General features: G+C 56.9%; 42 protein-coding genes, 3 pseudogenes and 1 riboswitch. Of the genes and pseudogenes, 26 read left to right on the top strand and 19 right to left on the bottom strand.

All coding sequences use genetic code 11. From position 1 onward, the window contains the following. Positions 1-349: 349 nt before the first annotated feature. The 4 genes from GTF44_RS18860 to thiM are packed head-to-tail and all read right to left on the bottom strand — an operon-like array spanning position 350 to position 3,340. Complete coding sequence (locus GTF44_RS18860) at positions 350-1,114, bottom strand: 3-oxoacyl-ACP reductase (protein WP_171563328.1); 765 nt, start codon at positions 1,112-1,114, stop codon at positions 350-352. Continuing rightward, complete coding sequence (thiD, locus tag GTF44_RS18865; RefSeq protein WP_171563330.1) at positions 1,111-1,920, bottom strand: bifunctional hydroxymethylpyrimidine kinase/phosphomethylpyrimidine kinase; 810 nt, start codon at positions 1,918-1,920, stop codon at positions 1,111-1,113. Before thiD ends, GTF44_RS18860 begins: the two co-directional genes overlap by 4 nt. Then, complete coding sequence (gene thiE / locus GTF44_RS18870) at positions 1,917-2,567, bottom strand: thiamine phosphate synthase (RefSeq protein WP_171563332.1); 651 nt, start codon at positions 2,565-2,567, stop codon at positions 1,917-1,919. Before thiE ends, thiD begins: the two co-directional genes overlap by 4 nt. Beyond that, complete coding sequence (thiM, locus tag GTF44_RS18875) at positions 2,558-3,340, bottom strand: hydroxyethylthiazole kinase (RefSeq protein WP_171563334.1); 783 nt, start codon at positions 3,338-3,340, stop codon at positions 2,558-2,560. The genes thiE and thiM overlap by 10 nt, the downstream gene beginning before the upstream one ends. Before the next feature lie 44 nt (positions 3,341-3,384). Next, positions 3,385-3,473, bottom strand: a riboswitch (TPP riboswitch). Positions 3,474-3,687: 214 nt separating this feature from the next. Here thiM and GTF44_RS22585 point away from each other — a divergent pair. Then, entirely contained in the window at positions 3,688-4,110 is a 423-nt protein-coding gene (locus GTF44_RS22585) for a GNAT family N-acetyltransferase (protein ID WP_171566216.1), read from the top strand. Here the strand turns inward: GTF44_RS22585 and GTF44_RS22590 are convergent. The 3 genes and pseudogenes from GTF44_RS22590 to GTF44_RS22595 all read right to left on the bottom strand — a co-directional run. Continuing rightward, a pseudogene (locus GTF44_RS22590) lies at positions 4,040-4,252 on the bottom strand (site-specific integrase); the annotation flags it as partial. The gene GTF44_RS22585 and the pseudogene GTF44_RS22590 overlap by 71 nt on opposite strands. A gap of 127 nt (positions 4,253-4,379) precedes the next feature. After that, positions 4,380-5,159: a M15 family metallopeptidase gene (locus GTF44_RS18885; RefSeq protein WP_171563338.1), complete on the bottom strand. Its 780-nt coding sequence runs from the start codon at positions 5,157-5,159 to the stop codon at positions 4,380-4,382. Positions 5,160-5,772: 613 nt separating this feature from the next. Then, the gene (locus GTF44_RS22595; RefSeq protein ID WP_367383444.1) at positions 5,773-6,039 is read right to left on the bottom strand and encodes an alpha/beta fold hydrolase; all 267 of its coding nucleotides are present in this window, start codon (positions 6,037-6,039) and stop codon (positions 5,773-5,775) included. 242 nt (positions 6,040-6,281) lie between these two features. Between GTF44_RS22595 and GTF44_RS18895 the strand changes: the two genes are divergently transcribed. After that, positions 6,282-7,472: a Fic family protein gene (locus GTF44_RS18895; RefSeq protein WP_171563342.1), complete on the top strand. Its 1,191-nt coding sequence runs from the start codon at positions 6,282-6,284 to the stop codon at positions 7,470-7,472. Positions 7,473-7,647: 175 nt separating this feature from the next. After that, complete coding sequence (locus GTF44_RS18900; protein ID WP_171563344.1) at positions 7,648-7,836, top strand: autotransporter; 189 nt, start codon at positions 7,648-7,650, stop codon at positions 7,834-7,836. Positions 7,837-8,371: 535 nt separating this feature from the next. Here the strand turns inward: GTF44_RS18900 and GTF44_RS18905 are convergent. Next, positions 8,372-8,599, bottom strand: coding sequence for a hypothetical protein (locus tag GTF44_RS18905; protein ID WP_171563346.1), 228 nt, complete (start codon positions 8,597-8,599; stop codon positions 8,372-8,374). 391 nt (positions 8,600-8,990) lie between these two features. On the opposite strand from GTF44_RS18905, the gene GTF44_RS18910 reads away from it, so the two are divergent. The 3 genes from GTF44_RS18910 (at position 8,991) to GTF44_RS18920 (ending at position 13,385) form a co-directional block, all read left to right on the top strand. Beyond that, a protein-coding gene (locus tag GTF44_RS18910) for an IS5 family transposase (RefSeq protein ID WP_171563349.1) occupies positions 8,991-9,748 on the top strand; the annotation gives its coding sequence in 2 pieces (ribosomal slippage) (positions 8,991-9,312 and positions 9,312-9,748; 759 coding nt in all). A 102-nt stretch (positions 9,749-9,850) separates the two neighbouring features. Beyond that, positions 9,851-10,879: an IS110 family transposase gene (locus GTF44_RS18915; RefSeq protein ID WP_171567903.1), complete on the top strand. Its 1,029-nt coding sequence runs from the start codon at positions 9,851-9,853 to the stop codon at positions 10,877-10,879. A gap of 2,011 nt (positions 10,880-12,890) precedes the next feature. Beyond that, positions 12,891-13,385 carry a hypothetical protein gene (locus tag GTF44_RS18920; protein ID WP_171562666.1) on the top strand — a complete coding sequence of 165 codons (495 nt, stop codon included), beginning with the start codon at positions 12,891-12,893 and terminating at the stop codon, positions 13,383-13,385. 328 nt (positions 13,386-13,713) lie between these two features. Here the strand turns inward: GTF44_RS18920 and GTF44_RS18925 are convergent. The 4 genes and pseudogenes from GTF44_RS18925 to GTF44_RS18935 form a co-directional block, all read right to left on the bottom strand. Continuing rightward, a pseudogene (locus tag GTF44_RS18925) lies at positions 13,714-14,344 on the bottom strand (ATP-binding protein). Further along, positions 14,328-14,509: pseudogene (locus GTF44_RS22180) on the bottom strand (IS21 family transposase); the annotation flags it as partial. The pseudogenes GTF44_RS22180 and GTF44_RS18925, both read right to left, overlap by 17 nt. A gap of 253 nt (positions 14,510-14,762) precedes the next feature. Then, entirely contained in the window at positions 14,763-15,047 is a 285-nt protein-coding gene (locus GTF44_RS18930; RefSeq protein ID WP_171562663.1) for a type II toxin-antitoxin system RelE/ParE family toxin, read from the bottom strand. Beyond that, on the bottom strand, positions 15,034-15,285 hold the full coding sequence (locus GTF44_RS18935) for a type II toxin-antitoxin system ParD family antitoxin (protein WP_171562661.1): 252 nt from the start codon (positions 15,283-15,285) through the stop codon (positions 15,034-15,036). The genes GTF44_RS18930 and GTF44_RS18935 overlap by 14 nt, the downstream gene beginning before the upstream one ends. A 1,203-nt stretch (positions 15,286-16,488) precedes the next feature. Here GTF44_RS18935 and GTF44_RS18940 point away from each other — a divergent pair. Both GTF44_RS18940 and GTF44_RS18945 read left to right on the top strand, forming a co-directional pair. After that, entirely contained in the window at positions 16,489-21,708 is a 5,220-nt protein-coding gene (locus GTF44_RS18940; protein ID WP_171562659.1) for a RecQ family ATP-dependent DNA helicase, read from the top strand. An 81-nt stretch (positions 21,709-21,789) separates the two neighbouring features. Next, entirely contained in the window at positions 21,790-22,131 is a 342-nt protein-coding gene (locus GTF44_RS18945; RefSeq protein ID WP_171562657.1) for a hypothetical protein, read from the top strand. A gap of 159 nt (positions 22,132-22,290) precedes the next feature. Here GTF44_RS18945 and GTF44_RS22450 read toward each other — a convergent pair whose 3' ends face one another. Further along, complete coding sequence (locus GTF44_RS22450) at positions 22,291-22,866, bottom strand: LysR family transcriptional regulator (protein ID WP_171562655.1); 576 nt, start codon at positions 22,864-22,866, stop codon at positions 22,291-22,293. Between the two features lie 127 nt (positions 22,867-22,993). Between GTF44_RS22450 and GTF44_RS18955 the strand changes: the two genes are divergently transcribed. Then, entirely contained in the window at positions 22,994-23,416 is a 423-nt protein-coding gene (locus tag GTF44_RS18955; protein ID WP_171562652.1) for a RidA family protein, read from the top strand. 12 nt (positions 23,417-23,428) lie between these two features. Beyond that, positions 23,429-23,878 (top strand): VOC family protein, encoded by a 450-nt coding sequence (locus tag GTF44_RS18960; protein WP_171562650.1) that lies wholly within the window; start codon positions 23,429-23,431, stop codon positions 23,876-23,878. A gap of 55 nt (positions 23,879-23,933) precedes the next feature. On the opposite strand, the gene GTF44_RS22600 is transcribed toward GTF44_RS18960, so the two are convergent. The 3 genes from GTF44_RS22600 to GTF44_RS18975 form a co-directional block, all read right to left on the bottom strand. Then, the gene (locus GTF44_RS22600; protein WP_367383490.1) at positions 23,934-24,674 is read right to left on the bottom strand and encodes a transporter substrate-binding domain-containing protein; all 741 of its coding nucleotides are present in this window, start codon (positions 24,672-24,674) and stop codon (positions 23,934-23,936) included. An 81-nt stretch (positions 24,675-24,755) separates the two neighbouring features. Next, a complete protein-coding gene (locus GTF44_RS18970) occupies positions 24,756-25,229 on the bottom strand; it encodes a short chain dehydrogenase (RefSeq protein WP_253261362.1) in 474 nt (157 codons plus the stop codon). Beyond that, complete coding sequence (locus GTF44_RS18975) at positions 25,226-25,492, bottom strand: MerR family transcriptional regulator (protein WP_171562646.1); 267 nt, start codon at positions 25,490-25,492, stop codon at positions 25,226-25,228. The genes GTF44_RS18970 and GTF44_RS18975 overlap by 4 nt, the downstream gene beginning before the upstream one ends. A gap of 562 nt (positions 25,493-26,054) precedes the next feature. On the opposite strand from GTF44_RS18975, the gene GTF44_RS18980 reads away from it, so the two are divergent. Continuing rightward, a complete protein-coding gene (locus GTF44_RS18980; protein ID WP_171562644.1) occupies positions 26,055-28,037 on the top strand; it encodes a calcineurin-like phosphoesterase C-terminal domain-containing protein in 1,983 nt (660 codons plus the stop codon). 446 nt (positions 28,038-28,483) lie between these two features. On the opposite strand, the gene GTF44_RS18985 is transcribed toward GTF44_RS18980, so the two are convergent. Beyond that, positions 28,484-29,416: a LysR family transcriptional regulator gene (locus GTF44_RS18985; protein ID WP_171562642.1), complete on the bottom strand. Its 933-nt coding sequence runs from the start codon at positions 29,414-29,416 to the stop codon at positions 28,484-28,486. A 207-nt stretch (positions 29,417-29,623) separates the two neighbouring features. Here GTF44_RS18985 and GTF44_RS18990 point away from each other — a divergent pair, with 207 nt between their 5' ends. The 5 genes from GTF44_RS18990 (at position 29,624) to GTF44_RS19010 (ending at position 34,054) form a co-directional block, all read left to right on the top strand. After that, positions 29,624-31,711: an FAD-binding protein gene (locus tag GTF44_RS18990; RefSeq protein ID WP_171562640.1), complete on the top strand. Its 2,088-nt coding sequence runs from the start codon at positions 29,624-29,626 to the stop codon at positions 31,709-31,711. Continuing rightward, the gene (locus GTF44_RS18995) at positions 31,711-32,640 is read left to right on the top strand and encodes a hypothetical protein (RefSeq protein WP_171562639.1); all 930 of its coding nucleotides are present in this window, start codon (positions 31,711-31,713) and stop codon (positions 32,638-32,640) included. The genes GTF44_RS18990 and GTF44_RS18995 overlap by 1 nt, the downstream gene beginning before the upstream one ends. 110 nt (positions 32,641-32,750) lie before the next feature. Next, positions 32,751-33,416 (top strand): c-type cytochrome, encoded by a 666-nt coding sequence (locus tag GTF44_RS19000; protein WP_171562636.1) that lies wholly within the window; start codon positions 32,751-32,753, stop codon positions 33,414-33,416. A gap of 133 nt (positions 33,417-33,549) precedes the next feature. Further along, entirely contained in the window at positions 33,550-33,735 is a 186-nt protein-coding gene (locus GTF44_RS19005; RefSeq protein ID WP_171562634.1) for a hypothetical protein, read from the top strand. Between the two features lie 124 nt (positions 33,736-33,859). Next, positions 33,860-34,054, top strand: coding sequence for a hypothetical protein (locus tag GTF44_RS19010; RefSeq protein WP_171562899.1), 195 nt, complete (start codon positions 33,860-33,862; stop codon positions 34,052-34,054). 169 nt (positions 34,055-34,223) lie between these two features. On the opposite strand, the gene GTF44_RS19015 is transcribed toward GTF44_RS19010, so the two are convergent. After that, positions 34,224-35,453, bottom strand: coding sequence for a type II toxin-antitoxin system HipA family toxin (locus GTF44_RS19015; RefSeq protein ID WP_253261487.1), 1,230 nt, complete (start codon positions 35,451-35,453; stop codon positions 34,224-34,226). After that, positions 35,443-36,033, bottom strand: a complete 591-nt coding sequence (locus GTF44_RS19020) for a helix-turn-helix transcriptional regulator (protein WP_171562630.1) — start codon at positions 36,031-36,033, stop codon at positions 35,443-35,445. Before GTF44_RS19020 ends, GTF44_RS19015 begins: the two co-directional genes overlap by 11 nt. A gap of 843 nt (positions 36,034-36,876) precedes the next feature. Here GTF44_RS19020 and GTF44_RS19025 point away from each other — a divergent pair. The 10 genes from GTF44_RS19025 to GTF44_RS22605 all read left to right on the top strand — a co-directional run bounded on the left by GTF44_RS19025 (position 36,877) and on the right by GTF44_RS22605 (position 46,988). Continuing rightward, positions 36,877-37,902, top strand: a complete 1,026-nt coding sequence (locus GTF44_RS19025; RefSeq protein ID WP_253261492.1) for a site-specific integrase — start codon at positions 36,877-36,879, stop codon at positions 37,900-37,902. Positions 37,903-37,928: 26 nt separating this feature from the next. Then, positions 37,929-39,038: a tyrosine-type recombinase/integrase gene (locus GTF44_RS19030; RefSeq protein WP_367383491.1), complete on the top strand. Its 1,110-nt coding sequence runs from the start codon at positions 37,929-37,931 to the stop codon at positions 39,036-39,038. A 1,006-nt stretch (positions 39,039-40,044) separates the two neighbouring features. Continuing rightward, complete coding sequence (locus tag GTF44_RS19035) at positions 40,045-41,199, top strand: acyl-CoA dehydrogenase family protein (RefSeq protein WP_171562623.1); 1,155 nt, start codon at positions 40,045-40,047, stop codon at positions 41,197-41,199. A 1-nt stretch (position 41,200) separates the two neighbouring features. Next, positions 41,201-42,361: a hypothetical protein gene (locus GTF44_RS19040; protein WP_171562621.1), complete on the top strand. Its 1,161-nt coding sequence runs from the start codon at positions 41,201-41,203 to the stop codon at positions 42,359-42,361. 34 nt (positions 42,362-42,395) lie between these two features. Next, complete coding sequence (locus tag GTF44_RS19045; protein WP_171562619.1) at positions 42,396-42,650, top strand: phosphopantetheine-binding protein; 255 nt, start codon at positions 42,396-42,398, stop codon at positions 42,648-42,650. Beyond that, positions 42,647-43,498, top strand: a complete 852-nt coding sequence (locus GTF44_RS19050; protein WP_171562617.1) for a methionyl-tRNA formyltransferase — start codon at positions 42,647-42,649, stop codon at positions 43,496-43,498. Before GTF44_RS19045 ends, GTF44_RS19050 begins: the two co-directional genes overlap by 4 nt. A gap of 20 nt (positions 43,499-43,518) precedes the next feature. Then, on the top strand, positions 43,519-44,472 hold the full coding sequence (locus GTF44_RS19055) for a hypothetical protein (RefSeq protein ID WP_171562615.1): 954 nt from the start codon (positions 43,519-43,521) through the stop codon (positions 44,470-44,472). Continuing rightward, positions 44,469-45,695 (top strand): MFS transporter, encoded by a 1,227-nt coding sequence (locus tag GTF44_RS19060; protein WP_171562613.1) that lies wholly within the window; start codon positions 44,469-44,471, stop codon positions 45,693-45,695. Before GTF44_RS19055 ends, GTF44_RS19060 begins: the two co-directional genes overlap by 4 nt. Positions 45,696-45,706: 11 nt before the next feature. Next, positions 45,707-46,318, top strand: a complete 612-nt coding sequence (locus GTF44_RS19065; RefSeq protein ID WP_171562612.1) for an MSMEG_1061 family FMN-dependent PPOX-type flavoprotein — start codon at positions 45,707-45,709, stop codon at positions 46,316-46,318. Next, positions 46,302-46,988 carry a 4'-phosphopantetheinyl transferase superfamily protein gene (locus GTF44_RS22605; protein ID WP_171562610.1) on the top strand — a complete coding sequence of 229 codons (687 nt, stop codon included), beginning with the start codon at positions 46,302-46,304 and terminating at the stop codon, positions 46,986-46,988. The genes GTF44_RS19065 and GTF44_RS22605 overlap by 17 nt, the downstream gene beginning before the upstream one ends. The last annotated feature ends 207 nt before the right edge of the window (positions 46,989-47,195 follow it).

The following is a 47,195-nucleotide window of genomic DNA, read 5'->3' on the forward strand; positions in this document are numbered from 1 at the left end:
AATACGAGCGAAAAACTCTAACTACAAACGGCGGGAAAATCGGGTTTCAGAGCAGTCACGTATCCAACACATCAGACCGCTTCAAACTGAGCCTCGGCTAAGTCTGCGTTGATGTGCGAACCGAGAAGAAAGCGATAATTTACGGGCGCTACAGAATTCGTCACTTTAGGGCTCGGAACGGAGATCCGTGGCGGCGCTACATCTCTGCTCCTTGAGACGAGAAGCGTCGTCACATCCCGACCCAGAGTTGCCGTTCACCTGGACACGAGCGCCGCAGTTCAGCTTCCCGAAAGCGGACTTTGGGCGTCGATGCAGCAATCGCCGCGGTTCAATGACCGCTTCTATTGGTTCAGCCGAACACCAAGCCGCCATCGACCACGAGGTTCTGGCCCGTCACGGCGCGCGCCCAAGGGCTTGCGAAGAACAAGACGGCGTCGGCGGCTTCTTCGGGTGTGGTGACGGAGCGGAGCGGTGTGACGCCCGCGATGTAGTCAAAGACCTCAGCTGGGGTTGCGGAGCTAGCATCCGTGGTTCTGAGCAAACCACCCGAGACCATGTTGACCGTGATACCCCTCGGTCCAAGCTCGGCGGCTGCGGTGCGTGTCAGCGCAAGCAAAGCCGCCTTAGCCGAGATGTAGTCGTGATAGGGCACCACCGGGTTTTGGACAAGGTTTGTGCCGATGGTGACGATCCGCCCAAAGCTCGCATCCGCCATCGCGGGCGTGGTGGCTTGGATAACGTTAAGCGCCCCTAACACGGCGGTACTATGTTGCGAGAGCATCTCGGCGGAGGTCAGTTTCTCGATAGTGGCGCGGCCATCGCCGTCAAAGCTGTAATCAGCCAGGGCGTTATGGATGACAGTCGTAATCTGGCCGAGATCTGTTTCGGCTTGCTTCACCATCTGCGCAACTGCTTCTGCGTCTTGCACATCGGCTTGCAAGGCGACGACGTGGTCGCCCAGCCTTTCGGCGAGCTTGTCGGCGGCAGCCTGACTGTTGCGGTAATTGATCACTACTTTCGCGCCTTCGCAGGCAAACGCGCTGGCGATTGCCGCGCCCAATCCTCGGCCAGCGCCAGTGACGAGGACGGTCTGTTCGCTCAGGGCTTTGCTCATGTTTTCTCCTTCCAAAGATCGTAGAAATGGTGGACTGGCCCATGGCCGTGCCCGACAGTCTGCCGGTCCGCCGCCGCAATCGCGCCCGAGACGTATCGCTTGGCTTGAGCCACTGCCGCGCTTGGGGCCAGGCCCTTGGCGATTTGGGCGGCAATAGTGGAAGACAGGGTACAACCGGTGCCATGGGTGTTCTTGGTGAGGGTGCGCGTGCCTTCGAACCAGTGGAGCGCAGCGCCATCCCAAAGAACATCGGGGCTTTCATCACCGGTGAGGTGCCCGCCTTTGACCAGCGCAACCTGGGGGCCCAACGCCGCCAATGCGCAAGCTTGGGCGGCCATCTCGTCTCGGCCGCTTGCTTCAGGCCTTTCCAGCAAACGGGCTGCCTCTGGCAGGTTTGGGGTGAGGATCGTCGCAATGGGTAGAAGGGTTATGCGCAACGCTTCCATCGCGTCTTCCTGCAGCAGCAGCGCACCGCCCTTGGCGACCATCACGGGGTCGAGCACGATGGGAGGGGTAGGATAGGCGGACAAGGCGTCCGCCACTGCGGCAGCAATTTCGGCGGTAGCGATCATCCCGATCTTGACCGCATCGACGCGGACATCTGCAAAAACAGCCTTGATCTGCGCTCTGACAAAATGCGGCGGCAACAGTTCGACGCCGGTCACGCCTTGGGTGTTTTGGGCGGTGAGCGCGGTCACAGCTGCCATCCCATAGACCCCGTTGGCGGCAAAGGCCTTGAGGTCGGCTTGGATGCCCGCTCCACCAGAAGGATCGGAGCCAGCAATAGTCAATACATTCTTGATCATGAGGGGGGCTCCTTCGTTTGCTGTAAAGCGCGGCACAGATCGCGGGCCGCGCCTTCGGGGTCAGGCTGACCGCAAATTGCGGAGACGACAGCGATGCCGTCACATCCCGCACGCAAGGCATCGGCAGCATGTACTTGCTTTAGCCCGCCGATGGCGACAGTGGGGACCTGTGCTAAACGCGCCATATCGGCCAAGCCGGCTAGGCCAATCGTCGGCTTGTGATCCAACTTGGTTGACGTCGGAAAGACCGTCCCGAGGCCAAGATAGTCCACAAGTTGGGGATCTGCTGCCGCGACTTGGTCTGGCGTCTCACAGGATAGACCAATGATCTTATCTCGCCCGATATGCCCCCGCGCGCGGGTAGGCGTCACGTCCTCCTGGCCGATATGGACGCCGTCCACATCGGCTGCGGCCGCCGCCTCAAGATCATCGTTGATGACCAAGGGGACGCCCGTACCGCCTAAGACGCCTTTGAGTGCGCGCGCCGCCTCAATACGGTCGCGCGTCGAGGCATCCTTGTCGCGCAACTGCACAAAGCTCACGCCTCCCCGAACTGCAGCCTCCACGGTCTCGACCAATGCCGGACCAGGGCAGAGGCTAGGGTCGGTCACCAGGTATAACCGAAGGCTGTTGGTGGTTAACGCCATGAGACGCGCGTCTCAGCAAGGTCACCCGGTTGCAGCGCATGCAGCATATCTAGGAAAGCAACCGAGAAGCTGCCGGGTCCGTTGGCTTCTTCACCTGCCCGCTCGCCGGCTTCGGCGAAGTGGAGGAAGGCAGCGATCGTTGCCTCTAGACTGGGGGCCACAGCGGCATAGGCCCCTACCAGCGCAGTGAGTGAACAACCCAACGCTGTAACTTTCGGCATAAGGTCTGAACCACCCGTGATGCTGGCACTCCGCGCACCATCCGTAATGAAATCAACAGCGCCCGAGACTGCTACGACGCAGCCATGGTTGCTTGCCAGGGCCTCGGCCGAGCTATGTGCATCGCTAACGCTATCACCGCTATCGGCGCCCTTACCTGACCCTGCGCCGCCAGCCAGCGCAATGATCTCTGATGCATTCCCCCGCACGACGGTTGGTTTAAGTGCGAGCAAATCCAGCGCGGCATTGGCGCGATAGGCCGTTGTGAAATGAGCAACCGGGTCGAGCACCCAGGGCACGTCGGCTTTGTTCGCGGCGACAGCGGCGGCCTTCATGCTATCTACCCATGGAGCAGAAAGAGTGCCTATGTTGATGGTGAGCGCCCTGGCAATCGGGGCAAAGTCCGCCACCTCTTCGGGCGCGTGGATCATGGCTGGAAAAGCACCAGCCGCCAAGGTCACATTCGCCGCAATGTTCATCGCGACATAGTTGGTGATGCAATGGACGAGCGGTGCCTGATTGCGTAGCGCATCAAAGGCATCATTGGGTGTCATGCAGTCTTTCCTTTTCTCAACAACGGAAAGACGCGACAGACCGAGCGGGTCTATTGGTGCCTCCCTCCGCCGGCATTATCCGGTTCAGGTTCAAAGGGTGCATCTCAGCCTCGCGGCGCCCCTGACAGCTTCATGGATAATCATTTGAGACGTGAGGTCAACCAAAGTTCAGGACGCCGTGGACCGACACCAGTAGCTGACATCCGAACGGCATGCAGTATCTGGCGCTTTGGGGCTCTCTCCGGACATCGGAGGCAGCGTGGCATCCTAAAGATGGGGCGGTTCTGACCACCATCGCTTAGCGAGACGTTGCTGCCATTCATCCGGACACTTGTTAAACTTGTGGCATGCAAGTTCGAACCGGCAGAACCGAAGATGATATCGTCGTGGCGATTCAGATCGATTTAAGTGTGACTGGCACACACGAAAGAGCCTCATACATTGAAGCTGTGGCTGAACGCGGCGGTCTGAGACTTGCCCTTGATCAGGGCCGAATTGTCGGGTTTTGCTGCCTTGATGACCACTACTTCTTTGAAAAAGCGTTCGTCTCTCTTCTCATCGTAGACCAAGGTTCACGTCGGCGCGGTGTTGGACAAGCCCTGCTCGAAGCGACGGCTTCAGAACGGCCTGAAACCTGGACATCGACCAATCGGTCAAACGTTGAGATGCGCGGGCTACTGTCGAGTAGTCAATGTACCTCTCTGTCGTATGAAGAGAGGTGTGCCCTGCGAGGTACTGAACATCCCGCAACGAGCCGCCAACGTCTGTAATCTTCTTGGCGGCATTGGTGATGAACGTTCGCCTGCCGCTGTGAGATGAACAGCCCAACAGGCCAAGGTCACGATACCAGGACGCAAACATGTTGACGATCGCCTGCGGGCTTGTCCTGTCGGCTCGCTCGGTTCGAATGACGTGCTCGGACGGGCCGAATGCGGGACGAGGAGGATGCTGCCGTTGGGATCACCATCTCGAAGGTCTACTTTCGCCACTATTTGGTTACTTGGAGCTTAGGCGAACAATCGTCTGAAGCGTTCTAGCCTCAAGGTGCTGCAGCGTAGCCATACCAAGCTGGAGCGGCCTCGTCCGAATTGAACGCATACATCTGATTGCCGAAGTCATAGTGCCAGAACTCGGCTGGATAGTTCACGAAACCAGCCTGTGTCATTGCATAATAAAGCAGCCGACGATTCAGGAGAGCCGATGTATTCGGCTCAATCTCGCCGCAAATCACGCTGCGCTCCAGATGATCAGTGTGGGCGACCGGTCCTAGATCGTCGAAAGCGGCGCCCAAATCCAAGACCGCACCATCCCCTAGTGATTGAAGCATCACATCCACCGAGCCACCTGTTGAATGCGTTGGCCATGTGGAGGAATCTGCTGGGTCAAAGCGTCTCGGGTCTGAACTATACTGGCTCGTCAGTTCAACGACCTCTGCATTCGCAAGATCCGGGTTTTCGCGTGTGAACTTGGACAATGCCCATGACCAAAGACCCTTTTGGGTCTCTATTGGGCGGTAGGCATCATAGACGACGAGTTCACAACCTTGATCAGCGAGGAGTTCGTTAGCCCGATGCAGCATTGGCACGAGTCCGGAGCGACATAACACCCGCGACATGCTTCCCTCAATTCGGCGCTCGTAGGGCGCATTCGATCCATCCGCTATGTGGTAGTATGGCACTGCGGCGATACCATGCTCAATGACATCGACAAGCCGCTCTTGCCCACGAGGGTCTCCCGTATCAACACGCACGGCGTGATAGCCCCGTGTGTCGCCACGGTCGTCAGTGATTGGAATAAATGGAAGATCGAAAACGTTCATTACTGGAACATACAACCGCACCCACCGGAAAGCACGGAGCAAAGAGGTCAATAGTGCTTTCCGGCATCGATCACTCGGACAAAACTGTAGTACGGAATATGCATTCACGGACCGCGGCGTCACCACAGCCGCCATTCGTGTCGGGCGCAGCATTCGGTAAAAAGGGCTCGAAGCAGACTTGCGGCTGTGTGGCGCGACAAGAACAGCGGATTCGGAAGCATTGAGGTCGGCAAGGCGGACGAAGCGTCTATTCGCTTCTGCTGCACGAATGTCAGTTTTGTGAGGGAAGCAAAATGAGTTCACACCTCCATACGTCTCAGGAAGCCGTCGATCAGCCGAGGCAGGTCTGGGTGTTCTGAGCTCCCAGGGTGATCTGTTTCCGGAAGAATTTCTAAGGAAAAATCTGGGAGAAGACCTTCGAGTCTTTCAATCGTTGCTCTCTCCGGGTCCTCTGAGCCTGCAAGACCAAAAACCGGTACGTTCAAGTGCGTCAGGGCAGCCTCTGGGACATCTATGACCTCTGGCATTCATGCGACGATCGCCTGAAACGCCTCGAAGTCAGGACTTGGAGTGAGCCACGCTTCCCCTTCAGCAATCGCTTGGGGCAGCCAGCCTAGTATGTCCGCGTAGCCCTGCAAAGCGACGTCCAGCTCCGGTCCCGGCCAGCCCGACGAGACAAGGAAAACGGAGCGTATTCGACCGGGAACTCCAAAGCTGCTCTCCAAGCGACTTCTGATCCTTGTGAGAAGCCGACCAGATGAGCAGTGTGATAACCTTCGACATCCAGAATACAGAAGACATCTTCAATCATCCGCATCCCAAAGCCTTCGGGCCTCTTCGGACGACCGCTATCGCCGTGTCCGCGGCGATCCGGGAGGATAACCGTGAAGCGCTCGCTGAGACAGTTGGCGACGCCGTTGGTCAGTCGAGGCCCGGCCTTCTGATCCTTTCGCGCCCGGTCTCCGCGCCGGGCGCTTCCTGGCAACTGGCTAAAGAACCGGCCAATAAACCGGACATAGTACCGGATTATATCGAGCTTTCATTCCGATTAAGTATATGATAACGTTTTTGTAGATGCAGGTTTGGATATAGCCTGAGAACCGGACAAGAAACAGGCCAAGAATGGCACAAGACGAAGGCGAAAGCATAGGGCTCTTTGAGCCGCTGATGGTGAGCGAGGGTTCGCCCCACCGGGGCGGGTTGAACGATCTCGCCCTGGAGCTTGCCGAAAAATCGGCAGCCTTCCGAAGCAGCTTGCCGGAGTCGACTGCGGCGGCACTGGCTGATCTCGTGCGTGCGATGAACTGCTACTACTCAAACTTGATTGAAGGCCACAACACACATCCCATCGACATTGAGCGTGCGCTGGACGACGACTACAGCACCGATCCGAAGAAGCGCGATCTTCAGCTCGAAGCCAAGGCCCACATCACCGTCCAGAAATGGATCGATGAAGATGGCATGGCGGAACTGCCAACGGCTCCCGCCTCGATCATAGAGATGCATCGACGCTTCTGCGAGCTGGTGCCTGAGGACCTTCTATGGGTCGAGTATCCAGGCACAGGCGAGCGGGTCAAAGTCGTGCCCGGAGAGTTGCGGGAACGCTATGTGGAAGTTGGTCGTCATGTTGCTGTTAGTCCCGGCGCTGTGCCGCGATTTATGGATCGGATGCACGAAGCCTATGCGCGCGCTGGCCGTATCGAGGCGATCCTGGCCGCCGCTTGCGCTCATCATCGGCTTCTTTGGGTTCACCCCTTTCTGGATGGCAATGGCCGTGTCGCGCGCCTGATGTCTTATGCCATGCTGCGCAACGCACTCGATACACGGGGGCTTTGGTCCGTCGCGCGCGGCTTAGCGCGGCAGGAGCAGGAGTACAAAGCCCATCTGCAAGCCAGTGACGGGCCAAGGCGTGGTGATCGCGATGGCCGTGGCACTATGAGCGAAGCAGCTTTGGCATCGTTCACAGAGTTCTTCCTTCGTACCAGCATTGATCAGGTCGAATTCATGCGCACGCTAATGCAAGCAAACCGACTGCGGGATCGCATCATGATCTGGGCAGAAGAAGAGATGCGCGCGGGAGTCCTGCCGCCGAAGTCAGATATCGTGCTGAAGGCAATCCTGTTCCAGGGCGTGCTGGAGCGAGGCGAAGTGGATACCATGCTCGGTATGAGTGATCGTGCTGCACGGCGCATCACCTCAGCGCTGCTTAAGGCTGGCGCGGTCACGTCCGATAGTACTCGGGCGCCGCTCTATCTTGCCTTTCCTGCCAAGTATGCGGAGCGCTGGATGCCGGGACTGTTTCCAGCGGCTTAGAGGCGGAATGGCTTCACCAAGAAAACCTTACCTTCGAAACCCGGTTGCGTCTGCAACCGGACTAGGCACGCGCCAATGAGCGGGGGAAACTGTCAAGATCGAAAGCCTCGGTGTGGTGCGGGCGCAGGCGTATAGCGACCAAAGTGATGGTTGTTAGCACCGGAGCGGCAGCGAGGTGCGGGTTGGGTCCGCGTCGCTGACGACGGAGAATGAGGCCTGGGCGCTTGGGGTCGGTGTTGAGGGCCGCTATGCGTGGACTGACCGCGTGGATCTCTTCGGCGAGGCCTCCTATGCCACCGGGCTCGGCAACGCCGGGGATGCCAGCGCCCTCAGCGCAAGCGCAGGTCTCAAAGTGATGTTCTAGAAACCCCGCACCGCCGCCGACATCTGGACGCGTGCCAAGCCAGCCTCCATCGCAGAGACCAGCTTGAAGCACAATCAGCCCGCAGTGCGGGCCTGGCCAATTTATGGATGTTTCGAGACATTCATTTATTTAGGTTAAACCGAAATGATGTATTTATCCAATAAGGTCATTGGTATCGAGCCCGTACTCCTCAATGTCCTGATTGATCCCCATTCGCCCATCAATGATGAATAGCACGAAAACGGTGTCGTCTCGAAGCGTGTAGTAGATGTTGTAACGCTTCTGAAAGATCAGACGTCGGATGCCGCGGGCTCATGGTATAGGTGCCCGAGCAGGGGATTGCTGCTCAAGTGCTCCAGGATTAAATGGTCAATCTCGTACTGAAAAGCCTCAGCGTAGTCCTGCGAGTAGTCCAAGTGGTACAGGTAAATCGGCCACAAACCAACAACTGATCGCTCAAAAGCTGAGATGTGACGGTTAGGGAAGGCGGCGGTCTGCCCTGCCGACCGCCGAGGGCGGCCTCGGAGGAGATCGATCACAGTCGGAACAGGATCGGCCTTCTTGCCAACCCCTTGCGCACGATCCGCATCCGTTTGGGCGTGTGAATTGGCTGGATCAGATTGTTGGTCTCGGTCGTGGCCATCATGTGTGTCAGACCGTCCTTGCCCTTGCCGCGCGGTTCCTCCCGTTCGAAGCGCCAGAGCTCGGTGACCGCGAAGGTGGCCGGGCTCTCGCCCTTGGTCTCGTTGAAGGCCGTCACCAAGGATAAGGCACCGGCGCTCGAAAGTGCTGGACCGCCAGAGGCCGTTCCTGACGAACTTGCCGTCTCTCGGGTTGTTCCATGCGTGCGGTCTGATCGGCTTTCCGATGCTCTTCAAGACGTTCGGGGTCCGGAAGCCCTACCGCATTTCGAGGAACTCGAGATGACCGCTCGACCCGAGGCGAACAACCGGACTTTGGCCAGTAATCACTGTGCAGAGCGGTTTGAGCCTGATGAGAGACACGATCCCAAAGGATGGGAACGAAACGATGAAAAGAATCTGACCTAAATGCCCGATTAGAGAGGCTGCTGTCTGCCAATAGCGACCTAGGGTCAGGACCCATTGATTTCCGTGCAGCGGTCTGATTCACGGTTCGAAAAACGAGCGGTGACCATGCCTGATCTTTTCTGGCTGACGGATGCGCAGATGGCGCGTCTTGAGCCCTTCTTCCCCAAGTCCCACGGCAAGCCACGCGTTGATGATCGACGTGTGCTGAGCGGCATTATCTTCATTAATCGCAACGGGTTGAGATGGCGCGACGCCCCTTCGGCCTATGGCCCACACAAAACACTCTATAACCGTTGGAAACGGTGGAGCGACAAAGGCATCTTCGCCCGGATGATGGTCGGCCTAGCTGCCGAACACGGTGCAGACAAGACTGTGATGATCGACGCCACCTACCTGAAAGCCCACCGTACCGCGACCAGTTTAGGCGTCAAAAAGGGGGGCGTGGACGCCTGATAGGTCGAACAAAAGGCGGCATGAACACCAAGTTGCATGCCATCTGCGACAGTCAGGGTCGTCCGCTCAGCCTCTTCGTCACCGCTGGTCAGGTCAGCGACTACATTGGCGCGCGGGCAATGTTGAGCAGTCTGCCAGATGTCGATTGGCTGCTCGGGGATCGTGGTTACGACGCTGATTGGTTCCGAGAAGCGTTGAAAGATAAAGGGATACGTGCCTGCATCCCTGGCCGGAAGCAGCGGAAGAAACCGGTAAAGTACGACAGGCGGCGCTACAAACGCCGGAACCGGATCGAGATCATGTTCGGCAGGTTGAAGGACTGGCGGCGTGTGGCAACCCGCTACGACCGGTGCCCGAAGGTCTTCCTGTCAGCCATCGCCCTCGCAGCACTCGTCATCTACTGGCTATGAGATGCTGTAACGGGGCCTGCGTCACGCACGACCGTTGCCACTTGTCAGACCAGCACGGCGCTGTCGCCATTCCCGTATTGACCCTAGATGGAGGATGACGGGATGAAGCTATTTATCGGATTGGATGTGTCGTTGGCGAAGACCGCAGTGTGCGTGGTAAGCGAGCATGGCCGGATCGTCAAAGAGGCGGAGACTGAAAGTGACCCGGAAGCTCTGGCGCACTGGTTGGACGAACTTGACGGCAGTATCGCAGCGATTGGCCTTGAGGCTGGGCCACTGTCGCAATGGCTGCACAGAGGGCTGACCGAAGCTGGCCTGGAGGCGGTGCTCATGGAAACACGGCAGGTGAAAGGAGCGCTGAAGGCGATGCCGATCAAGACGGATCGGCGCGATGCAGAAGGGATTGCACGCCTTCTTCATCTCGGCTGGTTCCGCCCGGTCCACTGTAAATCCGTCTCTGCTCAGGAAACCCGGGCGGTTCTCGGCGCTCGAAAGGCTATCCAGCAGAACATGATCGCTCTGGAAATGTCGTTGCGCGGACTGCTGCGGAACTTCGGCCTCAAGGTTGGTGCGATCTCCCGCGGCAGGTTCGAGACACGCATTCGGGAATTGGCAGATGGCAATCCGATGCTGGAAACCGCAACAGCGCCAATGCTACGCGCCAGAGCAACGTTGCGACAAGAACTGGCAGCCCTTGAGAAACAGGTACGCCAGCTCGCCCAGGACGATCCAGTGTGCCATCGTTTGATGACAATGCCGGGGATCGGTGCAGTCGTCGCACTGACCTTCCGCGCAGCTGTCGATGATCCAACCCGCTTTCGATCTTCAAAGCGGGTCGGACCGTGGGTTGGCTTGACGCCTTCACGCAACCAGTCCGGAGAACGGGACCTGTCAGGCGGTATCACCAAAGCTGGTGACGTCAATCTGAGGAGGGCGTTGTGCCAGGCCGCAACCGTCATGATGAACCGCGGCCGATCGACATGGCTGAGAACCTGGGGAGCCCAACTCGCGCAGCGGCGCGGACGCAAAATCGCAATGGTCGCCCTCGCACGCCGTATCGCTGTCATACTTCATCGGATTTGGGTCGATGGCACAACCTTCCAATCAGATGCGGCGCCAAACCCTGCCTAACAGGATGACACCCCACCCGTTGCCTGCCTGACCGCAGGCCTTTGAGGTCCCGCAGGGACGTGGTTCCGATGATGCCGTGGTCAGGACAGTCGCCGACTTCAATCAAGCACGCCTATGAGATGGGCACATCGGAATTACATCGAACCAGCATCATGTTGGCAGCCGCCGCGCTGACCACGAACCGAAGCATGTACCCAAAGGATCTCAGCCGTAGGCCGCGAAAGAAGCCAGGACCGGCACCAAGAATATCAAAGAACCTCTACGGCGGGTCAATTGTTGTGCGCAAAACCGCTTGACTGGGGTGCCTCCGTTACCGAAGTCCTGACCCTAAGGGTTAGAGTAAACGTCCCAGTTGTGTCATATTGGATGCCATTACTATAGTTGCCAGTGTTACATGTGATGGCGCTTCCAACGGTTTGGTTCGGGGATTCGCCCGCGCACCCCCGGACCGCAGTCGCCTGAGCCGCTGCCTGGCCCGCACCACCCGCAAGCAGCGCCGCAGCTGTCGCCACAACCGAGAGCCCTGGCGCAATGCTCGCTACCCGGCCTTTGATCTTGGTCAAGCGGCCACCTCGAACAGAGACGTTAAGCGGGCGAAGGGCGGGCTGGGTATCTGAGGACTGGTTTGTCATTTTTGAAACTCTCCTGTGAGGGACTCGAGCACAATCGAGGCAAGGCACCGCCCTGCCCGTCGAGTGGTCAGTGGGGTGGCAGAAATGCGGGCATAGGTATGGGGATCGGCATCGGCCAGAGGCGGTGTGGCAGCCTCAGCCGAAAGCGAGCCAACGAGTGGGACGGCCGCGGTTCGTCCGCGCCGTCCGTTCTAATCCAGGGGAAAAAGTGTAGGAGGGTTGCAGCTGATCTCTCATCGGTGACCGCCACATCGTGCGTCACGGAAAGCGCGTATGACCGCTCCAGGCCATCCAATCCAGATACAGGGACCGGAGGGTCAGCTAGTCCACAAGCTGTGGCCGACCTTGGGCCGGGTGTCAGACTGTCAGGAGGAGAAGACCGGTGAGTTCTGCTGCCTACGCCACGCGCCCGATGAACCGATGATACGGCCGCTCAACTCAAGCCGCAAGCAAAAGGCTGAGTTAAGTGCAGATATTATTGGCGCTTTTTGCATCGCAAACTCAGGCAGGTGTCCATCTATGGATTGCGTGCGCATTCAGACTGTCCATATCAAAGGCCAATACACGTCAGATGCAAAGGCGACCGTCCAAAACAAAGTCTCTTTTCCATCCCAAGCTCCAACCCTTGTTCATCTAGCCTAATCACCCTCCCCTTTTCTGGTAAAAAGGGGAGGGTCGGGCGCGTAGCGGATCAGTCTTGGGCAACGATCCACATAACTCCCACCGTATGAAGAACCTAGACCCAGCTTTCTGCGAAGAGTAATACTCCCTTTGAATACTTAAATAGATACGAGCTATGACACTCTGCTCTTAGTTAAAAACGGTGGAGCACGGCTCTTTTGGGCAGTCTTCCAATACTCGACAATCTGCCGACTACGCTCCTTCGCGACAGTTCTGGCATTGATCACCAACTCCCGGCTCAATTCCGCGATGTCAGCTTGCGGTCGCCGTATCGCTGCTATGAATAGGATGCAACGAACAATCAAAACACCTGGTTTCAGAGCGCGGCGCTGAAACAGTTGGGCCGCAGCTGTTCGAGCCCGGTCACGGGCCGACATGCCAGGGCGTCATCATAGCGAAGTCCTATTTAAATATAGGAGTCTAGTATTTTCGGTCCGGCACTCTGAGTCTAAGATCGGATAGCACGTGAGTTAACTGGATGCAGTTGCGAGCGTCAAATCTGAACCTTCTACAACGCGAGCAGGCCGCATTCATCTCTATAAGGCCAGACGCCCGATCAGAAATATCTCAACCTGTCGCGACTAGTCCCGGTCGCGACATAGCCGAGCGGAAAATCCACTTAAAACGGATCGAAACAGCTTAGACAAACGAGCCACCTTGTAAGTTAACAAACCCAGGAAATAGGAAAAAACGGACTAATGCATATTTCTAAAACTGATCGGGTCGCCAAGATGATGCTTGTTATTGGTGCTGCTTTGGCTTTGTCTGCCTGTGCGTCCGGCGTCGACATTACTACTGAACCTGTCAATCCCATCTACAATGCGCAGGGAGCGAGACAGACGGCCAACGGAACAGAGACCGTTGAGGTTCGCACCTTTGTTGGCCGCCGACAGGAGATAACGGACGTACCTTGCCAGATCTCAAGCCCGTTCTACGCGGCTAGAGTTACGACCCCGGCGCAAATCATCCTGCCGAGCTTTGCCGAGCAGACGCCAGCGATCACAATGAGCTGTACGCATGAAGGAGAAACTCGCAGCGCCAGTTTTACCCCTGTGAACCGAACGGTCGAAAAAAGGACGCGTGCATGGGGTGGGGGATTGCTGACCTACGCGATGGTGGCTGGCTCTACCAAAGCCGAAAATAGCGTCTTCGGATACAACCAGTTGCGCATCGACTTTGGTCAGGCAGAGTAGGCACTACACCGGTTCATTGAACGCAAACCATGCGCCCCATCACCTATGTCGATCGTCTGTTCGCGGATCCCGCCAGGCCACGCTTTGACTTGGAGCCCCTGTCTCCAAAGACCAAATCGCTTCGCCGGTTCTTTGGAGTGGCGACCTCTCTATCTCAGCATCCACCTGTTCGGGGGAGAGATATGGGCCCGTTGGGTGCACAAGGCCAACGAACAGCGTGTCAATCGGCATCCAATCCTGTCCCCCCTATCGGCGTCCAATATTGACCCCCTTGGCGCTGAGCTGGCCCCGGCGCCGCGTAGTCTTCAATTTACGCAGCGGCTTGGCGTTACGCCCGGTTCTTGAAGCGCCAGCTTTCGTTTCCGGTTTCGACGATTTCACAATGATGCGTGAGGCGGTCGAGGAGCGCAGTGGTTATCTTGGCGTCGCCGAAGGCCAGGTTGGTGGTGACGATGATCGAAGTGCGCTCGTAGAGCTTGCTGATCAGGTAGAACAGGAGATAACCCAACTCGTCGAGGGTCAGGAGGTCGAGGCGGGAGATTAGGTCTGCGGTGCGGCCCTGCCGCTTGGCGCGAGCTTCGGCGTCGAGCGTGTTCATCAGATCGACGACGTTGAAGAATCGCCCCCGGCGTCCGGCCCGGATACAGGCCAGGGCGATACTGACGGCGAGATTGATCTTACCGGTTCCAGTGCCGCCGATCAGCACGAGATTGCGCTGATGGTTGAGGAAGTCGCCGTTGGCCAGGTCGCGGATCAGGGTCTCGTTGACCTCCGCCGCTTCGAAGTCGAACTCTTCGATTTCCTTGGCGAGCGGCAGCTTGGCGATGGTCATCTGATATTTGACCGATCTGGCCTGCTTCTCCCTGATCTCGGCGGTTCAGCAGATCGCCGATGATCTGTTGGGGTTCATGCTGGCGTTTGATGGCGGTGGTCGGTGTCTTATCATAGGCCGCCCTCATGCCGTAGAGCTTCAGCTGGCCTATTGCTCCACCACGTCCGAGCGTTTCATTCTGTGTTCTCCTTAAGCTGTCATAGCGGTCGCAATTGGCGGCGGGCTCACATGAGAGCCGCAGTGCGTCAGGCGTCGCAATTAATAGGGGCGGCGGCGGTTCTTCGTGTGCCGACTGCGCCGTTTCCACGAACCGCCAAGGTTCCCGAAGCGAGTTGAAACATCGGCCCTAGGCATACCCGCGGCCATCGTCGCTGATATGGATTTGGAGAGGCCTCCAAGGTCATCATATTCCAGCTCAACGCCGGCCTCGGTCGCGTCCGCATCAAGAGCATTCCAAACGAACTCGGATAGCACCTGAATCGGTGACGCTTTCGATTGACGTTCGATGAAGTCGTCTTGGATTTCTACGTTAAATTCTTCGGCGCTTAAAGCTCCCGTGGGTCTTGTCCGCGCAAGATGCGGACCACCTCGACCAAATCAGAATTGATGATGCGATAATAGATCGTATGCGGATGATGCACGCTGCGCCTGTATCCTTCGCGGTAGTCTGATTTCTGAAACTGCATCGGTGCGTCGCTGATCTCGGTCAAATGTACAATCAGACTGTCGAAGTAGTTATCTGCACGAGCAAGCTCGAAGGTCTCGATCCCGTAGCGATAAAGATTTGTAAGGTCTTCGTCCGCTTTCGCGGTCAGCCTATACGCCCCCATCGAGACGCAATTCTTGCTTCACGGCAGCACGAATCTCTTCAGGTGTCCGGTCGCTAACGCCGCTCTTCTCACCTTCCACCAGAGCGGCAATAACTGCCTCTCGGTGGTTGCTCTTGGCTTCCAGAAGTCGCAAGGCGTCACGCATGACTTCACTGGCAGATTTGTACCGCCCGGAGGCCACTTGCCCTGCTACGAACTCTTCAAAATGATCGCCTAGCGCAACGGATGTATTCTTCATTTCGTTGACCCTTCACCCCCATATTACCAAAACTTGGTAGTGTTGACAAGGATCAACGAGTTATGATTTGAGCGCCATGCCCTTTTGGACCGAACAGACAATAGTGAAGGCTTAAGCATATACTCTTAGTCTTGGGGCTCATAGCTGCAGTGAACAGATCTGGGTGGGGCAAGGCGTGACTGAGGCTACTGCTAGCCTAAAGATGCATAAGCCCTTGTATATGAAGTTTAGTGCGGACCTTGGCTGGTCCTCCCACTCATTGAGAAGATTGATTCAGTGGCGCAGGTGGTACGACGTTACGCGGTCAATGCGAACCTTGTTTTCAAATGGCTGAAGGATGCGCGGTTTGCACCAGAAGCTGAGGGAACAGACGAGGAAGCAACACTTCTGCCGATTGAGATCGAGGCAGGTGTTGCCCTCAAAACAGCGCCAATCGACTTGCCAACCCCACGCGGTCGAGTCAAGTAATACGCAAGTTCTGTGCTCCAGCCTGGGTCCAACGAAGCATTGTAAATGCCCTCCCCAGCCAATTGTCCATTCTGTCTTTCTTAGGCGAGCAGCCCAAGGTGCAAACCCGTCACGCCTTTGTCTCCACTTATGCAATGCAGTGCTCCTCCGGCACTCACGGATGCTGGCATCGCAATGCGTGTGTTGCATTACACTCTTATTGCCTAAGAACGCAAAAGGACTGGTACTTCGGAGACTTTGGCGAAGAAAGGAGCAAACGTTCCTTCTCAATGGTTCTTTGCTTGCGTAATATAATCTCAAAAGTCGAACCTGACCTTCACCGCCATGCGAAACGAATGCAAGATGGGCTCACATCAGTGTTTCACCACTCACGTCGCGAAGCTCCGTTTTTCAGGTGGAGTTGACCGTGCAATGAGAAAGATGCCGCGACTTTAACAAGTCTTGGGCCAATGCACTCATGAGCTCAGCGCACAAGTGCGCCACCTGTATTCAGTCGTATTGAAAACTGTTTCATAACATCGCCGCCTCGTGCGATGAACTCCATAAAAGGAATCTTATAACGCTGCGCCGAAGCAGCAAGCCAGTCTTCTATTGTACGATAGCCTTTAGCTATCAGAGCTAAGCTGGGTCAGCGAATAGGGCCCAAGTTTGCGACAGAGCGCCTCCCGTCCGGGTTGCGCATGACCACAAAAAGCTATTTTCTATCAATAGTCTTTGAACAAATGCGCTGTCTTGATGAACGGTCGACATACAGAGTTTCTATCTGGATGCCTGTCTATCGATCTGGAGGTGGATCCCAGGACAGCCAAAGTCTTTGCTTTCGCGGCAGTTCGAAGCGATGACCAACCGGCTTTGAAATCGGGAACCGCCTCGCTTGAGCAAAACCTTGACCGCCTGGAAGACGCCATCGCTGGCATCTCGCATCCGATTGGCCACAATTTCCTGCGCCATGATATGGAACACCTGATCGCTGCCAGACCGCGGCTGGCTCAGATCATGCAGGCACCAATTGATACATTGTGGCTGAACCCGCTGGCCTTCCCACGCAATCCCTACCACCATCTGGTTAAACACTATCAGGACGGGCGGTTGGCTGCAGGGCATATCAACGACCCCGAACTCGATGCCCGGCTTGTCTTTGAAGCGTTGGCCAATCAGCTCGACGCATTTCAAGAGCTTACCAAAAGCGAACCAGGTGCGCTTGCAGCCTATCACTACCTTACAACACGAATGGGACAGTCGAGCGGGTTTGATGCCGTTTTCAAGTACCTGCGGAAAGCCAATTGCCCACCGCAGGATGAGGCCGTCGCTACTATCCGTCGGATGCTGGACGGTCGGGCTTGTGGCAAACGGATCGAACAGACTCTGGGGCGGCTTAGCAATCCTCGAAATGGGTGGCCTATGGCCTATGCGCTATCCTGGATCACCGTAGCGGGCGGGGACTCCGTCATGCCGCCGTGGGTCCGGGCGCAGTTCCGCGAGGCGTCGCTGATTGTCCGGCATCTCAGAGATACATCCTGCAAAGATCCCAACTGCCAGTGGTGTGCGGAACAGAATGACCCAGTCCGCGCGTTGAACAGGTGGTTTGGGTTTGACAGTTTTCGCTCCCAGCCTGTTGACCCGGATGGTCGTCCCTTGCAGGAGCGCATTGTCGATGAAGCTATGTCCGGAACCAGCCTGCTGGGCATCCTGCCGACTGGCACCGGAAAGTCCGTTTGCTATCAGGTACCCGCGCTGTCCCGATTCGATAAGATTGGGGCATTGACCGTAGTCATATCACCGTTGGTCGCCCTGATGGCTGATCAGGTGCAAGGGATGGAACGGGCAGGTATTTCTTGTTCCGTTACCGTCAATGGTCAGATGTCCATGCCAGAACGGCAGGATGCGCTGGACAAGGTCCGCATGGGAGATGCGGGCATTCTGATCATCTCGCCCGAGCAATTGCGCAGTACATCCATCCGCTCGGCTCTTTCACAGCGCGAGATCGGCCTGTGGGCCATTGACGAAGCGCACTGCGTTTCGAAATGGGGTCATGATTTCAGGCCGGATTACAGGTATCTGGGACGGTTCATTAAAGAGTTCTCCGGCGACCAGTCCCCTCCCCCGATCCTCTGCCTCACGGCGACAGCCAAACCGGAAGTGGTTGCGGACATCGTAGAGCATTTCAAGTCTCGTGCTGGGGTCCAGTTGCTCTCCTTTGATGGCGGGGCATCGCGAAAAAACCTGACATTCGATGTCAGGCATACGGCCAAGAACAGCAAACTGACCGATGTCTTGAACGTAATAGAAGAGTTGCTGCCATCAGAGGGTCGATCCGGTGCCGTGGTCTATTGCGCGACGCGCAGGGAGACCGAGCGCGTTGCTGAGTTTCTGAAGTCGCAGGGCATGGACGCAGCACATTTCCACGCCGGACTTGGGTCCGATGACAAACATGACGTTCAAGAACGGTTCCGGGTCGGAGACCTGCGGGTGATCGCCGCCACCAATGCCTTCGGCATGGGAATCGACAAACCCGATATCCGGCTGGTGGTTCATTCCGACATTCCGGGATCGCTGGAAAACTACCTGCAGGAGGCCGGGCGCGCCGGACGCGACCGGGAAGACGCAGATTGTGTGTTGCTTTTCGCCGGGGATGACGTTGAACGCCAGTTCCGGTTGTCGGCCAGCTCTCGCCTTGCTCGGCACGAAATCGGGGCCATCCTGAAAGCGCTGCGTTGGATTGACGAACGCACGCGCAAGACCGGCAAGATTGTCGCCACCGCGGGAGAGATCGTCCGGTCTGAAAACGATCGCGAGTTCGAGCGGGACAGTGCAACAGATGACACACGGGTCAAGACAGCGGTGTCTTGGCTTGAGGAAGCAACGCTTGTCTCACGCGAAGAGAACCGTGTCCGGATTTTCGCGTCCTGCCTGAGGGTCCACACAATAGACGAGGCAAAACAACGGCTCGGGCGCGCGGACATTACTCAAACGCATCGCAAAGCACTATTGGCCATTGTCCAACATCTGATGTCAACGCCTGCAGATGAAGGAGTCTCCACGGACCAACTCTGCGGCGTTAGCGGATTGACACCGGGCGCCTTGCCAAAGGCGATGGCCGATCTTGAAAGCTTTGACATCGCGCGCAACGACGTTGCGATGACTGTGTTCATCCATGTCGGTGTGGCGCAATCCTCTTTTGCGCGCCTCACACAGGCCACAAATCTGGAACGGGATTTGATCGCGTCGATGCGAGAGTTGGCACCGGATGCCGACAAAGAGATCCCAATGCCACTGAACCTGTCTGAAACCTGCCAGCGTCTGCGCGATCAGGACCACGCCGATGCCCGCCCCGATGTTATCGACAAACTGATCCGGGGTATAGCTCGGGATGGCAAGGGGCAGGATGGTGGCACCGGCAATATCCGGCTGCGCAAGATCAGCCGGAATACCTTAAACGTTACGCGGATAAGATCATGGGATGTCATTGCCCAGACAGCTGAACTTAGGTGGCAAGCGGCCGGGATTCTGCTGAAGTATCTAACGGGGCGGCTCGACAAAGGCGCGCGCGGCAAAGACCTGCAGGTTGAATCCACTGTGGGGGAACTATTGGCGCAGATCGCACAGGATGCCATTCTGAAATCCAGCGGTTTGCGCGACATCACCAAGCTTTTGGAACGCTCCCTGCTTTGGATGCATGAGCAAGGCGTGCTGACATTGGGCAAAGGATTGACCGTGTTCCGCCCTGCCATGACAGTCTTTCTGAATCCAAAAGGTGGCCAGTTCACCCAGTCCGATTTCCTGCCTTTGGAGGAGCATTACGCCGAGCAGACGCTCCAGACCCATGTCATGGCAACCTATGCAGAAACAGGTCTGGACAAGATGGCGGATGCTGAGCGTTTGTCAGAGGACTACTTTCTGCTCAACAAAGAGCAGTTCATGAAACGCTGGATGCCGGGCATGGCCCGCGAGGTCAGGCGACAAACCACCAGCAAGTCATGGGCCGCCATTGTCGAAGACCTGGGCAACAAGGTTCAGCAGGACATCGTCATGGATGACCGAGAACAGACCAACGTGCTGGTTCTGGCCGGCCCCGGATCCGGTAAAACCCGCGTTTTGGTGCACCGGATCGCCTATCTGTTGCGGATGAAGCGCGAGAACCCGCGCGATATTTTAGTTTTGGCCTATAACCGCTATGCAGCTGCTGAAATCCGAGTTCGGCTGAGGGCTCTTGTTGGGGACGATGCGGTGGGGGTTACGATCTCGACTTGCCATTCGCTTGCCATGAGACTTGTCGGCGCCAGTTTTTCGGGGGTTCACGCTGCCACAGAAGACTTCGACGACGTCATTATGGAGGCGGTCCGCCAGCTCAGCCCCGAAGGACTGACCAAAGCCGAGACCGAGGCGCAGCGCGATAGCCTGATACAGGGGTTTCGCTGGATTCTGGTAGACGAATATCAAGACATCGGCCCCGAGGAATACGCGCTCATTTCCGCCGTGGCAGGCCGCTCTCTTGAAGATGCCGATCTGAAGCTCAGCCTGTTTGCCGTGGGAGACGACGACCAAAACATCTATGCTTTCAACGGGGCCTCCATCGACTTCATCCGCAGGTTTGAAGAGGACTACAAGGCCAGACCGTCTTTTCTGGTCGAGAATTACCGGTCAACGTCGCACATTATCGAAGCGGCTAATCAAGTCATTTCGAAAGCGCCTAACCGGATGAAGATCGATCACGAGATCAGGATCAATCAGGCGCGGGCGTCCCAACCCAAGGGCGGACGTCTGGAGAAGGTAGATTCCATTGCCCACGGCCGGGTACAACTGCTTGATGTTCTGCCAGGTGACATGCCGCAGGCCGCAGCAACCGTCGATGAGTTGATCCGCCTCTCCCGTCTGGATCCACACTGGAATTGGTCTCGTACAGCGGTGATTTCCAGAAACTGGATAACTCTGGATGCGGTTCGGACCTATGCCGAAGCGCAGGGGCTGCGCGTGGACATGGCCAACGAAGATCTTCCAAGTGTTTGGCGCCTCCGAGAAACCCAGCGCTTGGTGTCGGGATTGCGCAAGAAACAGGGAGAGTTACTGAGCAGTCAGGATGTCTTCATGGTTCTGAATGAACAGGCTCGCAACAGATGGGTGGATTTGCTGGCCGAGGGCGTGACCGAACTGGCCCAGGAGTTGGGCACCAAAACGATGCCGGTGACTGACATCATTGAATGGATTGCGGAGTGGTCCCGGGATACACGCGGCGAACAGCGCGGGCTGCTTTTGCTGACGGCGCACAGGGCGAAAGGCCTTGAGTTCGACCACGTCGCTATTCTGAATGGCGGCTGGACAAGGGTTTCCAAAGAAGAAGATACCGAAGCTCCTCGCCGCCTGTTCTACGTGGCGATGACCCGTGCACAGCAAAGCCTGACAGTGCTAACGTCCGGAGTGCATCCTTTTCTGAAAACTGGGTCCGAGTCAGTTCTGGTCAGGCGCGTGGTACCTGATCCCGACAGGATCGCCTTGCCCGCAGTCAAATACCAAATGCCTGCGCTCGATATTGTCGATCTGTCTTTCGCTGGTCGGCAGCGAGATACGCACGAGGCGCACCCGGCTGTTCGTTCTGCAAGAGTTGGGGACAGCCTCTCCCTTATGTTTCAACAGCCTCATTGGGTTTTGCTCGACGCCAGAAGCCGTGTCGTCGGACGTATGGCCAAATCGTGGAAACCACCCCGTGGGCATGCGTTCATCTCTGGTCAGATCGGGGCCATCATCAACTGGCGGAAGGTCGACAGCATCGAAGACTATGTACACTACTATAGGCGCGACAGCTGGGAGACCGTACTACCAGAGTTGATTTTCCGGCCTGAGAATGCCGAGACCTCACTTGGTCCGCAGGCGCAGACAGTCCCCGATTTCGATCAGATGGACAACGCCAGGCAATGTCCAGCCAAACAAGAGGCCGACCCGCCAGCAAGAGATAAGTGAGGTGCCCCTCGTTTCCTAGACACCCGCCTCCGTCAGTTTTTACTGTCTGATTTCGAAATCAACGGGTGACAGCATGCCGTTGTGCCAAAACGCGATCTGAAATCCATTATCGCAAGGGCAGTCGCCGCTGCAAGGTCGTGGAATGAACTCGCAGCAGCACTGGCAGAAAATAACGTTATGCTAGCGGCCAAGGGCGGAGGCCTTGTTGTCAAAAACGCATCGACCAGTGAGGAGATCAGCAAGATTTCTGCCCTTGGCTTCAAGTACGTCGATTTGATCCGCCACTTTGGCGAAGGCTTCCCGGACCACCACGCGACATGGCTGGTCGAAAAGACCTTAAATGACAATTACGTACCCAAAAGCCCAAAACGAACGGGAAAGGCCAGAAATCGCAGGAATAAACCCAGCGGTGACGAAGACTGATAGCTCGTGCCACATGTAGCAACCAAACTCAGTTTCTGGCGGCCCAAAGCGGCCTCTCACCCTAGCAATACAATGCCGCAGTCGCATCCCGCATTGCGGACATTCACGATTGCAAAAGTCTGTCGCTAGTCCTGCATACTGTAGCGGTCTACTTGGCTCCTACGACTCCAATGCTTCAATTATTGCACGCGATTGACGGCACTCGGCCAGACCAGGCCGGGTTACGAAATACAGAGACGCCGTTGTGCCATTTGCGCAAATGGCACGCTCTGAAAGTGACCCATGTCGTGTTTTGGCGGCAAGTAGCAGTGCATCAAGTTCATTAGACCAGATCAGTTCGACGTCATCTGTTGTGCGCGTCTCCCGAACATAAGGATCAAGCTCCTTTGAATGACGAGGCCATCCGTTTGGCAGGCTGTCAGCGACGAGGGGATCGACGCCCAAGCTCAACTTCCGACCGTTGAGCGCTGGGGCAACCGCCTCGGTCGCGTCTGTCAGAACGTCGAATGCGCGCGAAACGTCTGGGAGGTAGGCCGCGCCTTCTCGCGTCAACAACAATCCCTGTGGCATACGTCGGAAGAGCGAGATGCCAAGGGACATCTCCAACCGCTTGACCTGCTGACTGACGGCACCAGCCGTTACACCAAGCTCGGCCGCTGCCGCCTTAAAACTCAGATGGCGCGCGGCCGCTTCAAACGCTTTGAGGCCGTTCAAGGACGGGAATCGATAGGTCATGGGGTCTCGTAGCACGCATGGCGGGCGCAGTAGACCGAGATTTTCTAACGCTCGCGCTCAATTTCTATCGTTTGAAAAAGGCAGGCCGATCCGCCCAAATCCCCTCAACAAACAGAAAGAGGGTCTGATGACGATCAGATGCAATCCCCCGACCAGATGGCCGCAACTTGGCCGCCCCTTCCATCATGGCATGGTCGAACCGAAAGGCCGCGTTCTTCATATGACGGGGCAAGTCGTTTGGGATCATGATGGGAATGTCATCGGGAAAGACGACTGTGAAACGCAGGCCCGGCAATGCTTCGACAATGTCGAAAGCATCCTGAAGGCAGTCGGCGGGCGCTTGGACGACATCGTGTCGTTGACCGTTTTCTACCTCGATCCGGCAGACATGCCGGCCATCCAAAAGGTCCGGGCCGAACGCCTTCAACTGACGCACGGCCCCTTCAGCATTCTCATTCAGGTCGCCGGGTTGATCACTCCAGACCTTTTGGTGGAAGTCGCACCCATTGCCGCGATCCCTGATGATCGCTTTCACGAACCAAGATACTGAGGTTGGATTGCCATGAACAAACATGAAGGTTTCAAAGCCATTCGCAGCTTGGACTACGTGATCCTACTTTGTGATGACCTCGCGAAGATGAAAGCGTTCTACCAAGGACTTTTCGAGTTTCAAGTCGAGGAGGATTTTCCGGAACGGATGGTCTTCTTTCGGGTCGGCACGCTGTTTCTTGGTCTAAGGAAACGCGGCCGCCCTTACGACGGGCCAAGCAAGCCGACGCCATCCGCATCCATTCAGATCAGCTTTCGTGTACCGCCAGCCGACGTTGATCTCGCGTACGATAGGCTGGCTGAAGGCAAGAGTGACATGATCGAGCCTCCGACAAACCAGGACTGGCCCCACAGGACTCTGTTTTTTCGCGACCCGGAACATAACATCATTGAAATCTTCGCCGACATTCACCCGCGTGAGACATTGGCTGAACCTTCCGGCGCTCATCAGGTTATCGACTGATGGCAGTTACGAGGAATGGGACCCGCATCCGTGGGCGATCCAGTCTTCGCCACGGTTACAGGATGCGATCAACATCAGCGTCCGCAAACCCGAACTCTGCCATCAAATGCCGATGCTCAGCACCGCCGATGAAGGTGTTAAGAGCGTGATCAACACGGTTTTGAAGGTCACTGGCCGAAAGCGCAAAAGCGAAGCATCCAAACGCCGGAGCTCTTTCCCGAAGCGGGACGTCCACGACGGCGAGGCCAACGGCATCGTTCGTTTGAAGCAAGCCTTCATGGGCGCGAGCAACACTGGCAAACGCTTTGACTTTCTCGTCCTGCACGGCTCGTGCCGCACCAGCGTAGGTCTCGAACTCGCGGAACGGGCCGGGCGCCACACCGAGTTCAAGAGCGGTCAAATGCTGTACCTGGTCCCATATGACAGCAAGTTTCAAATCACTCGAAACGGCAAGACTTCGATACCGAGCCAAGCACTGTGCATCCTCTTCCCGGACACGCAATCCATCGGGCAAGGCCGAGATCGATCTGCTGAACAAAGCGACGCGCTGCCGTTCAGGGGACGCGAAAAGACCTATGGTCATCTGCCAGTCATCTCGGGCGAGACCGGGCAGAAGTTGGGCGAACTCGGCTTCAACAAACTCAACGTCGAGTTGATTGAGGACGTACCGCGCCAACTCAACATCGCATCCAGTTACGTCTTCCGCTTCATCCACATAGTTGAACGGCGGCTCTATGAGGTATGCGACCCTCATTCCACAATCACCACTTGACCGTTGCTCGTCCCTTCGACGCATTTGGCAAACGCCCGTCCGACCCGCGCCGACGACACCCACTCATGGCCCGGAAACAAAGCGCCATAGCGACGCTCGGATACGTCAAGCAGCCCCCGGGCTCACAGCGTTGATCCGCACCCCCGGGGGCATCTCAATCGCCGCGCCCTTGTCAAAACCCGCCAGCGCACCGTTTGCGAGTGCAGCCGCTGTGCCTGCGACAGCCGGGTCGCGATCCAGTACACCGCTGGTCAACGTAAATGAGCCGTCACCCGCGAGCCGCTTCAACCCTTCCAGAACGAGGTTAACCTGCCCCATCACCGTGTTCTCAAGCTCCATCTTCAGCGATGCGTCCGTCTGCTCAGACAGCGGGACAAAGTGAACATGGCCAGCGGCCGAGACGAGAGCGTCAAAAGCGCCGATCTCTTGATACATGGCCTCAATTGAGCCAAGGTCGGAGATATCTGCGCGTACTTCTCCGGTTTTTCGACCTACGCGAACAAACTCATGGCGCTGCGAAAGCTCGGCAAAGGTGGCCTTCCCAACATCGCCCGAGGCACCGACAAGAATGATTTTCATCGCAGATACTTCTCATAAATTTCAAGCTTTTTGGTGAGTATCTCGTCACACCGATCAAGATCATCGCGGCGTTTGGCCAAAAGCCGGGAGTAATCCAGCAGGATGCTCTTACGATAAGGGATAGTGGCATCCCCCTGTGCATACAGCGCCGCAAACCGCTGCATCACCTTCATCGGCATACCGGTCTCGCGCAGCCAATAGGGCAGTGCCAGCCAGTCAACGTTCTCCTGCGAAAACCGCCGCTGCCCGTCAGAACCGCGCATGACAAAAGACCTCCGTACGCGGGGAGATACCGGCCTTGAGTAACTCGAGGTCAAGAAGAATTCTGATAAAAAGTCTGCCCATACCGGTCACACGATCTCGGTTTCAAATTCTGCGGTCGCAACCCGCATTGCAGCCATTCGCTACAAACGCGAAATCCGTGCCAAAGCCAGTCCTGATCTGAGAACGAGCCAATGTAGATTGATCCCTTAGAAGGGCACTCTTTCGAATTGGATCTCGTTAAATCAGAAGTTGTCGAGACTATCTCCGGGACATCGCAGCGCTTAGGGCGTTTGGGTGCAAAGAGACGCGGCGGTATTGAAAGCTGAGAACCGCAGTCTTCCACTACTTTGGATTGGATTGCAGGGGCTGGAACAGCGCGAGTGCAACACTAGTTTGTGCAAGTAAGGAGCCTGCTGCGTGTCGGCAGCCGTTCGCGCATCTTCGGGTTGTCACGTAGGCTTACCTAGACTGTTACACATGCGTCATCCGACTCGGGCACACTATGTGAAGGCGTGGATCAAGAGGCTGCGCCAACCTCAAAGTACATCCAGGGAGATCCCCATGACTGCGAAGTTCACGGGCCGCATAGCATTGCTCGCGGCCGTATCGATGGTGTTGGCCGCCCCCGGTCTGGCTCGGACCGATTACGTCGCCGATATTGATATCGTGCGCACAGGTGCCGATCCAGCAGCGGAAACCGTAACCGGCCACGTGTTTCATGACCTCAGTCAAGACGGAGCGCGCCAGGCGGATGAGCCGGGCGTGGCCGGCGTGATCGTGTCGAACGGACGCGATGTGACCACAACTGATGCCGACGGTGCCTATGCACTGCCAGTCTATCAGAATATGACCGTGATGGTCCACGAGCCGGCAGCATACGACGTGCCGGTCAATGCAGACGGTGTACCACAGTTCTTTTACCACCATTTGCCTGAAGGCACGCCAGTGGCGCTGCGCTACGGCGGGCTGGCGCCCACGGGTCCGCTTCCTGCCGCGATCAACTTTCCGATGATCCGCACCGGCGTGGACGAGGAATTTTCTTGCGTGATGATGGGTGACACCCAGCCCTATTCCAACACCGAAATCGGCTACGTGCGCGACGGTGTGCTGGACAGTATCCTCGACCAGGACTTGAGCGAGGCGGAGTGCGCCATCATGTTAGGTGACGTGATGGGGGACGACCTGTCGTTGTTGCCGCGCTTCATGGACCTCTGGTCGGTGATCGACCTGCCGCAATATTATATCCACGGCAATCACGATTTCGATTTCGACGCGACGACGGATGAACATTCCGCCGACAGCTGGCGCGAGATTTACGGCCCAGCCTATTACAGCTTCGACATCGGCGGCGTGACATTTATCGCGCTCGACAACGTGGTGTACCCATGCGGCCCAGATGATGACGGCCCCGGCGGTCGCGATGCGTGCGCTGATCCGGAGCGAGTGGTTTATAACGGTCGCGTGAACGAGCGGCAGATGCAGTGGCTTGAAGCGATCCTGGACGAGATACCCCAAGACCGCTTGGTCGTGATGCTGCATCACATTCCCTTTGTCTCGTTCATCGACAGCAACACTGGGCGTCACCAAACCGACAATCTGGTGGAAATCCATGCGCTCCTCGCCGGGCGACCAGCAATCAGCTTTTCAGGGCACACCCACACGATGGAATACCTGGCCGCCGGAGAGTGGTTTCAGGGCTGGGAAGAACAGGTCGGGGTGACGCGCCTGCCCTTTGACCATGTTGTTGGCGGTGCGCCGTCAGGCAATTGGTATTGGGGTGATCTGAACTTCGATGGCACACCGCTTGCCTTTGCCCGGGGCGGTACGCCGCCAGGCTACATGATCGTCGACTTTGACGGCTCCGATTTCGAGGTGAATTTCTACGCCGCAAATCTCGCGCCGGAGCGTCAGATCGCGCTGAGCTTCAACACACCTCAGTTCCGCACGTGGTTTGACGAATTGTTCGCGTGGGCAGATGAGCGGGGGGACCCCGAGGCGGACACACCGCCCCTGACTGTCAACGATCTGGCAGATCTACGACTGTTCACGCCTGAGGACCTGAATGAAACCGTTTGGCTCACTGCAAATGTGTGGATCGGGGACCGCAATACCGAAGTTTCCGCCTCTATCAACGGCGGGCCTGATTTGCGGATGACACGCACGCAAGCTGGCAATGGCGAAGATGTCCTGTCCGGGTCCGAATGGGCGGACCCGTTTGCAGCCGTGCGCCAGATGACGATCGGCCGCTTCGGCTGGCAGTCGACGCAAGGCGGCGATCGGGCCCAGGGCTTCGAGGTCTGGCAGGGGTCGAGCTATGGCCCGGCAAACCCGCAGCCTGCAGAGACATGGATGATCGCCGACAGTTCGACGCATCTGTGGCGCCTCGAGATGCCCACCGACCTACCCGTGGGTGCCCATATCGTCGAGGTGACAGCCGCTATGGCGGATGGTCGTGAATTCACGGACCGAATGACCTTCGAGGTCCGTGCGGAACGGCCCTTCCCCTTTTGGAACAATACCCTGTGGGATGACCAGACAAACTGACAACGTCTCGGCATTCCGTCTCGACGCGGTCCCCTTCTCGGGGGCCGTTGTTTCGTTTCGGGGTCTCGCCATCCCATGGTCCGTCAAGATACCTCGCCCGCAGGCAGTATCATCGTGTTTTGTTGACGGCGGCCCATACCAGCCTTTTGCATGCGAAGATTGCGCTGCAATGCAGCTTTCCGGAAGCGGTCATTCGTGCAGATTCCAGCATCTGTGTCGACGAACGTCCGTTACATGGGACCACCCTGCCACGGAGGATCGATGTGTCTGGTCGTGTCGAGGTTCGGTGAAGCCTTCTCTCGCGCACCACCTTTGCGAACATGCGCTATGCGCTCCGGTAAGACGCGCATCGTGTCCGCAAAGCTTACGGTTTGCTGGTGGCATCGAGTCTGCCGCTGGTACTCCGAGATAATCGGCTTGATGGCGGAGTACACCCCGCTGCCGTTTCAGGCGGACCGAGGCACCTTGAGATATCCTTCCGCACTTCTGCTCAGCTCCGTCGCGAGTGCTGCGACGGGTTTTTCTACTTCCTCAATCGGGAGTTGTTCCTCCGTGTCGACGCGCCAAGCGAGGGAAATTCTATGCCAGATGGGCTGATCCGCAATTTCATGCACGGCAAGGCGCCCCACGCTGGCATCGCTTTGAACGAGGCCGAGCGGAGCGACGGCTGAAACCTGTCCTTCGGCAACCATCTGTCGCAGCATGAAGAAAGACCCAACGATCTGCGCAGAAGGCACTGTCAGATCAGCGGCCGAGCAGGCGGCGTGGACTCGGCGCCAGATGCTGTCACCTTCCCGGTAGAAGGCAAGCTCTCGGGCCAGGATCTCATGAAGCTGGAACTGGCCGGATCGGCGGGCGGTCTGCGGCGCGGTCACGTAGACGAGACGTTCCTTGAGCACGTCTACCCATCGCAATTCGGGCAGGGGCGCGAGTTCACGGGCAAGCGCGAAATGCAACTCGCCAGACATGAGCTGGGCAACCTGACCTTGGCTCGGCATCTCGGAAAACCTCAGGTTGATCGACGGCGCGTCCCCCGCCGCCCGGTGTAGGCTGTCGAGGCCAAGGAGCCGGACCATGCTTGGCAGGATCCCCATCTCGATAACTGGCCTGGTCACTTCGCGTTCGGACACCTCGCTTTCGGTTTCTCTCACCAGGGCCAAGATTTGGCGGCTGCGCTGATAGAGCATGGATCCGCGATCCGTGGGCCGAACCCCGCGGGAATGTCGATCGAGCAGCTTTACCCCCAGCCGATCTTCCATCTCCTTGACCTGAAAACTCAGTGCGGTGGGCGCTAGGTTCAGTCCCTTTGCTGCCCTCGTGATGTTCCCGGCCTCAACGATCCGGCCAAAGTACCTAAGTTGGCGTAACGTCAAGTTCATGATCCCAACAGTCCTGATCGAAGCGTTCTCGGCATTCGAGACGGCGTGTACCCGGGACGGTTGGGCACCGCCCATCACATGTCGGCGTGCAGAAAATCTTAAGCTAAGATGAAATTTTATGCAATGGACGGCCAGTCGCTCAAACTTCTATCGTTTCACGTATGCCTGCCGTCGGGACCCGGCGGAGCGCCAGAAAGGGGCCACGCCATGGGCCGCACAGCCGATTCAAATACAGAGAACAAGACAGAGCTCGCGGAGACCGAGGAGACGCAACCGGGCATTTCGCGGAGGGGATTTTTTGCTACCGGGGCCGCAGCCGGTGTAGGGGTCGCCGTTGCAGGGGGCGCCCAGCCCGCCGCTGCGGAGGCCGGCGAAGAGTGGGACTACGAGGTCGATGTCGTTGTCGCCGGCGGTGGTTGCGCCGGGCTGACTGCGGCCATCCGCGCCCATGACCTCGGGGCCAGCGTACTCGTCATCGACCAGAATTATGATCTCGGTGGCCGAATGCTCCACTCGGGATCGTTCCTGTCGCTCGGAGGCGGAGATCCGGTTCAGATGCGCGATATGGCCGGCGAAGTCGACCCTGACGGATACATCACTGTGCCGCCAGTCGAGGACCCTGCGGAATTGGATGACAATGTCGAGTTGCTTTTCACAGACGTAACCGACTGGTCGATCGTCGATACCAAAGCGCAGTCGCCCTACCGCTACAACGAACGCGACATGATGCGGAGCTGGGCCGAGAATTGTCCGGCGACGCGGCAATTTCTGATGGACAATTATGTGCGCTTTACCCGAGTCAACGGCACTCATGGCGGCGGCGGTGTGAGCCGGGCTCGCGCGCCCTATTGCTTCTTGATGCTGGGTGATGTCACCGACATGCGCGCCGGTACAATCACGGCCGAGGATGCCGGTGTCACCCATCCTGAACGCACCAGTCCGCTCGCCCCCGTACAGATGCAGGATGCTAGTTCCTTCGTCGGTCCCGGTGCTGTCCGGAACGGTGTGGCGTTGGCCCGCCCGCTGGAGTTCTCCGCTCGCGAAAAAGGTGTGAAGTTTATGCTCCACCGCCACTTTGACGAACTGGTTCGAGAAGATCAATTCTCCGGGCGCGTCCTCGGGGTTAAGGCGTCCTACTCGCCACGCCAAGATCCGGAGACCGGCGAGCCCCTACGTAGTTACTGGCAACGCGGGAACATCGACGAACGCCGAGACCGTGTCCGCATCCGCGCCCTTAAGGGCGTGATCATCGCCAGCGGTGGACATGCCGGAAACCCCGAATTCCGCGGCATGTTCTACCCCGCACTCCGCGAACCGGCCTTTCCGACCTCGGGCTATGCGCTTCTGGGTCCTAATGGTCAGGATGCAAGCGGTATCATCGCGGGCATGAAGGTCGGGGCAAACCTCTCGGGTATGCAGCAAAACCTGTCCTATCCGACGACCTTCCACATCTCGACGCGGCTCGGCACCCGCGATGCGTATACGACGATGATGCCGGGCCATCCGACGTTCAATTTCCGCGGCTCTGCGGGGATCAATGTCGGCAACGCGGGCTTCGAGGAGTTCATTGCCGTTAATCAGGTCGGCAGACGGTTCTTCAACGAGGTGCGGTTGCCGCTTCGACCCAGCATCAACCGCTACCCCGGCGGCGAGGCGGCGGGTCTGCCAAATGCGGAACTTGACCATGTGCCGAACGATTGGCGCAATTGTCGCCACGAGTGGATCCGGCAGATGTATGACTATGATCACGGGCTCGATGCCGCCCTTGCGATGAACGAAGGCTCTGAGCCACCCAATTACTACAGCGGCCCGATCTGGGCGATCTTCGACCAAGACGCGGTCGAACGCACGGGGTGGGAGTTGCGGTACCCATATGTAAACGAGGACAATGGGTACTATTTCCGCGCCGATACGATTGAGGAACTGGCCAACAAGATCCGCGCTGGCCATCCGTTTCAGCGTGTGCCGCTTGTCCATCTGCCCGAGACTGTGGCGACGTGGAACAGCTACGTCACCGACGGTGCCGATCCGGAGTTCGAGCGCGAGGTGGATGCACCCATGAACCCCGTCGCGGCTCCACCCTTCCACGCCTTGTCGATCATGGTGATTTGGCACGACAGCTATGGCGGGCTCAGGGTCAACGGACGCTGCCAGGTCGTCGATCTGCATGGTCAGGTGATCTCGGGTCTCTATGCCGGAGGTGAGGCGGTGGGCGGCTTCAACAAGCATGGGCTCGGCAAGGGGCATGTCCACGGCTACATCGCAGGCACTCATGTTGCGGAAGAGCTGGGCTGATGGCTCAGGCCGGCAACTGCGAGGTGGGGGAGGAACAGGGCTGGATCGAGTTGATCCCGGACGTGCTAGATACTGGTGCTGACACCGACATTCGAGTGATCTTGACCGGCGAGCGGGCCAGGCGGCTTGCTGGCAAGGCGCTCGACATCCTCGACGGCGCCGGGGCGGTCTCGACCCAACTCACGCTCCTGCTCAATGATGAAGGCTCAGCCATCGGTATCTGTAAGCTGCCCGCACCGGACGATCCGGGGCGCGCGGTGTGGACGGCACACCTGCCGGAAGTCGAGGATGACGGCATCCCCGCTTTTGAGCTTGCTTTCGACGTTCGTGCCCACAGTCTGAGCCTTACTTTGTGGGACGTACCTCTGGCGGTCGAGCGCGGTGCGCGTTTCAGTCTGCGTGCTGGATTACGGTGTTCGGCGGGCTGCGACATGTCCGGCCAGCGGATCGTGTTTCTCAGCGAAGACGGTGGAACGATCGTCTCCGCAAAGACGCGGGAGATGCCCAAGGAGGGAACTGAGGCCGTCTACTGGGCCGAGATTGATTTTGAAGCGCCGTCCATCGATGGGAAGGCCGCCTGGGAGGTAACCGGCACGGCCGATGGCCTCTTGCATTGCCATACCGAGGCGCGGGCACAGATGGCAATAAACGTCGTCTCGCCGGCAGAGCATAAGATCAGTGTGTCCGTGATCGACGCCGAGACCTCGGCGCCGATCGCACGGGCCAAGGTTGTGGCGCACCCGTTCCAAACCTTCACAGACGCCGGGGGTCGGGCGGAACTACGCCTGCCCTCCGGTCCGCGCAGACTCTTTGTCAGTGGGCCAGACCACATACCATATCAGGTGGAAGGGGATGTGACAGAAGACATCGACATCACGGTCGCGCTCGACCGCGACAAGCCGATAACCGAAGCCGAGATCTGGGCATGATCGAAGCTGAGTCCCCCGCGAAATTGCCTTCGGTCAAGGGCATCCTCTGGACTGTCTGCGTAGTCGTTGTCGCCCTTCCCCCCGCGGGAAAGGCGCAGGACGCTGAACTGATGGCCTCGGGAGCCGCCTTGTACCAGCAGAATTGCGCCCTTTGCCATGGCGAGAACGGGGCGGGGCTACCGCCGAGTTTTCCTGCGCTTTCCGGGAATGCGGCGCTGGCCGATCTGTCCCGGATCGTTGGCAATATTCACCAGGGTCAAGGCGACATGCCGCCATTTCCCGATCTTCGGTCAGAGGAGATCGCGGCACTGGCCACCTATATCCGCAACTCGTGGGGCAATACCGAGGGTGAGGCGACAATCGAGGACGTATCGGCCCTGCTTGAGAATCTCGACGCAACGGAAGACCGGTGGACGATCTGGGACGGCGTTTTCAGTTCGGCCCAGGCGGCGCGTGGGCGGCTTGTCTATGACGGCCAATGCGCTGTCTGCCACGGCCGCCGATTGAATGGCGCCGCAGAGGACCCAGATATGCAGTCAGGCCCGCCGCTTGCACGCGCGAATTTTTTGCGTGAATGGGACGGACGTTCGCTCGCGGTGCTGTTCGACTATACGCGGGTCTCAATGCCGCAGGCCAATCCCGGTTCGCTCAGCGATGAGCAATACGCCGACATTCTAGCCTATATGCTCTCGGTCAGCGGCGCCTCGGCTGGTGTGGTGGAATTGCCGGGCGATCATGGTGAGTTGGCTCGTATCGTCGTTGCGCCGAATGAGTGAACCCATGTTCCGCGGGCCCATCGTGATCTGTCTTGTTATCGGATTGGCCGGCCCGTTACTGGCCCAGAGTGGTGACGCCGCCGAGGGAAACGCAGCCGTCGCGTGCCAGACGGCCGGCTACGATCTTATCCTAATGAACTCCAGCGAGGTGGCTTTGCCGGAGGGGACCGAGCTTGCCTGGGCCGTGCGCTTTGCCCGCGCCGAGGGTGTCCACACGCTGAACCGCACACTGGAACCTGGAGAGCGCGTCGTCATCGTGGCGGCAACCGACCCGAGCTACCTGACCACCGATACCCCGTGCACAGTGGAGATACGTTGACCGCTACTGACTGGGGTTCGCTGCCCAATCGATCTTGGACGAAACGATCCCGCCTCTGGTCTGGCGAAGGAGGTCGTTCAGCAACGTCCATACCACGATGCCAAAAGGCATATTGGATCGTTCCTTGCGCAATCCGCTAAACTATTCCCGAGAGGAATATCAACAAGCCAAACGCGCCAAGCAAGACCCGAAGCTGATGAAAGCGGCTATCCAGGATTGTTGGAAACGCTCGGACAACGCCGAAACGTTCAAGGCTGCTCTGGAAGAGAAGGGCTTCTTCCTCTCCCAAGGGGGCATGCCCGCCAGCTTGATGATCTGAAAGAGCATTTTCGGCTGAAGGCAGAGGATACCATCCGTCTCGCTATCAGGCTCACCCATGCGCGGTTTCGTCAGAAGCCGGACGTTCTGGTGCCGGAGTTCAAGCCATCAACCAAACGTGATGATTGGTTTGATGAAGACGATCACATGCCGGAATGAGCAATAGCCTATTAAGCGATGGGTATGTTCTTGAGGTGTTTCTCGATGGCATCACGAACATCGGCGCTCATTGGCAAGTGTGACTTTTGCTGGCTCCAATGCTCATGAAACAGATCGACGGTTTCGCGGGCTGTATCGAGTACCAGCCTGGAAGGAAGCGCGGCCTTTGATGCCAGATGGCTCAGCTCATCTTCGGAAAAGTCACCAAACGCCCTGCTGCGGCTTACATTCAATGCGAATTGATCGCCTGGTATGTAGGGTACGGTCGAAACGAAATCATAAGCAGGTGCAAGCGCAGAATTTACGCGATCTGGATAGATCAATGACCAGTTCTTAAGGTGCATATCCCCGTTGCCGATCAGCACATTGAAAGTCAGGCGGCGAACGAATTCTGCAATATCTACATCACTGGTTTCGGCGGCGAGCACTTGTGCAATGTTACGCATGCTGGCGTTCTTGTACTTGTCTTCCGCATAGACACCGTAGACCTGCGCGAAGTCCTCAATATGGAGTGCGCTGCCATCATCCAGGCGGTCGAAGCGTTCTATTATGAAGGCCGTGCTGCCGAACTTATCGATGCCTTCGGGGATATTCTGAATAGAAGCCACATCGACCAAGTCGATGGCTGGAACATTAATTCCGACCATGCTTGCAAGCTGCATCATCGAGAACTCGTTTTCGGGCACCCCTTCGTATTCCCGTGAGGGTAATTTGACGATCCAACCGCCGCCGATACCGGAAGCTGGGATCGTCAGGCTCCCGCTAGCATCACTCACAGCTGAGAATTTGAGCTGAACACCAGCCAAGGAGAACCGCAGCACATTCTCTTTGGGATGATCGCCATGGCGATCATCGTCATGATGATCATCATGATCGGGCGGCCAAGCTTCGCCATCCGTTGGCGTTACGGTGATAGCGCCGGGAAGGTCTTTGCCTAGCGCCCAGAGAAGAAAGAACTCGCGCTCAGGGTTCACTCCAGCCCTCTCTGCAAGGTACTGGCGCATATTTCCTTCGGGCAGAAGATTGGAAAAGAACGGCATCAGACGTTTTTGGTAGGGCCGGAACTCGGTCAGCAAAGTGCCAAACTCGTCCTTGAAGCCGAGACCCAATGTCGGGCGGATGCCTGCGTCGATATACTCATCCGTAAAGGCAAAAATCGTCCTGTCACCACCCACATTGGTAAGGGTGCCTATCTGCTCTCCATAGAGTCGAACTTCCAGAACAGAAACGTCAGCCATCATCACCTCCATCAAGGCGGTAGGCTGGCCGGGCGGTTTCAGTGTCCATTTCATCATCGATTGAATGCGCTACTCGGTTGCGCAGGGTGGCCATCTGCCTTGCGACCTCTTCGATAGAGTACAGCCCTTCGCTCTTCTTGAAGGCTTCGAGTGTCTTGCGAATGTTGCGCAGCGCATCGGTATCGCTCAGCATCGGTTGTAGGTGCTGTAGCTCACGGAAGCGGCGCAGCAAAGGGTCTAACTCCCCTCGCGCAGTGTTCACTTGCGGCAGAGAGTCCAAAAGCTTCTTGATGTTTGAAATTTCTTTGCGTGTTTGCGCGGATGTCGTTGGCTTTTCGCTTGTTGAGCGCGTGATGGATTTGAGCGCTGGCAGAGCCTTGCGCGGGACTAGCGCGATCTCCAGATCAAGAGCGCGCGTGATGTCGGCCAGGCTGGAGATGCGCAGATCAACGCCGCCGCTTTCGATCTTGGAGATATGAGACTGCGGCACGCCAGCGCGCTTGCTCAGCTCACGCTGGCTCAGCCCTTTCCTCTCGCGAGCTGCCTTGAGGGTGGCAGCTATGTCTTCAGTCACGTAGTTCATCTCGATCTATCTTTCTGCATCAAAGCGGCTCTTTGATATATTTTAGAATATCATGTCTCACAAGAGTGTAGCAAGAATATAATATATAAAAGTAGATCATATAGTGTTCATGATCTACTTTTATATATCTCAGGAGAAGAGTGCCGCCCCGATGGGCAGCGTGTCTTCCTATCGCCCAGTCTTTCGCGCTCGGCAGTAGTGTCCTAACGATTGGTGTAATTCCCGCCGGTAGCGCGGGGCGCTTGGCGGCCACGTTTGTTCCGACGTTGGTTTGATCTGGATGTTGCAGCAAAATCTACCGCAAATACGAAGGGTAGTAAGGGCACCATCGAGAAAATCCCTGCAGCGTCAGGTGTGCGAAAAATGGGCCCCTACAGGGGCAGTAGTGCGACACGTCACCGGGTTTATAACCCTTTGAAGCGTCTCACAAAACATCTGACGCCAAGTAGCCTGAGTGGCGTCTGAACGAAGCGAGAGCGCCCTTCCCCCGCGTTTCCTGGGATGTTCCCAGCGATTGCGTGATTTTTTCCTAGATCGGAGAAGGGGTCATACGGTGCGACAAACAGACAGAAAAACCATAGCGCGTTCCGCTGTCATCCAGCCAGAGAGGAACACACAGAAACAGGGCCAAGACCAGGTACATCGGGACGACATTGTTCCTCAACTCGGTCGGCGTATTCGAGGCAGCCGAGAGACATGGGTTGTTCATTGCCCACGCCAAGGCAAGACTGCGAAGATCACCCTTGGCGCTTGTGCAACCATCCCAGTCGCGCGGGCGCGGACAATGGCTCTGGACCTTCTTGAGGAGGCACCAACCCACCCAGCCCTCTGCGGGAAACGACCCTGGCAGCATTTGCCCAAATCTTTCTTGATGATTGCGCGGGCCGTTGGAAGCCCAAAACCCTCCACTCACACAGGCACGCAGTGTCACGACATATTTTGCCCGGCCTGGGAGGTATGCAGGTTGGAAAAATCGAGCGCGCTGATGTGACGGCGTGGTTCAACAAAATGGAAATGTCGAAAGGTGGCCGTAACCGCGCTTTGTCGGTTCTGTCGTCGCTGTTTATCCATGCGGAAATTCGCGGACTTCGACCGCCCGGATCGAACCCCTGTGCCGGAATGCGCAGACACGACACGCGCTTCCAGGCGCGCTATCTTGACGTTGATGAATATGCGGCACTTGGACGGGCATTTACCAAGGCCTCTGTAGCATCCCCGATGGCCGTCCATGTCCTTCGGTTTTGCGCTTTAACGGGCTGCCGGAAATCCGAAGCGTTGATGCTGCGTTGGTCAATGATTGACGGCAACAGAGCGGCGCTTCCGGACTCCAAAAGCGGGCCAAAGTCGATTTGGTTGGGCAAGCCCGTTCGAAAGCTCATAGCGACTGTTCCAAAGACTGGCGAGTGGGTCTTCGAGATTGATGGTGAGCCAGTATGTCCAAAGATGCTGCAAAGGGTATGGAACGACATCAGATCGGATTTAGGGATACCAACCTTCCGCATCCACGATCTGCGACACAGCTTCGCCTCTGTCGCTGTCAGCCTCGGATACGACCTTCTCATAGTCGGCGGGTTGCTCGGCCACGCCGATAAGGGCTCCACCGCAGGCTATGCGCATCTCAATACACGCGACGTTGCAGCGGCCTCTGCGCGGGTTGGTAAGCACTTCGCCAAAGTCATAGCCGGAAAGCAGCCGAAGGAGGCCTGCAAGCCCGGTAGAAGCGGTTCCAGGCCTGATAAGCTGATAGCGGCCTTCCTGAGATCAAAAGACACTCTGACGACGTTCTGTGCCAGCCGTGGGTTGGAACCGGAGACGTTCCGTCGCGATGTCGAGAACTGGCGGTCTGTTCATGCGAGGTTGGCCCAATGAGGACGGAAGCACTTTTAACCCCGCATATGCTCGCCTCGCTCAAACCCAGAACGAAGGATTATGCGATCTTCGATGCAGGCTGCCCTACCCTCGCAATACGTGTGCAACCCAGTGGCGCAAAGTCATGGGTCACTTGGGATCGGTCGTCGGGCAAATCGCGGCGCGTCACACTTGGACGCTTAAACGAATTGACGCTCGAGAAAGCGCGAGGTGCATTGCTGTCGTATAACGCCACGCTCGCCGTAACACCGATCGAAAGGTGCATGACCTTCGCGGAACTGGTCCGCATATTTATGAGCGCCAAAAGGAAGGTCTATAGACCAGACACTATCGACAGCATGCAATCCTATCTCAAGACCCAGTTGTTGCCAGCGTTTGGGAAGACACGGATGGATCGGATCACGACGCCTGAGGTCGCCGACTGGTTCCATGGGTATTCCCGGACAATGCCCGGCGGGGCAAACCAAGCGCTTCTACACTTCACGACCATCTTAAACTGGGGAAAGGAAAACGGGCACATTCCGTTTTTGATGCCGAACCCCGCCAGCCCCCTGCGCAAAAACCGCCGTGTCGCGCGGGGGCAGATGTTAAATAGCAGCGACTTGAACAGATTGTTCAACGTGCTTGCCTCTCCGACTTCTCGAAACAAAGAAGCTTCCAGTGTGATCGAGCTGGTATTGCTGACGGGTTGTCGTTCCGGCGAAATCGTGCGGCTGCGTTGGGACGAAGTAAGGCCAACGCGCTTGGAACTTGCTCAGACGAAAACAGGCGCGCGAACGGTCTTCCTCAATGATCTTGCTATCGAACGGTTAAAAGAACGGCGGCGAACACGATCATCAACGTTCGTCTTTCCATCTCCCTATGATCCAACCAAACCGCGCACTGCGCCCACCTGCGCCTGGCAGACCATCAAGGAGAAAGCAGGCCTGCCGCCAACGTTGAGGCTGCACGACCTACGGCACACATATGCCAGCCACGCCATACTTGGGGGAGAAAGCCTCTACATCACTGGCAAATTGCTGGGGCATCATGATGCGCAAAGCACCGAGCGCTACGCCCATCTGTCAGGGGATGCATTGGCGGCAGCATCTGGAAAAGTCTCTTCGCGGATCGAAAAGCTGCTGTCAGGTGGTTGATGGGGCCAGTTCGCTCTTCAGGGCCAACGCGGAGACCGCCAAGAGTCTCAAGCGGTGGCCCGGCACTCTCCATAAATCGCGCAACAGAGGATGACTCCAGACTATCCTTTCGCAGCGATCGGCTTCAACAGTCGAGACGTGGGACCTTCTTGCCGTTCGCTGCATCTGTAAAGTGAACAGGGCTTTCGCACCGCGACCCACACACCGTGCGGGTTCTGTTGAAGAACTTGACGCAACCGGCGATCCGATCATCGTCGGAGTGTCACCATCCTGTCTTTATTCATGATGTTGGCGTTCGAAATAGAAGCCTGCCTTACAGACGATGATGACGCGACTATTCGAGCGAATATAGGAACGATGCAGCAAATGCGAATCTCAATAGACGCGCTCAAGTCTCAGCTAAGAGCCGAGTTACGTAAATTGGTGATGCCGTATCGGTGTAAGCCCAACACAACGACGTTTGAATGGGATCATTTAGGGTACTGACGGGTCACGAATTAACACTCTCTCGTCTGATATCGCTTCTATGGTAGCTGACACGGCCCAAGGATAGCCGATACCTATCAGTTCATAGTATATCGATATTTATCAATTCAGTAACTTTATCCTACGAAGTGGGCACAGACACGTTGGGTGGATACTTCTTTTCACGTGCCGCGCCCCTTCTTCCGGAGGGGTAAATGGAATGAAGTTAATTAGGACCTGGGATGGAAAAGAGAGTACTGCTTTCGCGCTGTAACATTTGCAAAACAAAGTTGGGTCGATATCTCGTGAGAGGGAAATCTCAAGTGCGCAGGTATTTGAAAATGAAAACCCACCGAACTTGCGATGAAAAATCACTAATATACGCAATGAATTCAGTATTCATTCTTGCAGATCGAATGACCCTCAGATTCATCATTCGCAATTTGAGTGTGTAAATTAAACCCACTCAAATTCACCTATATACGTGTACAAGGTATAGATTTCCACCTTGTTGTTTCGCATGCAATGATGAAGGTTTTTCATGCTGGATACTCCAAACACAGACACACTTCTAAACGAGATCGAGGTGTTGCGCGGTAGGAACCGCTCTACAGCAGATTGCGTCAAACATCTGATACGCATAGGAGCGCACGCCGCGCCTATAAAAGAGACAGATTTTAATGCCATGCGCTACCGCGAGATCGCCGCTCTTCTCGGCGAGATAAACCCATCTCTGGCTTTGAGCTTCACCATGCACCTTTATACGGTCTGGGGGCTACATCGGCACCGGCATAGCGTTTTGCAGCCAGTCTTACAGGAGATCGTCGAGCAGGGCGCATTGACAGGATCCCTGAACGAGCCAGGTCTATATTTCACATCACCGGGTCAACTAGATCTGGACACATACCCGATCCGAGCGCGCAAGGTTGACGCCGGATATATCGTTAATGGCACTAAGAAATTCGTTTCCTTGGAGCCATTCGTCTCGTTCCTGCCGGTATACTGCGCACTTGAGGGCTACCAAGGTGACGACTTGGGCCTGGTTTGCCTGATGTTGCGAAAATCCAGTGCTGGAGTAAGTGTGCTTGATGACTGGAACACAGTAGCCATGCAGGCCACGGCCAGCAACTCGGTTGCTTTTGATGGCGTATTTTGTCCTGACGAGATGGTGATCTGTGATGAAACCACCCCTATTTCATCGCTCGCGTTGCAGGGCTATCTCTTCCGGTTTTCTGTAAGTTCGGTCTATTTGGGTATTGCGCGGCAAGTGATGCAGCATAGCATCGAATCCGCAGGATCCAAACGTCCTCCCGGCGGCAATCTTCCCTTGGCACGTTACCCTGGAGTTCAGTTCTCGACTGCAGAAATGATCATCAGCCTAGATACCATGGAAGCTCAGATGGATCGCTTCACCAAGGTGCTTGATGACTTCGTGTCCGGCGATCCGAACGCCGCGAGGGTCATTTCTCGCATCAGCCTTGTAACCAAGGAAGTGGTCGCCCGAGAGAGCGAAAGAATCGTGAATGCCGCGATGAAAATCGACGGCATAAGCAGCCTGTCATCTGCCAACCCGTTATCTCGTATCTATACGGATGCGAAAGCAGCCCAATTTCATCCGCCGCAGCGCGATGTCGCCTACGAGCTTCTGGCTAAGGAAGCGCTTGGTGTCATTTCTCTCAAGAACAGGTGGCTCTAAGATGAACATGATCGATTCTCCCTCCGACTCCGCTTCGAACTCCGTGCCGCGCCAGTGTGTCGTTGCTCTGCCCGAGCGCATCAAAGGTGGGCGCCTCTCCGAGTTGCTGGAACGCGTTCCGTACCTAAGCGAACAGGTCTTGCAGGTGGCTTACGACCAGGCGCGTCACGAGGTCAGGTTTACTCACGCGGACACCGATGACGCCCGCCTGTCCCAGGCAGTACACGAGCTGGTGGATGTACTTCTTACCGCTCGAATCTTGGCCCAGAAAGAAGAGCGTAGCAATCTGGAACAACAACCCACACCGTCCCTTGACCACAGTTTTTCGGCAGATGTTTTTTCGGGAAGAGTTGGCCTTGCAGCGATGGACGCGCTGGATCGCGCCATCTGTGAAATAGCAGAGCGAAATGGTGCCGGTCTGCGACGCTATCCGTCAGTTTATCAAGCTAAGACGATGCAGTGCTGCGGCTATCACAAAAACTTCCCACAAAACGTCTTCGGTGTAACACGCATTCCCCACGACTATTCCGTAATCCGTCAAATTCGTGACAGTGATAGCATCGACATCGATCCCTCTTTGTTTGTGAGCGATGGGGCCTATTTGCAACCCTGCATCTGCTATCACTGCTACGAAGAATGGCGTGGCGCTAAGATCGAAAATGCCCTTCTTAGCTCTGCCGGACGCTGTTTCCGGCATGAGATTCGCTGGAAGCTAGATGACTTTCGCCGCAACGAGTTCACGATGCGCGAAATCGCCTTTGTCGGTGATGCCGAGTGGGTCGAGCTGCGCAGGCTCGGGATCATGCAAGAGGTGTGGGATCTGTTCTGTGATCTTGGGCTGGGCGGCCGGATCGTTACCGCTCGTGACCCGTTCTTCCACTATGATGACATGATGACTAAAGGTGCCGTTCAGTTAATGGCAGATGCCAAGTACGAGCTTGAGTTCGTAACTACGGATCAACGCGCGTCATCCATTGCGTCATTCAACAACTGCCAAGACAGCTTGACTGCTAAGTTCGACATCACTGGCCCGGATGGGGACAAGGACCGCCACTCAGGTTGCGTCGCTTTCGGGTTGGATCGCTGGTGCACGTCGCTGTTCACACGCCACGGCACAGATCATAACGCATGGCCAAAAACCCTGCGTCGTTTTCTTAGCTGAACTCTCACACTCCTTTCGAGAAAAAGGAAATTCCATGTCACAAGACATTGAAGCGACTGTTTTAACCGTGATCAACCGCCTATCCAACGGGGACGCGCCCGTTGAACTGGGAACACCTCTGTCGTCGCTGGGCATCAACTCGGTCAAGATCATGCAAATCATCACCCAGTTGGAACTGGCACTGGATTTCGAGTTAGAGGAAGAACACCTGTCGATGGCGCATTTCCAGACAGGACAGCATATAGTCCGGCTTCTTCAGGACAAATATCATGACACAACAGCCGCATGAACTTGCGGGTTGCACTGATCTGCGGACGGCAGGGTCTTACTCTGTTATCTGCGCTGCCTGAGATTCTGAAAGGACACACGCTGCGGTCCTTTCTATCGCCTGCTGCATGGCGAGACGCACAAGCTCAAGATTCGGGGTTGGAACTGGGAAGCGTATGTTTACCTCTCCCGGAAACAGGCACCTTTGAAGATACGCTGGCCGGTTTTCGGCCGGACGTTATTCTGGTGATGTCCTACCTGGGCAAACTGCCTCCACACTTGGCGCGCTATACGCGGTTCGGCATGGTCAACATGCACCCGTCTCTCTTGCCACAGTATCGTGGGGCAGCCCCCATTTTCCATGCTATCCGGGATGGTGCGGCTGTCAGTGGACTTACATATCACTACCTGAACGATGACTTTGATGCTGGCCCCATCATTGCGCAGTTTCCAATAAAGATCCAAACACAGGATTGTGCGCAATCCCTGTGGCTGAAGATCAATCGTAGGCTACTAACCACCTTGCCGGACCTTCTAGAATGCATTGAGACTTGGGCCGAACGCGCCACACCTCAGGATGGGGCCTGTGCCACTTCTGCGCCTGCGCCCGACCTTGCGCTATGCCGCTTGTCACCCACGCATACTACCATGCGAAACCTGCGCATTATTCGGGCGTGTACAACGATCGGCGGTGCGGTGCTGGAGGATCAGGCCCATGGTACAATTCGCGTGACAACGGCGACGCCTGATCTTCACGAGGCATTAGCTTCCGGCAACAACCAACCCCTTTCTTTGCAAACGCGAGATGGCAGGCTCTTTCTAACTTCGGTGCACCCCATATCACCAGTTGCATCGATGGCGCTGATTTAAGACGTTTTCAGGGGCTCAATATGCTTCACCTTCCCCAACCTATTTCCTATGATGAAAGACTGTTCGATCGGCGGTTTCTGGATTGCTGGCGACGGCAAGCGCTGGTGTTCATGGAGCAGGCTGGTGCTGATATCGATGCTTTGCTTTACAGTGCCTTTGTCTCTTCTGACCAGATTTTCGACGAAACACTATGCGGTGAGGCGCCCAAATACGCCTTTCCCACAGACTGCCTGAATGATGAAGGGCTGGCGCTGATCGGGTGGCAGCAGACGATCAGCAAATGCAACTCCTTCGATGAAGCGCGCGCCACCATTGAAAAAGCCCTGAATGACAGCGGATTTGCGGTTCTGATGGGCAGTGTCTTCTACTTCGCCCACAACCCGGAATACAGGCAAGAACACCTCAATCATTCCATCGTTCTGACTGACCAGGCCCCGGACGGCTCGTGGGTGCTTCACGATGATGATCCGATGACAGCCCTGCGCCCCTACCGTTACCCAGACCACGACGTGGCTGCATTCTTTGACAACAACGGCACGCGGGCAGTACGTGTGTTTCGCGCCATCTCCTCGCCCACTCCTGACGAAATCAACAGTCGCGCCAGGTCACTATTCACCCGACGCACGAGCCAGCATCGCGATGACATGCGTTTGCTGTCCGACATTCGCGCCATCGCGACCGATCCCCACCGTCGCCTTCATCAAGTAGCGCGCCATCTGCGCGAGAGTTTCTCACTGCTGTCCGGGTCACGCAGCCTGTCAGCGCGTTTCCTTCGTTGTGTAGTCAGGGACCAGGACACGGCGACCCTGATGGACGCGTGCGCCGAACAAGCCCTTGTCCTTCGCAACCTCATGATGAAGGTAGAGTACGGTGGGCGGCTCAACCTTGACCGGCTGGAAACGCGATGCCTTGAGTTGCGTGGCATGGAAAGCAGTCTTCTTGAGCGGCTTACTATGGAAAGGCATCCCGCATGATCGGTTACCTACCTCTCCTACGTCAGCCACGGGTTGCAGCATTTTTCGCCAACCAGTTGCTTGCAAGCTTTGGTGACGGATTACTAGGTGTTTTTGCTACCATTGTCGCTTTGCGTTATACGTCCGATCCAGGCCTGCTTGGATTAGCAGCCTTCTACGTTGCCTTCCCTCGCGGCGTGTTCGGGCTTGTGGGCGGAGTCATAGCAGATGCCGTGGGGCGTCGCAGTTTACTCATCGCCTGCGATCTGACGCGAGCGGTCTGCGTGCTCGCGCTGGCAATAATGGCCTGGACGTCCGAGCTGGCTCTCTGGGTTTTACTGCTACCTGTAGCCTTAGCAGCCACAACGTACGGCGTCTCCAAACCTGCCTCAAAGGCTATAATCCCGTCTCTCGTCAGCGAGGCACAGCTGCTGCAGACAAACAGCTTGATCCATGGCTTTCAGTGGCCGTCCTACTTCCTTGGGGCGGGCGTCATGGGAGGAATCTTTGCCATCACCGACAGCATTTCCGTGTCTGCACTCATTGTTGCACTAGTGTTTTTTTTCGCCACGCCCAGCCTGTTCGCCCTGCCCTCGGTGCCTGCCGTCAATCCTAATTTGCGGCTTGGTCGGGTGTGGCCAGATCTGCGGGACTCGGCACATACTTTGCGAGGGCACCGTCTTCTGTTCCTGCGTGTGACAAGCTACTTCGGCTATACAGCGGCTTGGCGTGGTATGATCTACGTCGTGCTGCCGCTCGCGCTTATCGAGGTCTTCGATCTACCCTCCGAAATGTTCGGAGCCCTCATGTTGGCCAGCGGCACGGCAGAATTGATTGCCGCCCTTCGATTGGGCAACCGGCATAACCAGGTCGGAACACTCGCCTTGGCCTTTGTAGCCGAGGCTGTTCTGGCCGCAGCCGCTGCAGTCATTTTGATGTCAGCCGTCCTTCCGTTACCAGCATTTGCGATGGCCATGCTGGCGGCGGCCCTCGTGGGTGCCTCAGCAGCGGTTGCAGATATTCCGATCGTCACGACGATCCAGACCACTCTTGACGATGCACATAGGGGGCGGGCCTTCAGCCTGTGGAATGCAATCGGAGCCTTGGGTGGCAGTGCCGGCGTACTCCTGATAGGTGCACTGCTTCAAATCTGCGGGCTGTCTCTAGGGCTCTTGCTGCTTGGTTCCGGGTTGCTAGGAATTAGTCTATGGTTTCGCAGCTTGCAACCCGCAGCCTATGATTAAGAAAGCCCTTCATGAAGACGCTACGAAACCTTGATGACCTACGGGTACTAATCCCGGAACCCGCGCCGACAACTGCACTCAAAATCCGCGATCACTTGACACCGCGTATGGCAGAGTTCATCGCGAGCAGTCCGCTTTGTCTAATCTCGACCATTGACCGGGACGGCTTTCCATCGGTCTCGCCACGCGGCGACCAGCCAGCCGTCGCAACGGTTCAGGGGGCAAATATCTTGGACTTGCCGGAACGCAAAGGCAATCGCCTGATATTTTCGCTGCAAAACATTCTCGAACGTCCCCGCATCGGGGTGTTGTTCCTACAGCCGAACGTGTCTGAAACCTTGCGTGTACACGGATCGGCCGACATATTAGCGGATCCGGCTCTGGCTTCAGACCTGCGTTCTGACACACAGCCTGCACTCTGCGTGATCCGGCTCGCTGTGCATTCGGCCTATTTCCACTGCGGCAAGTCCTTGATGCGCGCTCGAATGTGGCACCCGCAGGATTGGCCCGAACCAAAGGCCGTCTCGATGGGGCGCGAAATCGCGGAAGGCGCGCGGCTTGGCGAGGATGCTGCCGCCGCGTTGGAAGAGGGTGTACAAGAACGCTATGTCACAGACCTCTGATGAGGCGAACTTCCAATCCTGCCTTGCCTTGGGACTGGTACGCCTGTCACACAGCACCACCGAACGCAGTTCACCATGTACGGCCCTGTACCAATGGCTGCCAGAGGGTGACGTTCGGCAAGCCGAATGTAACCATGCAGGCCATCGGCGTATCGAATTCCTGACCGGCCGGTTTATTCTGCGCAGGATCATGCAATGCCGCTTTGGCCTGAAAGAAGTTTGCATTAAGACATTGTCATGTGGGCAACCTCATTTGCCGGATCATCCGATGAGTATCAGCATCAGCCATTCAAGCGGTTGGGTGGTGGCAGGAGCCCTTTCGCATGGGCGTCTTGGACTCGATGTCGAAGGTCCTCGCAAGAGATTCTGCCTGCCGCGTCGGCTCAAAGAAAGATACTGCGCGGCGGGCGTATCACAGGAGTTCGTAGCACGCCATTGGCCACTGATCGAAGCACAGGCAAAATGCACAGGAACTTCCTTAGGACTATTGCTGCAACGTCCCGAACTTTGCCTGTCAATAGACAAGAAAGCACGCCGCGGCTGGTTTACATCCGACCAATACCTAATGCGATACATCAAACTGCCAGGAGCACAACTGGCGTTATGCTTAGATTCGATGGTGCACAAAGTTCATCTCGACCGCGTAGTCCTACCTAGCTCCACCCACTGATAGAGATGCTGGCTGTGATCAAAGCCGGCTGAGCGGATAAGCATAAAGAGTTCCAGCCCGAGACTGAGGACTTGATGCTTTTTAGGGTATCAAGCCGCCGTCAGGAAGGTGGGGGTGGGGACAGGGCACCGCTTACCCGTTAAAGCCGAATATGACCCAGCCCCCTGATCCGGGCCGCTCAGGTGTAGAATCCGTTCCTGTTTTGCT

The sequence above is a fragment of the Roseobacter sp. HKCCD6576-2 genome, from assembly GCF_013179285.1.
Lineage (GTDB): Bacteria > Pseudomonadota > Alphaproteobacteria > Rhodobacterales > Rhodobacteraceae > Rhodophyticola > Rhodophyticola oceani.

What these genes read in the sequence shown, in the direction of transcription:
- GTF44_RS18860 (WP_171563328.1), bottom strand. Translation starts at nt 1,114, where the DNA reads ATGAGCAAAGCCCTGAGCGAACAGACCGTCCTCGTCACTGGCGCTGGC.
- thiD (WP_171563330.1), bottom strand. Translation starts at nt 1,920, where the DNA reads ATGATCAAGAATGTATTGACTATTGCTGGCTCCGATCCTTCTGGTGGA.
- thiE (WP_171563332.1), bottom strand. Translation starts at nt 2,567, where the DNA reads ATGGCGTTAACCACCAACAGCCTTCGGTTATACCTGGTGACCGACCCT.
- thiM (WP_171563334.1), bottom strand. Translation starts at nt 3,340, where the DNA reads ATGACACCCAATGATGCCTTTGATGCGCTACGCAATCAGGCACCGCTC.
- GTF44_RS22585 (WP_171566216.1), top strand. Translation starts at nt 3,688, where the DNA reads ATGCAAGTTCGAACCGGCAGAACCGAAGATGATATCGTCGTGGCGATT.
- GTF44_RS18885 (WP_171563338.1), bottom strand. Translation starts at nt 5,159, where the DNA reads ATGAACGTTTTCGATCTTCCATTTATTCCAATCACTGACGACCGTGGC.
- GTF44_RS18895 (WP_171563342.1), top strand. Translation starts at nt 6,282, where the DNA reads ATGGCACAAGACGAAGGCGAAAGCATAGGGCTCTTTGAGCCGCTGATG.
- GTF44_RS18915 (WP_171567903.1), top strand. Translation starts at nt 9,851, where the DNA reads ATGAAGCTATTTATCGGATTGGATGTGTCGTTGGCGAAGACCGCAGTG.
- GTF44_RS18920 (WP_171562666.1), top strand. Translation starts at nt 12,891, where the DNA reads ATGCATATTTCTAAAACTGATCGGGTCGCCAAGATGATGCTTGTTATT.
- GTF44_RS18930 (WP_171562663.1), bottom strand. Translation starts at nt 15,047, where the DNA reads ATGGGGGCGTATAGGCTGACCGCGAAAGCGGACGAAGACCTTACAAAT.
- GTF44_RS18935 (WP_171562661.1), bottom strand. Translation starts at nt 15,285, where the DNA reads ATGAAGAATACATCCGTTGCGCTAGGCGATCATTTTGAAGAGTTCGTA.
- GTF44_RS18940 (WP_171562659.1), top strand. Translation starts at nt 16,489, where the DNA reads ATGAACGGTCGACATACAGAGTTTCTATCTGGATGCCTGTCTATCGAT.
- GTF44_RS22450 (WP_171562655.1), bottom strand. Translation starts at nt 22,866, where the DNA reads ATGACCTATCGATTCCCGTCCTTGAACGGCCTCAAAGCGTTTGAAGCG.
- GTF44_RS18955 (WP_171562652.1), top strand. Translation starts at nt 22,994, where the DNA reads ATGACGATCAGATGCAATCCCCCGACCAGATGGCCGCAACTTGGCCGC.
- GTF44_RS18960 (WP_171562650.1), top strand. Translation starts at nt 23,429, where the DNA reads ATGAACAAACATGAAGGTTTCAAAGCCATTCGCAGCTTGGACTACGTG.
- GTF44_RS22600 (WP_367383490.1), bottom strand. Translation starts at nt 24,674, where the DNA reads ATGCGTCGAAGGGACGAGCAACGGTCAAGTGGTGATTGTGGAATGAGG.
- GTF44_RS18970 (WP_253261362.1), bottom strand. Translation starts at nt 25,229, where the DNA reads ATGAAAATCATTCTTGTCGGTGCCTCGGGCGATGTTGGGAAGGCCACC.
- GTF44_RS18975 (WP_171562646.1), bottom strand. Translation starts at nt 25,492, where the DNA reads ATGCGCGGTTCTGACGGGCAGCGGCGGTTTTCGCAGGAGAACGTTGAC.
- GTF44_RS18980 (WP_171562644.1), top strand. Translation starts at nt 26,055, where the DNA reads ATGACTGCGAAGTTCACGGGCCGCATAGCATTGCTCGCGGCCGTATCG.
- GTF44_RS18985 (WP_171562642.1), bottom strand. Translation starts at nt 29,416, where the DNA reads ATGAACTTGACGTTACGCCAACTTAGGTACTTTGGCCGGATCGTTGAG.
- GTF44_RS18990 (WP_171562640.1), top strand. Translation starts at nt 29,624, where the DNA reads ATGGGCCGCACAGCCGATTCAAATACAGAGAACAAGACAGAGCTCGCG.
- GTF44_RS18995 (WP_171562639.1), top strand. Translation starts at nt 31,711, where the DNA reads ATGGCTCAGGCCGGCAACTGCGAGGTGGGGGAGGAACAGGGCTGGATC.
- GTF44_RS19000 (WP_171562636.1), top strand. Translation starts at nt 32,751, where the DNA reads ATGGCCTCGGGAGCCGCCTTGTACCAGCAGAATTGCGCCCTTTGCCAT.
- GTF44_RS19005 (WP_171562634.1), top strand. Translation starts at nt 33,550, where the DNA reads ATGAACTCCAGCGAGGTGGCTTTGCCGGAGGGGACCGAGCTTGCCTGG.
- GTF44_RS19015 (WP_253261487.1), bottom strand. Translation starts at nt 35,453, where the DNA reads ATGATGGCTGACGTTTCTGTTCTGGAAGTTCGACTCTATGGAGAGCAG.
- GTF44_RS19020 (WP_171562630.1), bottom strand. Translation starts at nt 36,033, where the DNA reads ATGAACTACGTGACTGAAGACATAGCTGCCACCCTCAAGGCAGCTCGC.
- GTF44_RS19030 (WP_367383491.1), top strand. Translation starts at nt 37,929, where the DNA reads ATGCTCGCCTCGCTCAAACCCAGAACGAAGGATTATGCGATCTTCGAT.
- GTF44_RS19035 (WP_171562623.1), top strand. Translation starts at nt 40,045, where the DNA reads ATGCTGGATACTCCAAACACAGACACACTTCTAAACGAGATCGAGGTG.
- GTF44_RS19040 (WP_171562621.1), top strand. Translation starts at nt 41,201, where the DNA reads ATGAACATGATCGATTCTCCCTCCGACTCCGCTTCGAACTCCGTGCCG.
- GTF44_RS19045 (WP_171562619.1), top strand. Translation starts at nt 42,396, where the DNA reads ATGTCACAAGACATTGAAGCGACTGTTTTAACCGTGATCAACCGCCTA.
- GTF44_RS19050 (WP_171562617.1), top strand. Translation starts at nt 42,647, where the DNA reads ATGAACTTGCGGGTTGCACTGATCTGCGGACGGCAGGGTCTTACTCTG.
- GTF44_RS19055 (WP_171562615.1), top strand. Translation starts at nt 43,519, where the DNA reads ATGCTTCACCTTCCCCAACCTATTTCCTATGATGAAAGACTGTTCGAT.
- GTF44_RS19060 (WP_171562613.1), top strand. Translation starts at nt 44,469, where the DNA reads ATGATCGGTTACCTACCTCTCCTACGTCAGCCACGGGTTGCAGCATTT.
- GTF44_RS19065 (WP_171562612.1), top strand. Translation starts at nt 45,707, where the DNA reads ATGAAGACGCTACGAAACCTTGATGACCTACGGGTACTAATCCCGGAA.
- GTF44_RS22605 (WP_171562610.1), top strand. Translation starts at nt 46,302, where the DNA reads ATGTCACAGACCTCTGATGAGGCGAACTTCCAATCCTGCCTTGCCTTG.